Annotated in this window: 58 protein-coding genes (1 of these 58 only partly in view); 36 read left to right on the forward strand and 22 right to left on the reverse strand. The window is 66.2% G+C overall.

Features of this window, described 5'->3' with window-relative positions:
• Positions 1-39: 39 nt before the first annotated feature.
• Entirely contained in the window at positions 40-924 is an 885-nt protein-coding gene (sucD, locus tag Q0082_RS05870) for a succinate--CoA ligase subunit alpha (RefSeq protein ID WP_298190819.1), read from the forward strand.
• Positions 925-980: 56 nt separating this feature from the next.
• On the opposite strand, the gene Q0082_RS05875 is transcribed toward sucD, so the two are convergent.
• Entirely contained in the window at positions 981-1,655 is a 675-nt protein-coding gene (locus Q0082_RS05875) for a TetR-like C-terminal domain-containing protein (RefSeq protein WP_298190821.1), read from the reverse strand.
• 87 nt (positions 1,656-1,742) lie between these two features.
• Between Q0082_RS05875 and Q0082_RS05880 the strand changes: the two genes are divergently transcribed.
• Positions 1,743-2,627, forward strand: a complete 885-nt coding sequence (locus Q0082_RS05880) for a metal-dependent hydrolase (RefSeq protein WP_298190823.1) — start codon at positions 1,743-1,745, stop codon at positions 2,625-2,627.
• 12 nt (positions 2,628-2,639) lie between these two features.
• Positions 2,640-3,113: a hypothetical protein gene (locus Q0082_RS05885; protein WP_298190825.1), complete on the forward strand. Its 474-nt coding sequence runs from the start codon at positions 2,640-2,642 to the stop codon at positions 3,111-3,113.
• Position 3,114: 1 nt separating this feature from the next.
• Here Q0082_RS05885 and Q0082_RS05890 read toward each other — a convergent pair whose 3' ends face one another.
• Positions 3,115-4,536 (reverse strand): short-chain fatty acyl-CoA regulator family protein, encoded by a 1,422-nt coding sequence (locus Q0082_RS05890; protein ID WP_298190827.1) that lies wholly within the window; start codon positions 4,534-4,536, stop codon positions 3,115-3,117.
• 120 nt (positions 4,537-4,656) lie between these two features.
• On the opposite strand from Q0082_RS05890, the gene Q0082_RS05895 reads away from it, so the two are divergent.
• The 11 genes from Q0082_RS05895 (at position 4,657) to Q0082_RS05945 (ending at position 16,649) form a co-directional block, all read left to right on the forward strand.
• A complete protein-coding gene (locus tag Q0082_RS05895) occupies positions 4,657-6,183 on the forward strand; it encodes an acyl-CoA carboxylase subunit beta (protein ID WP_298190829.1) in 1,527 nt (508 codons plus the stop codon).
• A 10-nt stretch (positions 6,184-6,193) separates the two neighbouring features.
• The gene (locus Q0082_RS05900) at positions 6,194-6,595 is read left to right on the forward strand and encodes a DNA-directed RNA polymerase subunit alpha C-terminal domain-containing protein (RefSeq protein WP_298190831.1); all 402 of its coding nucleotides are present in this window, start codon (positions 6,194-6,196) and stop codon (positions 6,593-6,595) included.
• A 48-nt stretch (positions 6,596-6,643) separates the two neighbouring features.
• Entirely contained in the window at positions 6,644-7,822 is a 1,179-nt protein-coding gene (locus tag Q0082_RS05905) for an acetyl-CoA C-acyltransferase family protein (protein ID WP_298190833.1), read from the forward strand.
• Between the two features lie 2 nt (positions 7,823-7,824).
• On the forward strand, positions 7,825-8,265 hold the full coding sequence (mce, locus tag Q0082_RS05910; protein WP_298190835.1) for a methylmalonyl-CoA epimerase: 441 nt from the start codon (positions 7,825-7,827) through the stop codon (positions 8,263-8,265).
• Between the two features lie 154 nt (positions 8,266-8,419).
• Positions 8,420-10,558: a methylmalonyl-CoA mutase gene (scpA, locus tag Q0082_RS05915; RefSeq protein ID WP_298190837.1), complete on the forward strand. Its 2,139-nt coding sequence runs from the start codon at positions 8,420-8,422 to the stop codon at positions 10,556-10,558.
• Between the two features lie 3 nt (positions 10,559-10,561).
• Complete coding sequence (locus Q0082_RS05920) at positions 10,562-10,867, forward strand: DUF1330 domain-containing protein (protein WP_298190839.1); 306 nt, start codon at positions 10,562-10,564, stop codon at positions 10,865-10,867.
• Positions 10,867-12,888, forward strand: a complete 2,022-nt coding sequence (locus tag Q0082_RS05925) for an acetyl/propionyl/methylcrotonyl-CoA carboxylase subunit alpha (protein ID WP_298190840.1) — start codon at positions 10,867-10,869, stop codon at positions 12,886-12,888. The genes Q0082_RS05920 and Q0082_RS05925 overlap by 1 nt, the downstream gene beginning before the upstream one ends.
• A gap of 111 nt (positions 12,889-12,999) precedes the next feature.
• On the forward strand, positions 13,000-13,746 hold the full coding sequence (locus Q0082_RS05930; RefSeq protein WP_298190841.1) for an electron transfer flavoprotein subunit beta/FixA family protein: 747 nt from the start codon (positions 13,000-13,002) through the stop codon (positions 13,744-13,746).
• Complete coding sequence (locus tag Q0082_RS05935; protein ID WP_298190842.1) at positions 13,746-14,678, forward strand: electron transfer flavoprotein subunit alpha/FixB family protein; 933 nt, start codon at positions 13,746-13,748, stop codon at positions 14,676-14,678. The genes Q0082_RS05930 and Q0082_RS05935 overlap by 1 nt, the downstream gene beginning before the upstream one ends.
• 122 nt (positions 14,679-14,800) lie before the next feature.
• Positions 14,801-15,649, forward strand: a complete 849-nt coding sequence (locus tag Q0082_RS05940; RefSeq protein WP_298190843.1) for an energy transducer TonB — start codon at positions 14,801-14,803, stop codon at positions 15,647-15,649.
• 109 nt (positions 15,650-15,758) lie between these two features.
• Positions 15,759-16,649, forward strand: coding sequence for a hypothetical protein (locus Q0082_RS05945; protein WP_298190844.1), 891 nt, complete (start codon positions 15,759-15,761; stop codon positions 16,647-16,649).
• On the opposite strand, the gene Q0082_RS05950 is transcribed toward Q0082_RS05945, so the two are convergent.
• Positions 16,650-17,117: a GNAT family N-acetyltransferase gene (locus Q0082_RS05950; RefSeq protein ID WP_298190923.1), complete on the reverse strand. Its 468-nt coding sequence runs from the start codon at positions 17,115-17,117 to the stop codon at positions 16,650-16,652.
• A 46-nt stretch (positions 17,118-17,163) separates the two neighbouring features.
• Here Q0082_RS05950 and Q0082_RS05955 point away from each other — a divergent pair, with 46 nt between their 5' ends.
• Positions 17,164-18,093, forward strand: coding sequence for an isoaspartyl peptidase/L-asparaginase family protein (locus Q0082_RS05955; protein ID WP_298190845.1), 930 nt, complete (start codon positions 17,164-17,166; stop codon positions 18,091-18,093).
• Positions 18,094-18,214: 121 nt separating this feature from the next.
• Positions 18,215-18,661 (forward strand): hypothetical protein, encoded by a 447-nt coding sequence (locus tag Q0082_RS05960; protein WP_298190846.1) that lies wholly within the window; start codon positions 18,215-18,217, stop codon positions 18,659-18,661.
• 48 nt (positions 18,662-18,709) lie between these two features.
• On the opposite strand, the gene Q0082_RS05965 is transcribed toward Q0082_RS05960, so the two are convergent.
• The 7 genes from Q0082_RS05965 to Q0082_RS05995 all read right to left on the reverse strand — a co-directional run bounded on the left by Q0082_RS05965 (position 18,710) and on the right by Q0082_RS05995 (position 25,944).
• The gene (locus Q0082_RS05965) at positions 18,710-19,600 is read right to left on the reverse strand and encodes an RDD family protein (RefSeq protein ID WP_298190847.1); all 891 of its coding nucleotides are present in this window, start codon (positions 19,598-19,600) and stop codon (positions 18,710-18,712) included.
• Positions 19,601-19,638: 38 nt separating this feature from the next.
• Positions 19,639-20,718 carry a stage II sporulation protein M gene (locus Q0082_RS05970; RefSeq protein WP_298190848.1) on the reverse strand — a complete coding sequence of 360 codons (1,080 nt, stop codon included), beginning with the start codon at positions 20,716-20,718 and terminating at the stop codon, positions 19,639-19,641.
• Complete coding sequence (locus Q0082_RS05975) at positions 20,715-22,046, reverse strand: DUF58 domain-containing protein (RefSeq protein ID WP_298190849.1); 1,332 nt, start codon at positions 22,044-22,046, stop codon at positions 20,715-20,717. Before Q0082_RS05975 ends, Q0082_RS05970 begins: the two co-directional genes overlap by 4 nt.
• Positions 22,047-22,055: 9 nt before the next feature.
• Positions 22,056-23,012: a MoxR family ATPase gene (locus Q0082_RS05980; RefSeq protein WP_298190850.1), complete on the reverse strand. Its 957-nt coding sequence runs from the start codon at positions 23,010-23,012 to the stop codon at positions 22,056-22,058.
• Positions 23,009-24,319 (reverse strand): DUF4350 domain-containing protein, encoded by a 1,311-nt coding sequence (locus Q0082_RS05985; protein ID WP_298190852.1) that lies wholly within the window; start codon positions 24,317-24,319, stop codon positions 23,009-23,011. The genes Q0082_RS05980 and Q0082_RS05985 overlap by 4 nt, the downstream gene beginning before the upstream one ends.
• Positions 24,316-24,969, reverse strand: coding sequence for a hypothetical protein (locus Q0082_RS05990; protein WP_298190853.1), 654 nt, complete (start codon positions 24,967-24,969; stop codon positions 24,316-24,318). Before Q0082_RS05990 ends, Q0082_RS05985 begins: the two co-directional genes overlap by 4 nt.
• An 84-nt stretch (positions 24,970-25,053) precedes the next feature.
• On the reverse strand, positions 25,054-25,944 hold the full coding sequence (locus Q0082_RS05995; protein ID WP_298190854.1) for a prephenate dehydratase: 891 nt from the start codon (positions 25,942-25,944) through the stop codon (positions 25,054-25,056).
• 190 nt (positions 25,945-26,134) lie between these two features.
• On the opposite strand from Q0082_RS05995, the gene Q0082_RS06000 reads away from it, so the two are divergent.
• The gene (locus Q0082_RS06000) at positions 26,135-26,749 is read left to right on the forward strand and encodes a cytochrome c family protein (protein WP_298190855.1); all 615 of its coding nucleotides are present in this window, start codon (positions 26,135-26,137) and stop codon (positions 26,747-26,749) included.
• Between the two features lie 86 nt (positions 26,750-26,835).
• Here Q0082_RS06000 and Q0082_RS06005 read toward each other — a convergent pair whose 3' ends face one another.
• The 5 genes from Q0082_RS06005 to Q0082_RS06025 all read right to left on the reverse strand — a co-directional run bounded on the left by Q0082_RS06005 (position 26,836) and on the right by Q0082_RS06025 (position 29,758).
• Positions 26,836-27,000: a hypothetical protein gene (locus Q0082_RS06005; RefSeq protein WP_298190856.1), complete on the reverse strand. Its 165-nt coding sequence runs from the start codon at positions 26,998-27,000 to the stop codon at positions 26,836-26,838.
• 106 nt (positions 27,001-27,106) lie between these two features.
• Complete coding sequence (gene infA, locus Q0082_RS06010; RefSeq protein WP_298190857.1) at positions 27,107-27,364, reverse strand: translation initiation factor IF-1; 258 nt, start codon at positions 27,362-27,364, stop codon at positions 27,107-27,109.
• 290 nt (positions 27,365-27,654) lie between these two features.
• Positions 27,655-28,287, reverse strand: coding sequence for a winged helix-turn-helix domain-containing protein (locus Q0082_RS06015; protein ID WP_298190858.1), 633 nt, complete (start codon positions 28,285-28,287; stop codon positions 27,655-27,657).
• Between the two features lie 453 nt (positions 28,288-28,740).
• Positions 28,741-29,481: a metallophosphoesterase gene (locus Q0082_RS06020; protein WP_298190859.1), complete on the reverse strand. Its 741-nt coding sequence runs from the start codon at positions 29,479-29,481 to the stop codon at positions 28,741-28,743.
• 10 nt (positions 29,482-29,491) lie between these two features.
• On the reverse strand, positions 29,492-29,758 hold the full coding sequence (locus Q0082_RS06025; protein ID WP_298190860.1) for a hypothetical protein: 267 nt from the start codon (positions 29,756-29,758) through the stop codon (positions 29,492-29,494).
• 285 nt (positions 29,759-30,043) lie between these two features.
• Between Q0082_RS06025 and Q0082_RS06030 the strand changes: the two genes are divergently transcribed.
• The gene (locus Q0082_RS06030; RefSeq protein ID WP_298190862.1) at positions 30,044-30,391 is read left to right on the forward strand and encodes a UrcA family protein; all 348 of its coding nucleotides are present in this window, start codon (positions 30,044-30,046) and stop codon (positions 30,389-30,391) included.
• 131 nt (positions 30,392-30,522) lie between these two features.
• Here Q0082_RS06030 and Q0082_RS06035 read toward each other — a convergent pair whose 3' ends face one another.
• Positions 30,523-31,023 (reverse strand): helix-turn-helix domain-containing protein, encoded by a 501-nt coding sequence (locus tag Q0082_RS06035; RefSeq protein ID WP_298190864.1) that lies wholly within the window; start codon positions 31,021-31,023, stop codon positions 30,523-30,525.
• A 214-nt stretch (positions 31,024-31,237) separates the two neighbouring features.
• Here Q0082_RS06035 and Q0082_RS06040 point away from each other — a divergent pair, with 214 nt between their 5' ends.
• The 6 genes from Q0082_RS06040 (at position 31,238) to Q0082_RS06065 (ending at position 36,787) form a co-directional block, all read left to right on the forward strand.
• On the forward strand, positions 31,238-31,588 hold the full coding sequence (locus tag Q0082_RS06040) for a hypothetical protein (RefSeq protein ID WP_298190866.1): 351 nt from the start codon (positions 31,238-31,240) through the stop codon (positions 31,586-31,588).
• A gap of 150 nt (positions 31,589-31,738) precedes the next feature.
• Positions 31,739-32,455: a hypothetical protein gene (locus Q0082_RS06045; RefSeq protein WP_298190867.1), complete on the forward strand. Its 717-nt coding sequence runs from the start codon at positions 31,739-31,741 to the stop codon at positions 32,453-32,455.
• A 105-nt stretch (positions 32,456-32,560) separates the two neighbouring features.
• The gene (locus Q0082_RS06050; protein ID WP_298190925.1) at positions 32,561-33,511 is read left to right on the forward strand and encodes an SPFH domain-containing protein; all 951 of its coding nucleotides are present in this window, start codon (positions 32,561-32,563) and stop codon (positions 33,509-33,511) included.
• A 4-nt stretch (positions 33,512-33,515) separates the two neighbouring features.
• Complete coding sequence (locus tag Q0082_RS06055) at positions 33,516-33,977, forward strand: NfeD family protein (protein WP_298190868.1); 462 nt, start codon at positions 33,516-33,518, stop codon at positions 33,975-33,977.
• A 104-nt stretch (positions 33,978-34,081) separates the two neighbouring features.
• A complete protein-coding gene (gene msrB / locus Q0082_RS06060) occupies positions 34,082-34,483 on the forward strand; it encodes a peptide-methionine (R)-S-oxide reductase MsrB (RefSeq protein ID WP_298190870.1) in 402 nt (133 codons plus the stop codon).
• A gap of 162 nt (positions 34,484-34,645) precedes the next feature.
• On the forward strand, positions 34,646-36,787 hold the full coding sequence (locus Q0082_RS06065) for a PBP1A family penicillin-binding protein (RefSeq protein ID WP_298190872.1): 2,142 nt from the start codon (positions 34,646-34,648) through the stop codon (positions 36,785-36,787).
• A 6-nt stretch (positions 36,788-36,793) separates the two neighbouring features.
• Here the strand turns inward: Q0082_RS06065 and Q0082_RS06070 are convergent, their stop codons facing one another.
• Entirely contained in the window at positions 36,794-37,219 is a 426-nt protein-coding gene (locus Q0082_RS06070) for a hypothetical protein (protein WP_298190874.1), read from the reverse strand.
• A gap of 119 nt (positions 37,220-37,338) precedes the next feature.
• Between Q0082_RS06070 and Q0082_RS06075 the strand changes: the two genes are divergently transcribed.
• The gene (locus Q0082_RS06075; protein WP_298190876.1) at positions 37,339-38,157 is read left to right on the forward strand and encodes a helix-turn-helix transcriptional regulator; all 819 of its coding nucleotides are present in this window, start codon (positions 37,339-37,341) and stop codon (positions 38,155-38,157) included.
• A 71-nt stretch (positions 38,158-38,228) separates the two neighbouring features.
• Positions 38,229-38,621 (forward strand): limonene-1,2-epoxide hydrolase family protein, encoded by a 393-nt coding sequence (locus tag Q0082_RS06080; protein WP_298190878.1) that lies wholly within the window; start codon positions 38,229-38,231, stop codon positions 38,619-38,621.
• A gap of 61 nt (positions 38,622-38,682) precedes the next feature.
• Here the strand turns inward: Q0082_RS06080 and Q0082_RS06085 are convergent, their stop codons facing one another.
• The 3 genes from Q0082_RS06085 to hflK all read right to left on the reverse strand — a co-directional run bounded on the left by Q0082_RS06085 (position 38,683) and on the right by hflK (position 42,382).
• Positions 38,683-40,230, reverse strand: coding sequence for a Do family serine endopeptidase (locus Q0082_RS06085; protein WP_298190879.1), 1,548 nt, complete (start codon positions 40,228-40,230; stop codon positions 38,683-38,685).
• 153 nt (positions 40,231-40,383) lie between these two features.
• The gene (locus tag Q0082_RS06090) at positions 40,384-41,241 is read right to left on the reverse strand and encodes a protease modulator HflC (protein ID WP_298190880.1); all 858 of its coding nucleotides are present in this window, start codon (positions 41,239-41,241) and stop codon (positions 40,384-40,386) included.
• 1 nt (position 41,242) lies between these two features.
• Positions 41,243-42,382 (reverse strand): FtsH protease activity modulator HflK, encoded by a 1,140-nt coding sequence (gene hflK, locus Q0082_RS06095; protein ID WP_298190881.1) that lies wholly within the window; start codon positions 42,380-42,382, stop codon positions 41,243-41,245.
• A 331-nt stretch (positions 42,383-42,713) separates the two neighbouring features.
• Here hflK and Q0082_RS06100 point away from each other — a divergent pair, with 331 nt between their 5' ends.
• The 7 genes from Q0082_RS06100 (at position 42,714) to Q0082_RS06130 (ending at position 51,643) form a co-directional block, all read left to right on the forward strand.
• A complete protein-coding gene (locus Q0082_RS06100; protein WP_298190927.1) occupies positions 42,714-43,484 on the forward strand; it encodes an Mrp/NBP35 family ATP-binding protein in 771 nt (256 codons plus the stop codon).
• Positions 43,485-43,494: 10 nt separating this feature from the next.
• Positions 43,495-45,798 (forward strand): molybdopterin cofactor-binding domain-containing protein, encoded by a 2,304-nt coding sequence (locus Q0082_RS06105; protein WP_298190883.1) that lies wholly within the window; start codon positions 43,495-43,497, stop codon positions 45,796-45,798.
• Positions 45,799-45,806: 8 nt separating this feature from the next.
• Positions 45,807-46,835 (forward strand): ferrochelatase, encoded by a 1,029-nt coding sequence (gene hemH / locus Q0082_RS06110; RefSeq protein WP_298190884.1) that lies wholly within the window; start codon positions 45,807-45,809, stop codon positions 46,833-46,835.
• 185 nt (positions 46,836-47,020) lie between these two features.
• A complete protein-coding gene (locus tag Q0082_RS06115; protein WP_298190886.1) occupies positions 47,021-48,439 on the forward strand; it encodes a cytochrome P450 in 1,419 nt (472 codons plus the stop codon).
• A gap of 148 nt (positions 48,440-48,587) precedes the next feature.
• The gene (gene rpsT, locus Q0082_RS06120; protein ID WP_054123826.1) at positions 48,588-48,848 is read left to right on the forward strand and encodes a 30S ribosomal protein S20; all 261 of its coding nucleotides are present in this window, start codon (positions 48,588-48,590) and stop codon (positions 48,846-48,848) included.
• Between the two features lie 560 nt (positions 48,849-49,408).
• A complete protein-coding gene (gene dnaA, locus Q0082_RS06125) occupies positions 49,409-50,812 on the forward strand; it encodes a chromosomal replication initiator protein DnaA (protein ID WP_298190888.1) in 1,404 nt (467 codons plus the stop codon).
• A gap of 63 nt (positions 50,813-50,875) precedes the next feature.
• Positions 50,876-51,643 carry a HesA/MoeB/ThiF family protein gene (locus Q0082_RS06130; RefSeq protein WP_298190890.1) on the forward strand — a complete coding sequence of 256 codons (768 nt, stop codon included), beginning with the start codon at positions 50,876-50,878 and terminating at the stop codon, positions 51,641-51,643.
• Here the strand turns inward: Q0082_RS06130 and Q0082_RS06135 are convergent.
• Positions 51,632-52,348: an NAD-dependent deacylase gene (locus Q0082_RS06135; protein WP_298190892.1), complete on the reverse strand. Its 717-nt coding sequence runs from the start codon at positions 52,346-52,348 to the stop codon at positions 51,632-51,634. The two genes, Q0082_RS06130 and Q0082_RS06135, sit on opposite strands and share 12 nt — an antisense overlap.
• Positions 52,349-52,383: 35 nt before the next feature.
• On the opposite strand from Q0082_RS06135, the gene dapB reads away from it, so the two are divergent.
• From dapB to Q0082_RS06150, 3 genes are read left to right on the forward strand one after another with little or no spacing between them, the layout of a single operon-like run.
• Positions 52,384-53,112 (forward strand): 4-hydroxy-tetrahydrodipicolinate reductase, encoded by a 729-nt coding sequence (dapB, locus tag Q0082_RS06140; protein WP_298190893.1) that lies wholly within the window; start codon positions 52,384-52,386, stop codon positions 53,110-53,112.
• On the forward strand, positions 53,109-53,801 hold the full coding sequence (nth, locus tag Q0082_RS06145) for an endonuclease III (RefSeq protein ID WP_298190895.1): 693 nt from the start codon (positions 53,109-53,111) through the stop codon (positions 53,799-53,801). Before dapB ends, nth begins: the two co-directional genes overlap by 4 nt.
• Positions 53,798-54,241 carry a hypothetical protein gene (locus Q0082_RS06150; protein ID WP_298190897.1) on the forward strand — a complete coding sequence of 148 codons (444 nt, stop codon included), beginning with the start codon at positions 53,798-53,800 and terminating at the stop codon, positions 54,239-54,241. Before nth ends, Q0082_RS06150 begins: the two co-directional genes overlap by 4 nt.
• 26 nt (positions 54,242-54,267) lie before the next feature.
• On the opposite strand, the gene Q0082_RS06155 is transcribed toward Q0082_RS06150, so the two are convergent.
• A protein-coding gene (locus Q0082_RS06155) for a dicarboxylate/amino acid:cation symporter (protein ID WP_298190899.1) crosses the window boundary here: on the reverse strand, positions 54,268-54,519 show its end. 1,059 nt of this gene lie beyond the right edge of the window; only the last 252 of its 1,311 coding nucleotides appear in the window; its start codon lies off the right edge, out of view; the stop codon is at positions 54,268-54,270.

Consider the following 54,519-nt stretch of genomic DNA (forward strand, 5'->3'; position numbering starts at 1 on the left):
CAGAAGATCGTGGCCGAAGTCCGGAAGGTTTCCTGATCCATGAGCATTCTCGTCAACAAGCACACCAAGGTCATCACCCAGGGCATGACCGGCAAGACCGGCGCGTTCCACACGCAGGCCGCGCTCGACTACGGCACGCAGATGGTCGCGGGCGTGACCCCCGGCAAGGGCGGCACCAGCCATATCGGCCTGCCGCAGTATGACACCGTCGCCGAAGCCAAGGCCGCGACCGGCGCGACCGCCAGCTGCATCTACGTGCCGCCTCCGGGCGCGGCGGATGCGATTCTGGAAGCCATCGACGCGCAGATGGAACTGATCGTGTGCATCACCGAAGGCATCCCGGTGCTCGACATGGTGCGCGTGAAGCGGGCGCTGCAGGGTTCGAAGTCGCGCCTGATCGGTCCGAACTGCCCCGGCGTGCTGACGCCGGACGAGTGCAAGATCGGCATCATGCCGGGCTCGATCTTCAAGAAGGGCTCGGTGGGCGTGGTCTCGCGTTCGGGCACGCTGACCTATGAGGCGGTGTTCCAGACCTCGAACATCGGGCTTGGCCAGACGACGGCTGTCGGTATCGGTGGCGATCCGGTGAACGGCACCAACTTCATCGACGTGCTCGAGCTGTTCCTGGCGGACGAGGACACCAAGTCGATCATCATGATCGGCGAAATCGGCGGCGACGCGGAAGAGAACGCGGCGCAGTTCCTGATCGACGAGGCCAAGCGTGGCCGCAAGAAGCCGATGGCCGGCTTCATCGCGGGGCGTTCTGCCCCTCCGGGGCGGCGGATGGGCCACGCCGGCGCGATCGTTTCGGGCGGCAAGGGCGATGCGGAAAGCAAGATCGCGGCGATGGAAGCCGCCGGCATCCGCGTGTCGCCCTCGCCCAGCCTGCTGGGCGAGACGCTGGCGGACGTGCTGAAGGGTTGAGCCTTTCGGGCTTTGGTTTGAGGAAAGGGCCGGAGGGAAACCTCCGGCCTTTTTCGTTAGTCCGCTGCAGCCAGTTCGGCGTTCACCGCGTCCATATCCGCGCCGCAGTGGGTGCAGATGAAGCGGACGGCGTTCTGGTAGCGGGAAACGGCATCGGCAGGATCGGCGTAGCCGGCGATTTCAAGGCTGACGTGGCCGTGCATCTGGCCCCAGACGAGGAAGGCGAGGTCTTCCACTTTGGCCGGGTCCGGGCTCGTCTGGCGGTGGTGGGCGAGGCAGGTGCCGACCGCATCGACCAGCGCGGCGAAGGCGGGGTAGGCATCGTCTACCGGCGCGGCGAGCGAGGCGAAGCGGGTGTGGCGGTCCGTAGGGACGAAGCGCTTTTCTCCGCCGAACATCAGGCGGTAGAGCCCGGTGTGATCGAGCGCGAAGCGGCGGTAGGCGAGCATCTGGCGCACCATCCAGCGCAAGGGCGCCTCGCGGTGTTCGGCCGAGAGCGCATAGGCGTGGAGCCGCGCGAAGCCTACGGCATAAAGCGCCTGCATGAGGCCGGGCTTGCCGCCATAAAGTGTATAGATCGCCATCGTCGAGGAGCCGCAGGCGCGGGCCAGTTCGCGCAGGGCAATGCCGTCTGGCCCATCACGGCGGACGAGGGCTTCGGCCTCCTCGAGGAGGCGGGCGGCGAGGTCTTCGCGGGGCGCCTCGATGACAGCAGAACGGCGATTCGGCATTCCGCCATGCATGGGCGCTTGTGTTGGCGAACACTAGTGGTATAACGCTGTTATTGAGGTGAACTGATCAGGCCGGGAGAGCAGTCGATGCGCGGGGAGAGCACAGCGGGCGCCATCACGCCGATTACCGTACGGCAGGGCGCCTTCGCTTTTGCCGACGACACCCCGGCGCACTGGATCCCGCATGCGCCCGAACTGGCGCAGATGATCAATGGCGCCTCGTTCACGATGCCCCATCTGGAGCCGTTTCTGGTGGCAACGCTCGGCGAGGCGGCGAAGCTGATCGAGGACCCCGCCGTGCGGCGCGAGGCGCGCGATTTCTGCATGCAGGAGACGCAGCACTACCGCACGCACCGGCGCTTCAACGATGTGATCCTGGGTCAGGGCTACGAGGTGCTGGCCGGGATTGAGGCGGAGATGGCAGCGGCCTATGCGCGGCTGATGCAGCGTCCGCTGGCGGTGCGGCTGGCCTATGCGGCAGGGTTCGAGGCGATGACGCTCGGGCTGACCGACTGGCTGGTGGGAAACCGCACCACGCTGTTTCGGGGGGCAAACCCGCAAGTCACCTCGTTCATCCTCTGGCATATGGTCGAGGAGACCGAGCACAAGCTGGTGGCGCATGACGTCTATCAGGCGGTTTCGCCCGGATACTGGCGGCGTGCGTTCGGCGTGCTGCATGGCTCGCTCGATGTGATCCGCTGGAGCCGGCGGTGTTACCGCGCACTGCTGAAGGCGGATGGGCGCTGGCGGAGGCCATCTTCGCGCCTCAAGGTCTGGTGGTGGGCGGCGCGGTTCCTGATGGGGACGGGGCCTGCGCTGCTGCGCGCGATGGTGCCGGGGCATGATCCGCGCGGTGTGAAGGACCATCCGTGGGTGCGCGAATGGATTGCGGCACATGCGCGTGATGCGAAACGCGGCGCGCCAATGCCGCTGATCGATACACAGAGCGCCGCGATGCCGGTGCCGTTCTGAGGGGATGGAGTGATGGACGGTGCGGAACTGCGCGGCGTGCAGCGCATGCTGATCGTGCAGGGCGGCTGTGTCATGCTGCTTGGGTTCGTCGCGGGGTTCGGCTTCGTGTTTTTCCTGATCGGCAGCATCGAGCTCTGGCCCATTCCGGGCAAAATCGCGCTGCAGCTGCCCGGCAGCGACAAGGCATGGCGGATGAGCCACATGGAAGGCGTGCTCAATGGGCTGATGCTGTGGCTGGTGGCGGCGCTGCAACCGGCGATGGCGCTGCCGGTGGCGACCGCGCGGCGGATCGCGCGGATGCTGGTGCTGACGGCATGGTGCTTTCCCATCGCCTCGCTGTTCGACGCGCTGTTCAAGGACAGCCGGGGCCTGAAGTTTGCCGCGCCGGTAACGAACCTGATCCCGTTCTTCCTGTTCTATGTCGGCATCATCGCGCTGGTGTGGGCGGTGGTGGAGATCGTGCTGCGGGTGCGGCGGCAGGTCTGAGTTACCCCTCGACGATCCGGTAGGGCACCAGATCGCGCTGGCTGGGATCGACGGCGATGGCCTTGTCGCTGGGCGGGAAGGCGCGCTGGTCGCAGGTATCGCGGGGGCAGATGCGGCAGGAGATGCCGATGCGGGTGACGGCGTCCTCGTTGGTGAGGTTGAGTCCGTCGGCGTAGACGAACTCGTCGGAGAGGGCGGCTTCGCAGCCTAGGACGACAGCGTAGCGGCGGGGCTGGCGGTAGTAGCTGCCGCTCGGTTTCACGAGGCCTTTGGCAATCGAGACGTAGCGGATGCCATCGGGCATCTCGGCGAGCTGGACGTGGATGCGGTCCGGGATCGCGACCGCCTCGTGGACGATCCACAAGGGGCAGGCACCGCCGAAGCGGCCGAACTGGAGGCGCGTGGCGGAGTGGCGTTTGGTGATGTTGCCCGCCATGTCGACGCGGGCAAAGAACACCGGAATGCCGCGCGCCTGGGGGCGCTGGAGCGTGGAGAGGCGGTGGCAGCACTGCTCGAAGCTGACGTGGAACAGCTGGCGCAGGCGGTCGATGTCGTGGCGCAGGAGCCTCGCGGCGCTGCGGAAGCGCTCGTAGGGCATGAGCAGCGCGCCGGCGGCGTAGTTGCCGAGACCGACGGTAAGGAGGTGGCGCGCAGCCTCCGTTTGAAGCGGAGCGGAAGCAACGATCTCTGCGATCTGGCCTGACAGCGCGAGCGCGGCGACCTGGTAGGCAAGCTGAAAGCGGCTCGATTCGTTAGGCTGCGCGGAATCGAGCTGGAGGTGGCGCTTTGCGCTATCGAAGCGGCGGAGTGCGGCGCCGCTCGCCCATTCAATGGTGACGCCTTCGCGCCGCAGCCATTGCTGCATGGTGCGGATGCGCGGGCTGGCTTCGTCTCCGGCGATTTCGTAGGCGAGGGCTTCGGCATCGCGGTCGATGCGATCGACGTAGTTGTTGGCGAGGTGGAACCAGTCGCGCACTTCCTCCCACGGCAGGCGTCCGCCCGCGATCTCGGAGCCGCCGAGGTCCGCGCCGATGGCTTCGTCGAGCATTTCGAGGCGCTGGCGGCCCTTGGCAAAAAGGCCGTGGAGCGCGACGAAGCTTGTCGCAAAGGCCGGGAACTGGCGCGCGAGGCGCTCGACCTGTTCGGCGGGAATGCCGCCCGGCAACTGCGGATCGGCAAGCGCATCGCGCAGCGATTCCGCGAGTGTATCGGCATCGGGCGGCGCGAAATCGGCCCAGTCGATCGGGAAGGCGGCGCGCAGGCGTTCTGCGAGCGCGGGGGTGAGATGGCGCTCGTCGGTCTCGAGTTGCGAGAGATAGGGCGCGCTGATGCCGAGCGCAGTTGCCATTTCCGCCTGACGCAGGCCGCGCCGCGCGCGCAGGGTGCGCAGGGCCTGTCCTGCAAAGAGCCTTCGGTTTGCCATGAACGCGAGCCTAGTTTGCAAAGTTAGGCTTTGCAACTTTGCTGAATTGCATTGGACAGGCGCGCTACAATGCGGCATCCGCCAGCGCCTTGAACGCTTGCAGTCGAGGAATGCCCCCGCATGTCTGCCAATATCGCCGAAATGGAAAAGCGCCGCGAGGCGGCCCGCATGGGGGGCGGCCAGCGCCGCATCGATGCCCAGCACGCCAAGGGCAAGCTGACCGCGCGCGAACGGCTCGATATCCTGCTAGATGAAGGCAGCTTTGAAGAGATCGACGCTTACGTCGAGCACAATTGCGTTGATTTCGGCATGCCCGAGCAGACCGTGCCGGGTGACGGCGTGGTGACGGGTTCGGGCACAATCAACGGGCGCCTCGTTTATGTGTTCAGTCAGGACTTCACCGTGTTCGGCGGCGCGGTGTCCGAGCGGCACGCGATGAAGATCTGCAAGATCATGGATACCGCGCTGAAAGTCGGTGCGCCGGTGATCGGCATCAACGACAGCGGCGGCGCGCGCATTCAGGAAGGCGTCGCCAGCCTTGGCGGCTATGCCGAGATCTTCCAGCGCAACGTGCTGGCTAGCGGCGTGGTGCCGCAACTCAGCCTCATCATGGGGCCTTGCGCGGGCGGTGCGGTCTATTCGCCCGCGATGACCGACTTCATCTTCATGGTGAAGGACAGCTCCTACATGTTCGTCACCGGGCCGGACGTGGTGAAGACGGTGACCAACGAGATCGTCACGCAAGAAGAGCTTGGCGGCGCGGTGACGCATTCGACCAAGACATCGGTGGCCGATCTCGCCTGCGAGAACGATATCGAAGCGCTGCTCATGGCGCGCGAGTTCTTCGATTATCTGCCGCTGACCAACCGCTCCGGCGTGCCCGAGCGGCCGACGGCGGATGCGTGGGACCGGCTCGAAATGAGCCTTGACACGCTGATCCCGGCCTCGGCCAACCAGCCCTACGACATGCACGAGGTGATCGCCAAGACGCTCGACGAGGGCGAGTTCTTCGAGATCCAGCCCAAGCATGCCGCGAACATCATCTGCGGGTTTGGCCGGATCGAGGGCAAGACGGTGGGCGTGGTGGCCAACCAGCCGATGGTGCTGGCGGGCGTGCTCGATATCAATTCGTCCAAGAAGGCCGCGCGGTTCGTGCGCTTCTGCGATGCGTTCGAAATTCCGATCATCACGTTCGTCGACGTGCCGGGCTTCCTGCCGGGAACCGCGCAGGAACTGGGCGGGATCATCAAGCACGGGGCCAAGCTGCTGTTTGCCTATGCCGAGGCGACCGTGCCCAAGATCACCGTGATCACGCGCAAGGCCTATGGCGGCGCCTATGACGTGATGGCCTCCAAGCACTTGCGCGGCGATTTGAACTACGCCTGGCCAACCGCCGAAATCGCGGTGATGGGCGCGAAAGGCGCGGTGGAGATCATCTTCCGCGGGCTTTCGACCGAAGAGCAGGCGGTGAAGACCAGGGAATACGAAGACCGCTTCGCCAACCCGTTCGTGGCGGCGAGCAAGGGCTTCGTGGACGAGGTGATCCACCCGCATTCGACGCGGCGGCGCATTGCGCTGGGGCTGCGGAAGCTGCGGAACAAGAGCCTCGAGAACCCTTGGAAGAAGCACGACAATATCCCGCTGTGAGGGCCTCAAGATGACCTTTGACGAGCTTTCTGCCTCAACAAAGAAGGCGTTGGCATCCGCCGACGTACGCTCGCTTGAGCAGCTCGTAGCTCTTTCCGAGGAAGATCTGTGTAAAATACCGAACATCGGTGCTGTGAAAATTCGCGAAATTGAGCATTGCCTTAGGGCAAATAGACTTATGCTAAAGCCCTCCGTTGCCCCACTCAAATACAGTGAAGTATTGCAAATTAAAGATATGGTGGCGGCATTTAGGTTAGAGTGCGGCATAAAATTTGTTGACGATAATTCTGATAGACGAGCGAAAGAATTATCTTTTTGTTTGGACAGATTAAGTGAAAGAGTTAATTTTATAGTCGAAGATTTTGAGTTTTGGGAAACTCAATTTCAAAAGTTCCAGAACAGAAAGAGATAAGTTCGAGTCTATTTTCGGATTTTAACCGAGCGGGTAAAGGCAATCCTAATGACTGACATCTTCATCGTTTCCGGCGCGCGCACGGCCATTGGCACGTTTGGCGGCAGCCTCGCCTCGTTCCGTCCGGCGGATCTGGGCACCATCGTGATCAAGGAGGCGATTGCCCGCGCCGGGATCAGCGCGGACAAGGTCGAGAACGTGGTGATCGGGACGGTCGTGCCGACGCAGCCGAAGGACGCCTATGTCAGCCGCGTCGCGGCGGTGAATGCAGGGGTTCCCATCGAGAGCCCGGCGATGAACGTGAACCGGCTGTGCGGTTCGGGCCTGCAGGCGATTGTCTCGGCTGCGCAGGGGATTGCGCTGGGCGAGCAGCAGATCGCCATAGGCGGCGGCTGCGAGGTGATGTCGAACGCGCCGCATATGGTGCTGACGGCGCGGAGCGGCCAGAAGATGGGCGATCAGGTGATGATGGACGCCATGCTCGGCGCGCTCCACGATCCCTTCGAGAACATCCATATGGGCGTGACGGCGGAGAACGTGGCCGAGCGCCACCAGATCACGCGTGAGACGCAGGATGCGCTGGCAGTGGAAAGCCATCGCCGCGCCGCTGCCGCGACTGCTGCGGGCTATTTCAAGGAGCAGATTGTCCCGGTCGAGATCAAGACCCGCAAGGGTACGACCGTGTTCGACACCGACGAGCATTTCCGCGCCGATGCCAGCCTTGAAGGGATGGCGGGGCTGCGCCCGGTGTTCAAGAAGGACGGCACCGTGACCGCAGGCAATGCCAGCGGCATCAACGACGGCGCGGGCGCGGTCGTGCTGGCGAGCGGTGAGGCGGTGGCCGAGCATGGTTTGAAGCCCATCGCCAAGATTCTGGCGTGGGGCCATGCGGGCGTGGAGCCCTCCGTCATGGGCCTCGGCCCGGTCAAGGCCGTGCCGGTGGCGCTGAAGCGCGCGGGGCTGACGCTCGACCAGATCGACGTGATCGAAAGCAACGAAGCGTTTGCGGCGCAGGCCTGCGGCGTCGCCAAGGAGCTGGGCTTCGATCCCGCCAAGACCAATCCCAACGGTTCGGGTATCAGCCTTGGCCACCCCATCGGCGCGACGGGCGCGATCCTGACGATCAAGGCGGCTTACGAGCTGCAGCGCACCGGGGGCCGGTACGGCCTCATCACGATGTGCATCGGCGGCGGTCAGGGCATCGCCATGGTGATCGAGAGGGTTTGATCATGAAGCTGGGGCGGCTGAATCATATTGGCGTTGCGACGCCTTCGATTGCGGACAGCGTGGTGTTCTGGCGCGACGTGATGGGCGCGACGAAGATCCACGAGCCGTTCGACCTGCCCGAGCAGGGTGTGAAGGTCTGCTTCGTCGATACGCCCGGAGTTGATGGCGCCCTCAACGGCACGCAGATCGAGCTGATCGAGCCGCTGCCGGGGAACACCGGGATTGCGAGCTTTCTGGCGAAGAACCCGGCGGGCGGGCAGCACCATATGTGCTATGAAGTGCCCGATATTCACGCTGCCAAGGCTGCGTTTGAAGCGCTGGGCAAGCGCGTGCTGGGTGAACCCCGCATCGGCGCGCATGGGACGTTGATCTTCTTCGTCCACCCCAAGGACATGGGCGGCGTGCTGACCGAGATCATGGAGACGCCGAAAGAGGCGCATTGAGCTAAAAGCCCTCTCCCCTTCAGGGGGGAGGGTTGGGAGGGGGGGGAAGGCGCACTCGGCGAGCGCTGAGGCCCCTCTCCAACTTCGGCTAGGCGCATTCGCGCCAAGCCTTCGTATCCTCTCCCCTCCAGGGGAGAGGGCAAAGAGGTGAAGCATGGCGAATATCGAAGACTGGCAGAAGGCCGCCTCGAAGGAAGTGAAGGGCAAGGACCTCACCTGGCAGACGCCGGAGGGCATTGCCGTGAAGCCGCTCTATACGGCGGAGGACGTCAGCGTCGATCCGGGCCTGCCGGGCTTCGCGCCGTTCACGCGCGGGGTGCGCGCGTCGATGTATGCGGGGCGGCCCTGGACGCTTCGGCAATACGCGGGCTTCTCCACCGCCGAGGAATCGAACGCGTTCTATCGCCGCAACCTCGCGGCGGGGCAGAAGGGCTTGTCGGTCGCGTTCGATCTGGCGACGCACCGGGGCTATGACTCGGACCATCCGCGCGTGGTCGGCGATGTCGGCAAGGCGGGTGTGGCGATCGATTCGGTCGAAGACATGAAGATCCTGTTCGACGGGATTCCGCTCGATCAGATGTCCGTCTCGATGACCATGAACGGCGCGGTGATCCCGATCCTCGCGTTCTTCATCGTGGCGGGCGAGGAGCAAGGCGTGGCCCGCGCGCAGCTCGACGGGACGATCCAGAACGACATCCTCAAGGAGTTCATGGTCCGCAACACCTATATCTACCCGCCCGAGCCGAGCATGCGGATCATCTCGGACATCTTCGGCTACACCAGCCGCGAGATGCCGAAGTTCAACTCGATCTCGATTTCCGGCTACCACATGCAGGAAGCCGGCGCGACCCAGGTGCAGGAACTGGCCTTCACCATCGCCGACGGCATGGAATACGTGAAGTACGGCGTGGCCTCGGGCCTCGATATCGATGCATTTGCGGGCCGCCTCTCGTTCTTCTTCGCCATCGGCATGAACTTCTTCATGGAAGTGGCCAAGCTGCGCGCCGCGCGCGTGCTGTGGCACCGGGTGATGACGCAGCTCGGCGCCAAGGACGAGCGCTCGAAGATGCTGCGCACGCACTGCCAGACTTCGGGCGTGAGCTTGCAGGAGCAGGACCCCTACAACAACGTGATCCGCACCACGATCGAGGCTATGGCCGCGATGCTGGGCGGCACCCAGTCGCTCCACACCAATGCGCTTGATGAAGCGATCGCGCTGCCGACCGACTTTTCCGCGCGCATTGCCCGCAACACGCAGATCGTGATCCAGGAAGAGACCGGGATGACCAAAGTGGTCGATCCGCTGGGCGGCTCCTACTACGTCGAGGCGCTGACGCAGGAACTGGTCGACAAGGCGTGGGAGATCATCGAGCGCGTCGAGGCCGAAGGCGGCATGGCGAAAGCCGTGGCGGCGGGCTGGCCCAAGGCGATGATCGAGGAAGCCGCCGCCGGACGGCAAGCGCGGGTGGACAAGGGCGATGACGTGATCGTCGGCGTCAACAAGTACCGCCTCGCCAGCGAGGACCAGCTCGATACGCTGGAAGTCGACAACATGGCGGTGCGCGAAGGCCAGATCGCGCGGCTGAAGTGGGTGCGCGAGAACCGCGACGAGACGAAGTGTCGCGCGGCTTTGAATGCCCTGACCGAAGGCGCAAAGACTGGCGGCAATCTGCTCGAACTCGCAGTGGAAGCTGCGCGGCACCGCGCGACGCTGGGCGAGATTTCGGACGCGATGGAAATCGTGTTCGGCCGCCACGGTACGCACCCGACCCCGGTTCGCGGCGTCTACAGCGCCTACTACGCCGGGGATTCGCGCTACCAGCAAGTCCTCGACGGCGTGGAAGCGGTGACGCGCCGTCTGGGCCGCGCGCCCCGCATGCTCGTCGCCAAGATGGGCCAGGACGGGCATGATCGCGGCGCGAACGTTATCGCATCGGCCTTTGGCGACATGGGCTTCGATGTGACCAGCAGCCCGCTGTTCCAGACGCCTGAGGAAGCGGCCAAGCTGGCACTGGAGGCCGAGGTCGATGCAGTTGGCGCGTCTTCGCTTGCGGCGGGCCACAAGACGCTGATCCCCGAACTGATCCGCCACCTGCGCGAAGCGGGGCGCAGCGATATCAAGGTCGTCGCGGGCGGGGTGATCCCGCCGCAGGACTACGACTTCCTCCGTGAGGCCGGAGTGCAGGGCATCTACGGCCCGGGCACGAATGTGGTCGAGGCGGCAGCGGACATGCTGCGCCTCCTGGGTCACAATATGCCGCCGGCGGGTGAAGAGCTTGAGGCAGCGGAGTAAGCCATGACGGACACACCCAAAGGCTATGTCGTCGCCGAAGTCGACGTCCACGATCCGGAAGGCTTCGCTGCCTATCGTGCGGCGGTTCCTGCGGTCATCGCGCAGCTCGGTGGCCGCTACATTACACGCGGCGGCGCGATCACGAGTGTCGAGGGCGAGGCGCCGACAGGCCGGATCGTGATTGTCGAGTTTCCGAGCAAGGCGCAGGCCGAAGCCTTTGTGAATTCCGCCGAGTATGCCCCGGTGGCGGCGATCCGCCACCGGACCAGCACTTCGCGCCTCTTCGTTGTTGAAGGTGTAGACCTCTGATGTTCAAGAAAATCCTCATCGCCAATCGGGGCGAGATTGCCTGCCGCGTGATCAAGACGGCGCGGCGGATGGGTATCCAGACCGTTGCGGTCTATTCGGATGCCGATGCGCGTGCGCCGTTTGTGAAGATGGCGGATGAGGCGGTGCATATCGGGCCTTCGCCTGCCGCGCAGTCATATCTCATTGCGGACAAGATCATCGCGGCGTGCAAGCAGACCGGCGCCGAGGCTGTGCATCCGGGCTATGGCTTCCTTTCGGAACGCACGAGCTTTGCCGAGGCGCTGGCGGCGGAAGGCATCGCGTTCATCGGGCCGCCCGTTGGCGCGATTGCCGCGATGGGTGACAAGATCGAATCGAAGAAGCTGGCGAAGGCGGCGGGCGTGAATGTCGTCCCCGGCTTCGTGGGTGAGATCGAGGATACCGAGCACGCTGTGCGCATCTCGGACGAGATCGGCTATCCGGTGATGATGAAGGCTTCGGCCGGCGGCGGCGGCAAGGGCATGCGCCTTGCCTACAACGAGAAGGACGTGCGCGAGGGCTTCGAGGCGGTGAAGCGCGAGGGGCTGAACTCGTTCGGCGACGACCGCGTGTTCATCGAGAAATTCATCCTCAACCCGCGCCACATCGAGATCCAGATCCTCGGCGATCAGCACGCCAACATCCTTTACCTCAACGAGCGCGAATGCTCGATCCAGCGGCGGCACCAGAAGGTGGTGGAGGAAGCGCCCTCGCCCTTCGTGACGCCGAAGATGCGCAAGGCGATGGGCGAGCAGTGCGTCGCGCTTTCGCGCGCGGTGGGCTACTATTCGGCGGGCACGGTGGAACTGATCGTTTCGGGCGCGGACCCGAGCGGCGAGAGCTTCTATTTCCTCGAAATGAACACCCGCCTGCAGGTGGAGCACCCCGTCACCGAAGCGATCACCGGCATCGACCTTGTTGAGCAGATGATTCGCGTCGCGGCGGGTGAGAAGCTCGCTTTCACGCAGGACGATATCGGCATCGATGGCTGGGCGATCGAGAACCGCGTCTATGCCGAGGACCCCTATCGCGGGTTCCTGCCCTCGACCGGGCGGCTGGTGCGCTATGATCCGCCGGTGGAAGGCTGGACCGACGACGGCGAAGCCAACGGGCGGCGCGGCGTGGACGGCGTGCGCGTGGACGACGGCGTCTATGAAGGCGGTGAAGTCTCGATGTTCTACGATCCGATGATCGCCAAGCTCGTCACCTGGGGCGAGACCCGCGACGAAGCGGCGGACCGGCAGATCGAGGCGCTCGATGCGTTCGAGATCGAGGGGCTGGGCCACAACATCGATTTCGTTTCGGCGATCATGCAGCACCCGCGCTTTCGTTCCGGCGAACTGACCACCGGCTTCATTGCCGAGGAATATCCGGACGGGTTCCACGGCGCGGCGACGTCCGACGAGACGAAGCGCTCGCTCGCGGCGCTGGCGGGCTTCCTCGCCACGGCGCGGGCGGACCGCGCGCGGCAGGTTGATGGCCAGCTCGGCGATACGCTCGATCCGCCGTCCGATTGGGCGGTGTGGATTGGCGAGACCGACTATGCCGTGACGGTGGATGAAGAGGCCATCACCGTCGATGGTGCGGAAGTCGATCTGGCGCTGGAATACACGCCGGGTGACCGGGTGGTCATGGCCGAAGTCGGCGGCAAGCCGCTGACGGTGAAGGTCGCGGCGCGCGCGGCGGGCTTCAAGCTGACAACGCGAGGGAGCAGCCACGATGTGCGCGTGCTGCCGGCACGAATCGCGCCGCTGACGCAGCACATGATCGCCAAGGTCGCGCCCGACATGTCGAAGTACCTCGTCTGCCCGATGCCCGGGCTGCTCGTGGCGCTGCATGTGGGCGTGGGCGATACCGTCGAGGCCGGGCAGCCGCTCGCGGTGGTCGAGGCGATGAAGATGGAAAACATCCTGCGCGCCGAGAAATCGGGCAAGGTGAAGGCGGTGAACGCGGCGCAGGGTGAAAGCCTTGCGGTGGATGCGATCATCCTTGAAATGGAGTAGAAGCGCCGCTGATGCCCATGCTCACATTCCTGCATGGGCAATGGGGTGAGGTTGACGTTTACGTAAGCGCCAATTATGCGCGCGCCACAAGTTTGAGAAAGGCCTGACACGATGAAAGCCCTGGTCTGCGTGAAGCGGGTGATCGACTACAACGTGAAGCCGCGCGTGAAGGCGGATGGCACGGGCGTTGACCTTGCCAACGTCAAGATGAGCATGAACCCGTTCGACGAGATCGCGGTCGAAGAAGCCATTCGCCTCAAGGAAAAGGGCGTTGTTACCGAGATCGTGGCGGTTTCGGTCGGGCCGGCCAAGGCTCAGGAAACGCTGCGCACCGCGCTCGCCATGGGTGCGGACCGTGCGATCCTCGTGGTCAGCGAAGACGAGGTCGAGCCGCTCGCGGTGGCCAAGATCATCAAGGCGATTGCCGATGAGGAAGCGCCGGGCCTGATCATCACCGGCAAGCAGGCGATCGACGACGACGCGAACCAGGTCGGCCAGATGGTCGCCGCGCTGCTCGGCCGCCCGCAGGGCACCTTCGCCAACGAAGTTTCGGTCGAGGGTGACAGCATCGTCGTGAAGCGCGAAATCGATGGCGGTCTGGAAACGGTGAAGCTGGCGCTGCCGGCGATTGTCACCACCGACCTGCGCCTCAACGAGCCACGCTATGCCTCGCTGCCCAACATCATGAAGGCGAAGTCGAAGCCGCTCGCGAGCAAGACGCCGGCGGACTACGGCGTCGATATCGCGCCGCGCCTCAAGACGCTCAAGGTCACCGAACCGCCGGTGCGCAGCGCGGGTATCAAGGTGCCTGACGTCGATGCGCTGGTCGCCAAGCTCAAGGAAATGGGAGTCGCCTGATGACGAAGACGCTTGTTTGGGTCGAACACGACAACGCTTCGATCAAGGATGCGACGCTGGCCGTCGTGACCGCCGCATCGCAGATCGGCGAAGTGACCGCGCTGGTTGCAGGCTCGGGCTGTGACGGCGCTGCTGCTGCCGCTGCGCAGATCGCCGGCGTGGCCAAGGTGCTCAAGGCCGATGACGCGGCTTATGCCAATGCGCTCGCCGAAAACGTCGCGCCGCTCGTTGCCGGTCTGATGGCCGATTACGACGTGTTCGTCGCGCCTGCCACGACGACCGGCAAGAACATCGCGCCGCGCGTCGCCGCGCTGCTCGACGTGATGCAGGTTTCGGACATCCTCTCGGTCGAAGGCCCCAAGACCTTCACCCGTCCGATCTACGCCGGCAATGCGATCGCGACGGTTGAATCGACCGACGCCAAGCTGGTCGTCACCGTGCGCGGCACTGCCTTTGCCAAGGCGGACGCGACCGGCGGTTCGGCCTCGGTGGAAGCCGTTGGCGCTGCGGGTGACGCCGGTCTCTCGAGCTTCCTCGGTTCGGAAATCGCCAAGAGCGAGCGTCCGGAACTGACTTCGGCCAAGATCATCGTTTCGGGCGGCCGCGCGCTCAAGGATGCGGAGACGTTCCAGAGCGTGATCATCCCGCTCGCCGACAAGCTCGGCGCGGGTGTTGGTGCATCGCGCGCAGCGGTGGACGCGGGCTATGTGCCCAACGACTACCAGGTCGGCCAGACCGGCAAGATCGTGGCGCCGGAAGTCTACATCGCGGTCGGCATCTCGGGCGCGATCCAGCACCTTGCCGGCATGAAGGATTCGAAGACCATCATCGCCATCAACAAGGACGAGGACGCCCCGATCTTCCAGGTCGCGGACATCGGCCTCGTGGGCGATCTGTTCACGCTGGTGCCGGAGCTGACCGGCAAGCTCTGAGCCTCGCTTCAGGACGGAAACACGGGAAGGGCTCCACCGCGGTGGAGCCTTTTCTGTTTGGAGGTTCTGCGGGCCGTGGATACCTTGCGATCATGAAGAGCATCAGGCGATATTGCACCGGCTTGCTCATTGCTCTGGCGCTGCTGCCGGGGGCCGCGCGGGCTGCGGACAAAGTGCTCGAACCGCTCGACAAGTGGGTCCTTAACTACGCGGACGATTCCTGCCGCCTTGCGCGGTCCTTCGGCACGAAGGACGCCAAGGTGGTGCTGGTGATGGACCAGTTCATGCCGGCCGGGATGCTTGACCTCTCGCTGATCGGAAAGCCGCTCGGCCGGTTCTCGGACAACCGCGTTTCGCTCACCGCCACGTTTGGACCGGGCCTGCCTCCAGGCGAATCCCGCGAGGCGATCACGGGTACGGTAGGCCCTGACAGGACGACGATCCTGATGATCGGACCGCGCGATCTGTTCAATCGGAATGCGGTCAAAGGCGATTCGGACGAGCTCTTCCCGACCACGACGGAGCAGGAAGCTGCCGTCACGGAATTGCGCATTGCCGCGCCCACGCTACGGCTTACGCTGCGCACCGGCCCGATGGCCCAGCCGCTTGCCGCGATGCGCACCTGCATTTCCGATCTGGTCAAGACATGGGGTCTGGACCCGGTGCAGCAGGAAACGCTGAGCCGGCGCCCGGTGCCGACCCTCAGTCCGGGGAAGTGGCTCTACTCGGCAGACTATCCGAAGTCGGCACTCGCCATGGGCGCCAGCGCCATCATTCGCTTCCGGATCATGGTGGGTGCGGACGGGCTTCCCACCAAGTGCGCAGTCCAGCAGGCAACACTCTCGCCCGACTTCATCAAGCTGACCTGCGAGCTGCTGATGCGGCGAGCGCGGTTTATTCCGGCGCTGGACCGGGATGGCAAGCCTGTCGCGAGCTTCTACACCAATTCGGTGCGCTGGCTCGCGGGTTAGTGCCTCAGACTGCCAATGTGAGGCACTGGTTGAATCGGCGACGGCATAGTCCGCGTAGTCCGCATCTTTCTCGTTTGTGCAGGTGGCTAGTCTTGATACCTTTTCTGCCATGAACCGCCCCGCCGTTGCCTGTCTGGCGATCCTGCTCTCGCTCGGTTCGGCGGCTGCCGCCTGGGCCGAGGCGGACGCCGTTCTTGAGCCCAAGGACAAGTGGGTCCTCAATTACGCCAATGATTCGTGCCGCCTCGCGCGGACGTTTGGCGAGGGTGACGAACAGGTCGTGCTGATCCTCGATCAGTTCCAGCCAGCCGACCGGGTCGACGTGTCGCTGGTCGGGAAGAAGTTCGCGCGCGCGCGTGTCCTCAAGGTTCCGGCGGCGACGAGCTTCGGACCAGACCTCGGCGCGGGCAAGTTCAGCGACGCGCTCATCGGGATCATCGGGGCAGATCGCGATCCGATCCTGATGATGGGCGCCCGTGACCTGCTGAACCGGCCCTTCGTCAAGGGACCGGACACCGAGACCAGGTTTGTCTTCCGGACGACGCCTGAACAGGAAGCCGCCATCAAGGAGCTGCAGATCAGGACCAGCACCCAGACGCTGACGCTCCATACGCAATCGCTGGGGCAGCCGCTGGCGGCGATGCGAAAATGCCTGAAGGATCTTGTCCGTGACTGGGGCTTCGATCCAGAGCAACAGGCCGCGCTCAAGAAGCGCGCCGCGCCGATCAATACCCCGACCGAGTGGGTTCGCACGATGAAGGCGATGCCGCGCGCTGTCCTCGATGGGCAGAGTGCGGTGATCCGCTTCCGGCTGATGGTGGACCCACAAGGCAAACCCACTCAGTGCTTTATCCAGAATGCCACCCTCGCGGCCGAGATCGCGAAGACGACTTGCGACATCCTGCTCAAGGGCGCGCGGTTCTCGCCGGCGCTGGACAGCGAGGGCAAGGCGATCGCCAGCTACTACATCAATTCGATGCGCTGGCTCTCGTCGCCTTAGTCACAGCGCCAGCGTCAGGCACTGGCTGAAATCATCCACCACATAATCGGCAAAAGCCTCGCATTCCTCAAAGCCGTATTTGCGGTAGAGAGCGACGGCGGGTGCGAAAGCTTCGGTGCGGCCGGTTTCGAGGCTCACGCGGGTGTAGCCGCGTCCTTGCGCCACGCGGAGCAAGTGCACCAGCATCGCCTCGCCCACGCCCTTGCCGCGCCATTCCGGCGCGGCGCGCATGGACTTGAGTTCGCCGTGGGTTTCGTCGAGGCGCTTGATCGCACCCATCGCGGCGAGCGCGCCGTTTACGCGGGCGGTGTAGAAGGTGACGCCGGGTTGGCGCAGCTTGTCGAGCGGCAGGGCGTGGACTTTGTCTGCCGGGCTTTCCGCATGCATGCCGCCGAGGTGGAGCGCGACATGCGCCTGCACGTCCGTGCCCGACAGGTCGTCTTCGGTGATTTCCAGGCCTTCGATCATGTGCCCCCCGCTGGTCTTGCCGGGACGATCTGCTATCGCGTTCGCCATGACGGATACAAGTGAAAGCCGCTGGGCCATCGCCATCCACGGCGGGGCCGGTTCGATGACGCCCGAGACGATGGATGCCGCCGGGGCCCAAGCACACGAGGCGGCGCTGGGCGTGGCGCTCGATGCGGGGACTGCGGTGCTCAAGGCGGGGGGATCGGCGCTGGATGCCGTTTGCGCTGCCGTGTCCGCGCTGGAGGATGATCCGCATTTCAACGCGGGGCGCGGCGCGGTGTTCACCTATCACGGCACCAACGAGCTCGATGCGGCGGTGATGGAGGGCGCCACGCGCGGCGCGGGTGCAGTCTGCGGGGTGACGCATACGCGCAATCCGGTGAACCTCGCGCGCACGGTGATGGAGAAGAGCCCGCACGTGTTCCTGAGCGGCGCGGGGGCGGAGGAATTCGCGCGCGAGCAAGGGGTGGAGCAGGTCGATCCGGACTGGTTCGCCACAGAGGCGCGCTGGCAGCAATTGCAGGAACTGAAGGCAAAGAAGCTCGGCTGGTTCGATGCGGGTCTGAAGTACGGCACTGTCGGCGCGGTGGCGGTGGACGCCTCGGGCCACGTCGCGGCGGCGACCTCGACCGGAGGGCTGACGGGCAAGCGCTGGGGGCGCATCGGGGACTCGCCGCTGATCGGCGCGGGGACTTATGCCGACGACCGCGCGGCAGCGGTGAGCTGCACCGGCTCGGGCGAGCAGTTCATTCGCGCCGCCGTGGCGCACGAGATCTGCGCGCGGATGCGCCTTGGCGGCGAGGGGCCGCAGGCGGCGACCGAGGCGGTGCTCGGCGAAGTCGGCGCGATGGGCGGCGTTGGCGGGGTGATCTATGTGACGCCCGCTGGCGAGACGGGCTTTGCCTTTACCACGCCGGGGATGTTCCGGGGCCGTGCGGACAGCGAAGGGCGCCGCGAAGTCGGCATATTTGGTTGATTGACTATGCTGCCCAAGGGGCGCAGCGTCCGCCCGCCTGACATTGAGACATAACGGTTCGCCCGACTGCCCGGCTGAAACCAATGGCGCACCCTGGTGCGCTTTCTCAGGAGGATGTCGCATGAAATCGCTTCGTTTTGCCGCCATGGCTGCGGTCGCACTCGCTTGCGCCGCCCCGGTCGCGGTCAGCGCCCAGCAGTACCCGGTCGTGCCGGGCGACTACGTCTCCGTCTCGATGATCAGTGTCGATGACGGCCACGACCTCGAATATATCAATCACCTCGCCGGGATGTGGCGCAAGGGGCAGGATTTCGCGGTGAAGCAGGGCTGGATCACCGGCTACGAAATCCTGACCAACGAGTTCAAGCGTGCGGGCGAGCCCGACTACTACCTCATAACCCGCTTTGCGAAGTTCGCCGATCCGGCCGAGGAGCAGAAGCGCGAGGACGCCTACACCGCTTATATGGCGACCACCAACACGCAGCTCCAAGCCGCATCGGCGGATCGCGCCAAATATCGCCACCAGATGGGTTCGACCCTGATGCGCAGCTGGAAATGGCGGAACTGAAAGCTGGTTGAACCTTTCCGCGCCGGGGACCGTCCGGCGCGGAATTGTTCAGGCGGCGTGCTTGTCAGCCTTGCGCCGGCCGAGGCGCAGGCCCTGCTCGAGCTGAGCGCGCAGCTGGAGATAGTAGGATTCGAGGAACACCCGCTCCGCGCGATAGGGATAAGGGCGGCCGATCTTGCGGCTGATCGCATCGGCGACGTCGTCGAGCGCGGGTCCGCGCCCATCGCGCAGCATGCGTTCGAGCGTCTGGAGCTCGAACTCGCCGTAGACCGCGAGTTCCTCTGGCGTGAAGGTGAAGGCCTGATCGGCGGCAGCGACCGGCGCGCTGACTGATAGCGCCTCGCCCAGCTTGCGGCGCGGGACTTCGACGACCCAGGTGCCCGCGATGACATCGCCGCAGCGCAGGGCATCGCGGTTGAAGAAGGGAAACAGCACGAAGATCGCGAACCAGACCGCGCCCGCCCAGCTGGCAAGATCGGTGTCGCTGCCCGCCGCGAAGGCCCCGCCGATGAACACCATCGGCATGAACAGCTCGATATCACGCACGATGTTGCGGGCGATCACGGCCTCGGTCGTCAGTCGTTCGGTACCGCGCGCAGCGACGCGGATGCCGGTGATGCGCTTGCCCGGTGTGGCGCCGCGCGGACCGAGCTCGAAGAACAGGAACCATGCGTTGCGGAAGAGGAACATCGCGATGATCCAGATGATGACGAGGGCCTGCAAGGCACGGGCCTTGGGCGAGGCTGCCGTCTCGATCTCGGCGACCTGGATGCCGATGCCGCCCGCGATCCAGATCAGCGTGAGCGTGGTGGCGATCATTGCGGCGCCGATCATCGCCAGATCGAGGAGGAGCGCGGCGGCCCGTGCGCCGCGCGAGGCGAGCACGAATGGCAGCGCCACCCCTTCCGGGGTGATCACCGTGCGGTTGCGGGTGCGCATGCGGGTGCGCATTCTGGTTCTGGGCGCGCGGCTGGCCACTAGCTCTCTCGCCCCGTGCCGCGCCAGACGAAGAAGTAGGCCGTCCAGAACACCAGCATGAAGCTGCCGACGATCAGGCGGCCGGCGGTGTTGTCGATCAGCTGGCGGGCAAAGCCTTCGAGCAGGCCCGCCACGATCAGCATGAGGACGACGCCGACCATGACCTGCGCGGCGCGGCGCCCGGCGGCCGCGGCGGCATCGAGCAGCGCAGCCTCGCCGGGGAAGGCCATCGCGCGGCCGATATGGAGGCCTGCCGCGCCCGCCAGCAGGATCGCGTAAAGCTCGGTCGTGCCGTGGACCGAAAGCCAGCCGACCAGCTCCAGCGTAAGCCCCTGGCCGTGGTACAGCCAGAGCAGTGCGCCGAGCGTGGCGGTGTTCTGGATCAGTAGCATGGCGGACGGGAGGCCGAAGGCAAAGCCGAGGGCAAAGGCGAGGATCGCGACTTGCGCGTTGTTGGAGAACAGCGCGGCAGCGAAGACGGCGAGGCCCTGCTGGCCTTGCTGGCCGAACAGCGTACCCATAAGCACGGCGCGGCTGGCGCCCGGCACGCGCGCATCGGCCATGCCGCCGGGGATCAGGGCGTAATACCAATCGGGATCACTGGCGACAAGCAGCCAGCCCGCCACCGTGCCGCAGACCATCAGCGCCAGTGCGATCAGGATCTCGCTGCTAAGTGCGCGCACGCTGGCGCTCCATCCGCCGCCGAAGAAACGCAGCAGCCAATCGCCGAGCCCGGCGCGCGGGCCATAGACGACGAACCAGGCGCGGCGGGTGAGCACTTCGAGCCAGGCCAGCGTTTCGGCATCGAGCGAGGTTTCGCGCGCGACGGCAAGGCTGGAAACGGCGGTGCGATAGAGCGCGGGGAGCGCGAGGAGGTCTTCGTCCGATACACTGCGCAGCCGCCCGCGCTCGATCCGCGTGACGATGGCATCGAGCCGCTTCCATTCGCCCTCGCGTTCGAGCCGGAAGCGGTCGGAGCGCAGTGCGGCGTCTTCGGCAGCGGCGATTTCGGCGCTGGCAGCGGGGCTGAACCAACCGCCGAGCCGGCCGAGCAGGGAGGGCGCTGCGGGCTCGTTCATCCGAGGCTCCCCGCGCGTTTGACAGAGAGGTATGCATCAAGCAGCCGGTTGCCGATGTGCTGGTGCGGCGCTTCGACGACAAGAATGCCGGCGCGGCGCAAGCGCTGGAGCACGAGCGTGCGCTGGTGCTGCAAGGTGGTGGCGGTGACGGCCATCGCGGCATCCTGCGCGCTGCGGACAGGCGCGCGGACGAAATCGGCAAGTTCGGCATCGGCCATGACAACGAAGATCACGCGGTGCCGCTCGACCAGGCGGCGCATCGATTCGATCATCAGCTCGGCGCTTGTGGGATCGGTGAATTCGGAAAAGACCACGATGAGCGAACGCCGCCGCAGCCGCGCCGCGAGGGTGGAGAGCGCGAGGGTGAAGTTGGGCTGCTCGGCGCTGTAGTCGAGTGCGGCGGCGGCTTCCTGCAGGCGGGCAAATTCGCGCGGGGCGGTGACGAAGGGGCTCAGCACCTGCGGTCGCTGGGCAAACCCGTAGACCGCGACACGGTCATGCGCGCCCAGCGCTATCCAAGCGGTGGTGAGCGCGGCGGTGACGGCGCGGTCGATGCGCGGGAGGCCGGCAATGGGCTCGCACATCGTCTGCCCGCAATCGAAGGCGAAGACGATCTGGTTGTTTCGCTCGGTCTCATACTCCTTGGCAAAGAGCCGGGCGTGGCGGGCGGACGACTTCCAGTCGATGCGGCGGCGGTCCATACCTGGCTCGTATTCGGCGAGCGCCTCGAAATCGGTGCCCTCACCCCGGATGCGGCGGGCGACCATGCCGAACTGGGCATCGCGCAGGAACAGTTGGAGCGCGGGGCTGCGCACCGGGGCGATATTTGGGCGGATGCGGATCACCGCTTCAAGGTCCTGCCGCACCTGCCGGGTGGCGAGCCCCAGCGGTCCTTCCCAGCGCAGCCATACCGCGCTGACCGGACCAAGCCCGCGCCGGGTAGGTGTCGTCTCGATCCGTGCGCTCCATGCGCCGCTGTCGAGCGCCAGCGGGGCGACCAGCCGGCCGCCGGGGGCGAGGCGCGGATCGAGCGCGAGTGCGGCAACCGGCGCGGCGCGCGGAGCCTCGATCCGGAAATCGGCCAGCACGGTGAGCGCGAGCGGTTCGCCCACTTCGCCGTCTTCGGGCACGATCACCTTGAGGCCGGCGAGTGCCGGGGCGAGGAGCGCATCGAGCACGACCGTGACCAGCAGCGCGGCGCCCAGTGCCGGGGCGGCGATCCACGCGCGCGGTGCCGCGGCGGCGATCACCAGCGCCAGCGGCGCGGCAAGCGCCAGCAGCACGGCGGTGCGCGCCGAAGGGTAGAACACCGGGAAAGGCCACCGCAATGCCAAGGGCTATCTCGGCGCTTCGGTGCGCTGGATCAGATCGGCTACGATGGATTCTGCCGCGCGGCCTTCGATTTCCGCGGCCGGGCTGAGCAGCATGCGGTGGCGCAGCACGGCGATGGCGAGCGCCTTCACGTCGTCCGGGATGACATAGTCGCGCCCGTCGAGCGCGGCGCGGGCGCGGGCGGCGCCGGCAAGGACCACGGCCGCGCGCGGGCTGGCACCGGCGGCAAGATCAGCGCTCTCGCGCGTCGCGCGCACAAGGCGGACGATGTAATCGACCACGGTTTCGGACATCGTGACGGTGGTGACAGCGGTGACCGCGGCGGCAATCGCATCGCCTGCCGTCACGGCGCTGACGCCGAGTGCGGCGGGGCTGGGTGCGCCGCGTCCGGCGCCGTAGCGCGTGACGATCTGGGCTTCCTCCTCAGCACTCGGATAATCGACGAGGAGCTTGAACAGGAAACGATCGAGCTGCGCTTCGGGGAGCGGATAGACGCCCTGACTCTCGATCGGGTTCTGCGTCGCGACCACCATGAAGCGGTCCGACAGCGCATACGTCTCACCATCAAGGGTGACACGGCGTTCCTGCATCGCCTCGAGCAGGGCGGCCTGCGTCTTGGGCGGGGTGCGGTTGATTTCATCGCCAAGCAGCAGCTCGTGGAAGATCGGCCCGCGCGTGAGGGTGAACTGGCTGGTCTGGAAGTTGAACAGGTTGGAGCCGAGGATATCGCCCGGCATCAGGTCCGGCGTGAACTGGATCCGCCCGAAATCCAGCCCGAGCGAGGTGGCGAAGCTTTGCGCGAGCAGCGTCTTGGCAGTGCCCGGCGGGCCTTCGAGCAGCACATGGCCGCCCGCGAGCAGGGCGATCAGCAAGTGATCGACGACCCCGTCCTGCCCGACGACGGCCTTGGCCACTTCGGCGCGGATGGCGCCGGCCATGGCGCGGACTTCTTCAAGAGTCATTCGGTGAGGTCCCTTTCAAGGCGTTGCAGGGCAGCTGCGCGCTGCACCACGTCCGCGGAGCGGCGGGCCGCGCGCAGGCGGGCGGCAAGTTCGGAATAGCGCGGCCCGGTCTGGTCGAGCCGGGTTTGCAGGCGGTCGATCGCGGCTTCGGTTTCGGCCGGCGGACGGCCGCGCGGCAGGCCGAGCGCAAGGACCAGCCGCTCACGCGAGGCATCGGCATAAGGTGCGGCGATGAGGCGCAGCCGCCGGGCGCGGCGGATGAGGCCGGCGGTGTTGCGCACCAGCACGGTCTTGCCTAGCGGAATCTCGCGGGTCCCCAGGCGGGCGGGGCCGAAGCGGTTGAAACTGCGCCAGCCGGCGGCGAACAGCGCCATGAAGAAGCACAGCGTGGCAGCAAGGAACGGCGGTTCGAAGGCGAGGGTGAGCAAGTTGCGGCTCGCGCCGAGGCCATTGAGCGTGAGATCGAAGGTGACGATGGGCGGCTTCCCGCCAGCGGCTGCATAGAGGAGGCGGCGCGCCATGAGGCCCGTCTGCTTGTCGGCGAGGCCCCAGTTGTCGAGCAGGTCCGGCTCGAACACCAGCACCACCGGAAAGCTCGACGTGAAGCTGTCATTGGCGGCCTTCTCGTCAGGATCGCCGCCAGGATCGCGCTCCATGCCGATCCACTTTTCGAGCGCGGTATTGCTGCCGTCGCCGGTGAGATAGCCCGCAAGAATCCGACCGTCTCCGGTCTGGACGAGCGCCTGGAGGCCGGGGCCGGTGCCAGCCAATACGGTGCGATCATCGGGCAGCCTGCCGGACAGACCGGAAAAGGCGCCCGTCCCCTTCCAGCCATGCGCTGCAAACTTGGCCAGACCGACCCCGATGTCGTCGTGATAGCCTTTCCATTCGGGCGGTTCGATGCCGTCGATCCGGGTCCAGCCGCGCTTGCTGGCGGGGTTGGCGATGTCAGGGAAGGCGCGCCACTTGGGTGTGACGACGAGGGTCGGGCCGATGGTGCGGCGCGCCTCGACGATCTCGGCAATGTCGCTGCCCTTGGCGCCGGCGGGCGGCGTCAGCACGAGGAGGCCCGGATGCTTGAGCGCATCCTTGCTGCGCGCGCGGGTGACGATGACACCGTCGGCCTCGATCATCGCGGCGAGCCCGGCATAGCCGTTGAGCCCGCGCCCAGCCGCATGTCCGCCGCCGTTGTTGGTCGCCCCGCCGCCGGTGCCGAGCCAGTAGAGCACGGCTATGAAGGCCAGCGCGCCGATCAGCACGATGCCGAGCGACGTGCCCTTGCCGAAAGGTTCTGCCGGGGCGCTCATCGTGCGGATGCGATCTTCTGCAGCGCGAAGGCGGCATAGGCCTCGCGCGCGCGGTGCCAGTCCTCCGCGGCGAGGGCGCGCAAGGCATAGAGGCTGCGTTCGACCTCGCGGGCGATCAGCGTGAAGGCCTGCCGGGCGGCGGTGGGCAGGCCCGGGATCGAGCCGATCTCGCGCGCAGTACTGGAGGGGGAGAGCCAATCCGGCCGGGCGGCGGCAATCAGGTGCACACTGCGCTGGAGCAGGAGGTGGACCGCCTCGTCGAACCGGCCCTCGGCCGCGAGCGCATCGGCATCCTCGAGCAGCGCGAGCGCGGCGGCGCGGTCAATCACCGGTGTTTCGTGTTCGGGCTGGGTGAGCGCGCGGGTCAACTGCCAGCGCTGGTAGAGCGTCCAGAGGATCCACACCGCACCGAGTGCGGCCAATGCGGCGAGCACGATCTCGACCGCACCCCATCCCGTGCCGAGCAACTGGCCCAGCGGTTCAAACAGCTTGGCGAGGAAGCGCATGATCGCGACCAGCCATTCGGGCGGTTCGCTGCGGGGCACCTTGTAGGGCGGGACCGGGGCGTACTGGATGTCGCGCATGGCGCGCGCCGCTTGCCAGGCGCGTTCGCCTGCATCGGCGCTATCCGGTCCCGGTCCTCCTGCCACGCGCGCAGTGGTCGCATGGCGCGCGGGGATCGGGCAAGCGATTATCGCGCCGCTTTGGCGTGTGCGCCGTGCCCTTTCAGGCGGTTAGCCGCGTACCCGCTCGAGCGGATAGGTGCCGAGCATGCGCAGGTCCTTGGCGAAGAAGGTGAGCTCCTCGAAGGCGCGGTCGACGGCAGGTTCACCGGGCGCGCCGACGATATCGGCGAAGAAGGCGGTGGCGGCAAAGCTCGCGCCGCGCTGGTAGCTCTCCAGCTTGGTCATGTTGACGCCGTTGGTCGCGAAACCGCCGAGCGCCTTGTAGAGCGCGGCGGGGATGTTGCGCACCTCGAACACGAAGGTGGTGATCGCGGGGCCGGTAATCGTGGACAGCTCGAGCGGCTCGCGCGACAGCATGACGAAGCGGGTCATGTTGTCGTGGGCGTCCTCGATGTTCTCCTCGACCAGCGTGAGGCCATAGAGTTCGGCTGCGATGCGCGGCGCGATGGCCGCGGCGGCCGGATCGCCGAGTTCGGCGACGTAGGCGGCGGCGCCCGCGGTATCGGCATAGGACATCGGCACGATGCCCCGTGTCCGCAGGTAGTGGCGCGACTGGCCGAGCGCCTGCGGGTGGCTGTAGGCACTGGTGAAGGGCCCGGTGCCGAGGCCCATCAGGCAGGCGTGGATCGGCATGAAATGCTCGCCGACGATCGAGAGGCCGCTTTCGGGCAGGAGAAAGTGGATATCGGCGACGCGGCCATGCTGTGAATTCTCGATCGGAATGATCGCTTGTCCGGCACGGCCGTCCTTCACCGCCTCAAGCGCATCCTCGAACGAGAAGCAGGGCAGCGGCAGGCAATACGGCAGCGCTTCCAGCGCGGCGCGGTGCGAATTGGCGCCCGGTGCACCCTGAAACGCAACCGCGCGCGCCGGGTCGGCGGCGGCGGCGGCGGTCATCTCGGCGACGAGGCGGGCGGCGGGGGCGGGGTAGCTGGCCATGGAACGAGGCGCTTAAGCTCCCTGCGCGGGCGGGACAAGGCGCTTTTGCAGCCGCCAACCATATGCGACTAAGCGTTTCTTATCGGACAACCCATTGCAATCGCTCTTGCGCACGCGCGGGGGCGTGACTAGAGCGACGGCGAAAATTCACGCGGCGCGCGGGCCGTGCAAACTCCATATGGGGCTCGGAATGGACGATCGTTTCAATACCATTGCCGGTTGGACCTTGTTCGGCGGCATCGTTGCGCTGGGGCTTTCTAGCCTTTCGGGCCACTACTTTCTGGCCGACAAGGAACACCGTCCGGAAAAGATGGGCTATGTGATCGAAGGCGTCGAGGCCGAGGGCGGCGCGGGCGCCGCTGTTGCCGAGCCGATCGCCAACCGCCTCGCCAAGGCCGATGTCGCCAAGGGTGAAGCCACCTTCGCCAAGTGCAAGGCCTGCCACACGATCGCGCAGGGCGGGGCCAACGGCATTGGCCCGAATCTGTGGGGCGTGGTGGGTGAGGCCCAGGCCGCCGGGCGCGGTGGCTATGCCTTCTCCGATGCGCTCAAGGCCAAGGGCGGCAAGTGGGATTTCGCCAGCCTCGATGAATGGCTGACCTCGCCCGCCAAGTACGCGACCGGCACCAAGATGTCGTTCGCCGGCATCGGCGATGCGCAGCAGCGCGCCGATGTGATTCTCTATCTCAATTCGCAGGGCAGCAGCCTGCCGCTCCCCGCCGCCGAAGCGGCTGCGGCTCCGGCTGCAGACGCCTCCGCGCCTGCGGCGGATGCCAGCGCCGAGGCGAGCGAAGCCGCCAAGTAAGCGCACGGAACCTGCAAAGAAAAGGCCCCCGGTCCCCGATTTCAATCGCGGACCGGGGGCCTTTTTCGTTGCAGTCTCGGCTTGGGTCAGTCGACCATCTGCTGGACGATCTGCCGCAATTCCTGCGGTGTCAGCACCGGCGAGGTGCGCCGGGTCGGCGCGCTGCGGTGGTCTGGCCGCGATGCCCGGCGGGCCGGGAGAAAGCTGTGGCTGATCGTGAAGGCGTGCGTGGTGTTCAAAATCGGTGTCATGAAAATCCCTGGCGCGCAGCGCGCGCCGATATGTTGAAGATATGCGAGGCGAGGGCGCTGCAGGACATCCTGCGCACCTGGGCAGCCTCTGGAGTTGTGCGAAGTGCTAGCGGCGCTTCTTGAACGCGCCGCCGCCACCACCGGCGACCTTTTCGCGGAAGACGATGCGACCCTTGGTGAGGTCGTAGGGCGTCATTTCCACTTTCACGCGGTCACCCACGATCGAGCGGATCCGGAACTTGCGCATCTTGCCTGCGGTGTAGGCGATGATGCGGTGTTCGTTTTCCAGCATCACGCCGAAGCGTCCGTCGGGCAGGATCTCGTCGATCTGGCCGTCGAGGGTCATCACGTCTTCCTTCGCCATAGCTCAGCCCTCCACAGGACGGGCAGGAGTGGCGAGGCGACGTAGGCGGTAGTCTGCGGGCATCTTGGCCCCTTTCACAGGAACAGGGTACGCGGCAGCAAACAGTGCAGCCGGTGCTGGTGGCGTGAGAGGGGAAAATTCGGCCCGGACCAGAATCCGGTTCAAGAAAATCCGTCGCAGGCGACGATAGCCTTGTCGATATGGGTGTCCCTTGCCGAAAAGTCAATGTCGCGCTGAATCAAATGCAGAATCGGCTCCGTCACAGTGGGCCGGATTGGTCGGAAAGTGCCCTAGGCGCTGGTAATCTTGTACGATCCCTGCCCGCCCGGAACGAGGACGTAGGGCGGCTTGAGCTTGGCGCGCAAGTTCGAGGCGAGCACCTTGAGATAGTTGTACGAGAGCTCGTCATTGCCCCGGCTGAGTTCGGTCCTGAGTTTGTAATGGGAGACCGGCTCTCCGATGCGGCCCACCAGCAAGGTCAGCAATTGCCGTTCGCGCTTGCCGAGCAGATGGACGTGGGCAATCCGGTCGAGCGAGCTTGCCAGCTCCTGCTCGGCGCGCGCCTGCTGCGCCGCGGCCTGATAGCGGGCAAGGATCACCGCGCAGCGCGCCTTGGCCTCTTCGGGCGACATCCGCGCGCTGTCGAACACGTCGTCGAACCCGGCATTCAGGGCCTTGGCCCGCTTGCTCGCAAGGCTGCCGTGCATCAGGGCGATCTTGACCTTGCGCGCGAGGATCGGGCGATTGATGCGCAGGAAGCGCGCGGCACGCACCGGATCGTTGCCGCCGATGATCAGGGCTTCGTAATCCTCTTCCGCGATCGACAAAAACCGTGTCTCCAGATCGACGAACGTGTGCTGCTCGACCGCATCGAAAGCGCTCAGCATCCAGGCATCGCGGGTATCGCGGTGAAGATCGTTCATGGAAAGGTAGCGGATCTGGCTGGGTCTGGATTGCATGTAAGGCCGATCATCGGAAACAAAGGCGGTGTCAGGCAACGCTGCCTCCGTTTGCATGAGTGCGTCGGCCGGCACTTCCGTCGCCGAATCCAACCAGGTTCCTATCGAACTATAGGAAAGCATATATGACCATCGTGGAGGGGTTGTCTAATGTGGCTTTGCGGAGTGATTGCACCTGCGGCGCATGGCCGCGGACGCCGAATCCTGCGCTTCCCTATAGAATAGCTCTGCCGGGTTGCGGATTCGGCGGAACAGAACGTTAATTTTCAGACACGTTCTGCAATATTGAATAGGCTATATTGCGACGCTTTCCGACCGGAATGGTAAAAAAACTGCCGTTCGGGGATGAACGATATTGGTCATAGCCATATCGAATAAGATAAGACAAACTATAACTTTAATTATAAGCAATGATGCTTAGGCGCCGGGCATCGCCGCGTGGCGCATGTGAACACGCAATCCGCCTTCATCGATGATCAGTTCGTTGAAGCCCGCAGGCGTTGCACGCAGGCGCTGCGACAGGGTTCCCGCGCCGATCATGCGCACGGGGCCGTTCGCCGTGGGGTGCATGATATCAAACGAATCGTGCACGTGGCCCGAGAGCACGCCCAGCACGCCGCGCCGGGCCAGCGCCGCCAAAGCGCGCGAACCGCCGCGGGTGAGCGCCTTGCCGCGGGTACCGGTCTCGACCAGCGGGTGGTGGCAGGCGACGAGGGCGCGGGTGCCCGCTGGCAGCGCGTCGAGTGCAGCGAGGCAGGTGGAAAGGCTCCGCTCGCTGACGCGGCCTTTGGACCAGTTGAGCCGCAGTTGCGCACGGGCGGTGGTCTTGAGCGGGACGACCGCGAGGCCGGGCAGGGCAATGCCGTGCTCCACCGCGCCCTGAAGCGTACGGAAGCGGCGATAAGGATCGAAAAAGCGTTCGGCGAGGTTGAAATAGGGAAGGTCGTGGTTCCCCACCTCGACGGTGACTGGCACCCCCAGCCCGCGGATCCACGCCGCTGCCGCCGCAAACTCTCGGTGCCGCGCGCGCATGGTGAGGTCGCCGGTGATCGCGACGGCATCCGGCCGTTCCCGCGCGACGCACGCCGCGACCCAATCGAGCGCGGCCGTGTCCTCGAGCCCGAAGTGCACGTCACTGATGTGGAACAGGCGGATCATGGCATCCTGCCTAGACCTTCCCGGAGAGGATAAGCCAAGCTGAAAACGCATTGAGCAGGCTGTAGGCCAGATAGGCGAGCGCGCCCCATGCCACGCCTTCGGAGGCGAGGAGCAGCCCGCCCAGCAGCATCAGGAACTCCACGACCAGCGAAAAACGCGAACTGAGCGCGTGGTAGAACCACGGCATCTGGTCCAGCAGCGGATGGCCACTGTCCATGATCGCCTGGTGCAGGGCGAAGTTTCCGACGCCGAGCAGGAAGATGATCAGAATCGCCATGCCTCCCGACGATAGGGGGCCGCTGCCGGTCTGTCACGCCGGCGCGCGGCATGACCTGTCGCTCGTGGAGCAGGATCAGCCGTTTGTCGGGCTCGGCGGCGGTTTGTCGGCGCGATGGAGAGCCCTGTCGAGCGTGGCGCGCGGCGATCACGCAAATCACCTAGCAGAATAGTCATGCGGCGGTGGCGAGGCTCCCACAACGGACCTGCCAGCCCAACCACCGCTCTCCGCCGGACCGCCCGCAGCGGCACGGCAACAAGTGCAACCCAAGCTAAGGAAACTGCCATGTTCAAGAACGCTCTGATCGCCGCGGGCCTTGCCGGCCTGGTGTTTGCCGCCCAGCCCGCCTTCGCCAGCCCTGCCGCCCCGGCCGAGACTTCCTCCGACGCGGTCGTCAAGCATCGCCTGGTGCAGTACGCCGATCTTGATCTTTCGACCGCCGCCGGCCAGGCCAAGTTCGACGCCCGCCTGCGCCGCGCCGCCGCTGCGGTGTGCGAAGCCAACTACGGTCCGCACCCGCTCGCCGAGACGATGGAAGCGCGTCGCTGCTATCGCAATGCGGTCCAGTCCGCGCAGCGGGCGATGGCGGATCGGGGCGCGCGCTCCAGCACCGTCAAGGTCGCCGCGCGCTGAACGATACCGGTTCACGAAACGTGTGACGCAGCAGGCAATCAGTCCCAGCCGCTGCCGCCGTGAAGGGTCGCTGCCAAGCCGAGTGTTCCTGCCCCCGGGACCGGCCAGGCGGCGACCCGCTTTTTTCGGTATCAGTTGGCAGCGCGCAGGCGCGAAGCGGCTTCCAGCCTGTCGGCCTCGACGTCGGCCCATTCGCGCCACATCAGGTCTGCGCCTTCGAGCACGCGATCATCGTGTGCGCGGATGGTGATGGGCAGGATCGGCATCCCGTCGCGGCAATCGCACAGGACGGGATTGGCGGGGACGTTCATTTCCCACTTCTCCCCCCATTGGCGCAGCGCCAGCATGGCGGGCAGCAGGTCCATGCCCTTGGGCGTGAGGCGGTATTCGATACGCCGGCGGTCATCCGCGCAATGCTCGCGCTTGAGGATGCCTGCCTCGACCAGCCGGGAGAGCCGGTTGGAGAGAATGTTGCGGGCGATCCCGAGCGCGTCGAGGAACTCCTCGAAGTGGCACACCCCGTTGAAGGCGGCTCTCAGGATCATGAAGGACCATCGCTCGCCCATCGCTTCCAGAGCGGCGGGGAGACCACAGACGGCGAGGTCGGCGAGGGATTCGCGGAGTTTTCCCATGACGCTTTGTTACATACCTTAATCCGGAGAGCAATGTAAGTTTCTAGTTGCAACTCGAAACCTAATGAAGTAGGTATCGATTCGCAACGGAAATCGCATCCTCTCCACCCGGCGGTCCGGGCCGGCCCCTCAAACACGGGGCGCGCTTCGGTCCGGACCGCCAACCCCGCAGTTTCCGGGCACACGTTGTCAGACAAGACCAAGGGGAAGTATCATGATTGCCACCCGCAACAGCGCCATTCGTCAGCTGCTTCCGGCAGTGCTCGCGCTCTTCGGCACCGCCGCCACCTTCGCGGTGACCGCGACGCCCGTCCGCGCGGCAGACAGCAATGCCTATTATTCGGTGACGCTCGCCGCGCCGGTCGCCAAGCCTGCCAAGCTGATGCTGGGCGATGTGCTGTGGAGCTGCGCCGGTGACACCTGCTCGGCCGGCGCAGACACTGCCCGCCCGGTGGTGGTGTGCACCAAGCTCGCCGCCAAGGTCGGCACGATCAACAAGTTTGCCACCCCCAAGGGCGAGCTGGCGGCCGAAGAAATGGCCCGCTGCAACACGCCCAAGGCTTGAGGCCAACCGGATTACCCGTCTCTTCAGCGCGCCTTCCACCCACACCCTGAAGCGCGCCCCTCACACGGCTGCGGCACAATCTCCCTGGATTGTCCGCGGCCGTTTTTTTGCCTTGCGCATTAGTGGCTGACGGCGCGCCGCTCGCTCCCTATGCTGGCGGCGATGCTGCGTTTCCTCTCCGCCGCCGCGCTGATCCTCGCGCTTGTCACCTCGCCGCTGGCGGCCGCGCCCGGTGCGCCTGCTGTACCCGACGCCGCGCTGAAGGCCGATCTGCACTGCGCGGCGGCCTTCGCGATCGCCGCGTCCGAGCAAGCGCGGGGCAGTGCGGCGGCGCTGGCGCTGCCGGCGCTGGCGGTGCGTGGCAAACGCTTCTTTGCCGACACCGGCGCGCGCGCGGTCGAGCAGGGCGGGATGACGCAGGAAGCGGTCCGTGCGCTGCTCATCGCCGAAGTGACCGCGATGCAGCGAAGGGCGGCGGCCGATCCCGCCAACCCTGAGCCCGACCGCGAACTGGCTGGTGAGGTCAGGCCCTGCCTCGCCCGGCTTGATGCCGCAGTCCCGCCGCTGCAGACCCCTGACCTCGCGCAATGCGCCGCGATCCTGACGCTCGCCTGGGAAGAGGAACGGACCAAGGGGCCGGACACCGCCGCCGCGCGCGATCTCCAGACGCTCGCGCAAGTCCTCGCGACCCGCGCCCGCGACGCCCAGATCGCCGCAGGCAAAAGCGGCGACGGGGCGGATGCAGCCGTCGAAGCCGCGCGCGATGCCATGCGCGCCGAAGTGGCGAGCCGGCCCGGCGGGGTGGACAACTACGACATCCGGCACTGCTACGATCTCGCCGCGCCGGATGCGAAATCGCACTACTAAAGCGCTGCGATTGCGGTAGGTTGTGCCGATAGACAAGCGTGGAGGGGACTGGGCGTGGAAGCGGTACTGATCCTGATCGTGGGGTTGGCGGTGGTCTATCTGGCCATGGGTATCCGGGTGGTGCGCCAGGGCCATGTCTACACGATCGAGCGGCTGGGTCGCTTCTCGCTCGCGGCGCAGCCGGGGCTCCATTTCATCGTGCCGTTCATCGACCGGGTCGGCCACAAGGTGAACATGATGGAGCAGGTGCTCGATATTCCGGGGCAGGAGATCATCACCCGCGATAACGCCATGGTCGGGGTCGATGCGATCGTCTTTTTCCAGGTGCTCGATGCGGGCAAGGCGGCCTACGAGGTTTCCAACCTCTATGTCGCGATCATGCAGCTGACGACGACGAACCTGCGCACGGTGATGGGCTCGATGGACCTCGACGAGACGCTTTCCAAGCGCGACGAGATCAATGCGCGGCTGCTGAATGTGGTCGATCATGCCACTTCGCCGTGGGGCCTCAAGATCACCCGCGTGGAGATCAAGGATATTCGCCCGCCTGCAGACATTTCCAATGCGATGGCACGCCAGATGAAGGCCGAACGCGAGAAGCGCGCGCAGATCCTCGAGGCGGAAGGTTCGCGCGCGTCCGAAATCCTGAAGGCCGAGGGCCAGAAGCAGGCGCAAATCCTTGAGGCCGAGGGGCGCAAGGAAGCCGCGTTCCGCGATGCAGAGGCGCGCGAACGCTCGGCCGAAGCCGAAGCGCGAGCGACTGCGGTGGTTTCGGAAGCCATTGCTTCGTCCGGCACGCAGGCGCTCAATTACTTCGTCGCGCAGAAATACGTCGAGGCGGTCAAGGAGTTTGCCACCTCGCCCAATGCCAAGACGATCCTCTTCCCGATCGAGGCGACACAGCTGGTCGGCGCGCTGGGCGGGATCGGGGATCTGATCAACGATGCGGTCGGCGTGAAGCCGGGTGGGCCGGGTGCGCCGCCAGCTGGTCCGCGCGTGCCGCGCGTGGTGCCGCCGCCACCCCCCAGCCCGCCGGCGCCGCCGGTGCAGGGCTGAAGTCATGGCGCTCGTGACGCAGCTTCTCGGCCTGCATTGGGGCTGGATGGCGCTGGGCGTGGCGCTCGCCATCGCCGAGATCGTGGCGCCGGGCTATTTCCTGATCTGGCTGGCGGCGGCGGCGCTGCTGACCGGCCTGGTCGCGGCGACGATGCCGGTCGGGCTCGAGGGCGAGATCATCCTCTTCGTCGTGCTCTGCGCGCTGGCGCTGGCCGCAGGGCGGCGCTGGGTGCTGCGCCATCCGGTGGCGAGCGCCGATCCACTGCTCAACGACCGCGGCGGACAGATCATCGGGCAAAGCGTGGTCGTCACCCATGTGATCGAGGGCGGCCCGGAAGGCGGGATGGGGCGCGTGCGTCACGGCGATACCGAATGGCTCGCGCGCGGGCCCGATGCGCAGCCCGGCACGCGGATGCGGGTGACGGGCGCCGATGGCACGGTGCTGCTTGTCGAACATCTGCACTGATCGGGCGCGGATGCCTTGATGGCCCGCTTGCCGAGCGGGCAGGCGCTTCCCATATCCGCGTCAGAAATTCCCGCTTTCCTCCCCGAGACAGGATGATCCCAGCCATGCCCGACAAGATGAACCTGACCGATGCCGAGTGGCGCGCCCGGCTCTCGCCCGAGCAGTACCAGGTCCTGCGCCAGGGCGGCACCGAGCGGGCCTTCACCGGCAAGTATGAAAAGAACAAGCTCACCGGCCAGTATCACTGCGCCGGCTGCGGGGCGCCGCTGTTCGAGAGCGACACAAAGTACGATAGCGGCTCGGGCTGGCCGAGCTTCACCGCGCCGGTTGATCCCGAAGCGGTCGACGAGCACCGCGATGTGAGCCACGGCATGATCCGCACCGAAGTGCGCTGCGCGCGCTGCGACGGGCATCTCGGCCACGTGTTCCCCGATGGCCCCGGGCCGACGGGCCTGCGCTACTGCATGAACAGTGCGGCGCTCGATTTCACCCCGGAAGAAGACTGAAGGGTCTGCGCGGCAGGCTTTGGCCCGTTACGATTGTCCCCGACGCAATCATATCCTGCGGGTTAACCCTGTGTTCCGAATCGCCTATGCATCACGCGCCGCGATGAGGCGTGCCCACCATGACGAGCGGGCGGCCTGCATGAGGGAGTTGACGCAAAGCTGATGGCCAGACGGGACTTCCCAAACCGTTCCGAACCGGAGCGCTCGTCTTCGCGGCGCCGGCGTGATCCGGAAGAGCGTTCGTTCCTGAGCCGGTGGCTGCGGCGCCTGCTGGTGTGGGGCACCGCGCTCACGCTGCTGGGCGCAATGGCGCTGGCCATAGCGGTCTTCGTTACCGAGCGATCGCTGCCCAGCTACGAACGGATGAAGTCGACCCAGACCGGGCAGACCATCGTCGTGCGCGCGAGTGACGGCTCCGAGATCGTGACGCTGGGGCCGAGCTACGGGCGCTGGGTGCCTTATGAGCGCATTCCGCAGACGCTCAAGGACGCGATGATCTCGGTCGAGGACCGGCGTTTCCGCGATCACTGGGGCGTCGATCCCATCGGCATCGTGCGCTCGGTTGTGGTGCGTATCCAGACCGGGCACTGGCGGCAGGGCGGCTCGACGATCACGCAGCAGCTGGCGCGCAACATCTTCCTCAACAACAGCCGCACGTTCGATCGCAAGATCCGCGAAGCGCTGCTGGCGATGGCGATCGAGGCAAAGTTCTCCAAGGACCAGGTGCTCGAGCTCTATCTCAACAAGGTCTATTTCGGCGGCGGCGCCTATGGCGTCGATTCGGCAGCGCGCAAATTCTTCGGCCATTCGGGCGAGCAGCTGAACCTTGCCGAGGCGGCGATCATCGCGGGCCTCGTCAAGGCGCCTTCGCACTATTCACCGACCGCCGATGCCCGTGCCGCGGTGGACCGCGCCAAGGTCGTGGTGCAGACGATGCAGGACGCCGGCGCGATCACGCCCGCAGAGGCAGCGGCGGTCGATCTCAAGGCGGTGAAGCTTGCCGCCGAGCAAGGCCAGAATTCGGCCCGGTACTTCACGGACTGGGTGCTGCCGCAGCTCGATCTGCTGCTGCCGGACAACGACCAGCCGATCGAGGTGTGGACGACGCTGGACCCCGCCGCACAGCACGCCGCGACCGATGCGATTCAGGCCAATGTGCCCAAGGGCGCGCAAGGCGCGCTGGTCAGCCTCGACCGTGACGGAGCGGTGCTGGCGATGGTTGGCGGCACCGATTACGTGACTTCGAACTACAACCGCGCGGTCAATTCGGTGCGCCAGCCGGGCTCGGCGTGGAAGCTCTTCGTCTATCTTGCCGCACTGGAAGCGGGGTATACGCCCGACGCCAAGGTCAAGGACGAACCGGTGACGATCGACGGCTGGAGCCCGCGCAATTCGGGCGGGACCTATGCCGGCGAGATCGACGTGCGCAGCGCTTTTGCCTATTCGAAGAACACGGTGGCGGCGCAGCTCGGCAACGAAGTCGGCTTTGGCGCTGTCGCCAACATGGCGCGCCGCTTTGGCATCACCACACCGATCAACACGCTGCCCTCGATGGTGCTCGGCTCTTCCGACGTGCGCGTGATCGACATGGTGCGCGCGTTCGCGGCAGTCCAGGCCAAGGGCACGGCGGTGACCCCTTACGGCATCCGCAAGATCACCTCGACCGAGGGCGAAGTGCTCTACAGCCACCGCCCCGATCCGGCGCAGCAGCTGGTGCCGAACTTCGTCGCGGCGGGGATCACCGATCTGCTGCAATCGGCAGTGAGCATCGGCACCGGCCGCGCGGCGCAGATCGGGCGGCCTGTCGCGGGCAAGACCGGCACCACGAGCTCAAACAAGGACGGCTGGTTCCTCGGTTTCTCGAGCGGGATCACCACCGGCGTGTGGATGGGCCGCGACGATGCGCGTCCGGTTCCGGGCCTGCAGGGCGGCACCGCGCCCGCACGCGCCTTTGCCGCCTACATGAAGATCGCCACGGCCAAGCGACCGCCGGAGAAGTTCGACACCGATCTCAAGCTGCCGCAGTGGCAGCTCGAGCCCGATGACGAGGTGATGCAGGCCAATCCGGACGGTTATTTCTACGCCGATCCCGATGGTAACATCGTCGAGCCGGGGGCCCAGGGCAGCGGGCAGAACCGCGTGCCGGGAGGAGATGGTCCGATGCCTGGCGGCGAGCAGGGCATCACGGTGCCCGACGGTCCGCCTGCGGCTGGCGACGATTTTCTCAGCCGCGCAACGGGCAAGCAGACCGATCCGGCGGCGCGTCCGCGGCCCAAGCCCGCAGCGAGCCCGAAGCCGAACTGACCCTGCTCAGCCGTCGCGGGCGAGCACCTTGCTCCCTGCGACGCCGATCAGGAACATGGCCAGTGCCAGCGTGTTGGGCACGACGTTGAGCCCGAATCCGGTGGCGACGGACAAGGTGCTGTCGAGCGCGTACCATGATGCCATGCCGACCGTGGCGGCGAGCCAGAGCGGCCGTCCGGCGCGGCCCATGGCGACGGCCTGCCGCAGCACGAGCGCGAACATCACCATCCAGCCGAGGAACACGCCGCCAAGAATGCCGATCATGAACCGGCCGGCGGGCGTGAGGTCCGTCGGCGGGCCCATGCTGGTGAGCGCCAGTCCCATGCGCAGCGGCGCGTCGGTGCCGGGAAGGGCACCGCCAGCGACGATGAGCGCGAACACGATCATCGAAACCAGCCAGAACTGGAACCAGGCTTGCCAGAAGGGGCTCATGCACATGCTCTCCTTGTATCCGGCGATCTGGTGGCAGAGGCGGCGGGAGCGAATCAATTACCTCCGGGGTTATTGAAGCGCTGCCGCCGCGCTGCGACACTCGCGTCATGGACATGGGAATGGATGGATTCGCGCGGCTACTGCGCGAATGGCGGCAGAAGCGGCGGTGGTCGCAATTGGACCTGGCGCTGACATCGGGCGTTTCCCAGCGCCATATCAGTTTCCTCGAATCCTCTCGGGCAAATCCGAGCCGGGCGATGATCCTGCAGCTGAGCGAGGCGCTCGACGTGCCGCTGCGGACGCGCAACCTCTGGCTGACTGCAGCCGGCTTCGCGCCACTCTACGCCGCGCGCACGCTCGATGATCCGCAGATGGCGCAAGTGATGGGGGCGGTGCGCATGATGCTGAGCGCGCACGAACCCTATCCGGCGCTGGCGCTCGACCGGGCGTGGAACGTCCTGATTGCCAATCGTCCGTTCGAGGCGCTGACGGCGCTGCTCGGCGCCGATCTCTGGGAGCGGGTGGGGGATGGGACGCGGAACCTGATGCGCCTGTTTTTCCACCCGCAAGGCATCCGCTCGCTGGTGACCAACTGGGCCGCAGTCGGTCCGCTGCTGTGGCAGCGTGCGACGCGCGAGGCGCATGAGCTGGGCGGGGCAGACATGCAGGCGGTGCTCGACGAGCTGGCGCCATTCCAGGAGCCCGAGGTGCTGTGGTCGGCGATGGATAGCGCGCTGCTGCCGGTGGTGCCGTTCAAGCTGGCGCTGGGCGAGCAGCGGCTGGCGCTGTTCGCGGTGATCGCCACCTTCGGCACCGCGCAGGATGTGACGACCGACGAGCTCAGGATCGAGACGCTGTTTCCCGCCGATGCCGAGACCGAGGCGCTGTTTCGGCACTTGCTGCTGCCGCCTGCGCAGCCGGAGTACCTGCCGCTATAACGCCCGAGGTAATTGGCAGCATTCCCTGGCCGGTTCATGGTCCTCCCGGCGCACAGAAAAGGAGAGGACCAATGACCCCGCTTGAAACCGTCAAGGCCTTCATGAAGGCGATGGAGCCGCTCGATTACGATAGCGCGCTGCAATTTGTCGCGGATTCCTGCGAATACACCAATCCGCCGCCGATCGGCACGGTGACCGGACCTGCCGGCGTTCGCGCGGTGCTGGAACCCTTCTTTTCGCCGACCCTGGAGAACGAGTTCCGCATCATGCGCGAACTGGCCTCGGGGCCGCTTGTGGTGCTGGAACGGCTCGACCGGCATCTGCTAGCAGACAAGAGGGGGCTCGCGGACAAGTGGGTCGAGTTGCCAGTGACCGGGGTGTTCGAGGTCCACGATGGCAAGATCACCTACTGGCGCGACTATTTCGACGCGGCGACGATACTGGCGCAGTGGCCGACCGGCTGACGACAAAGGAAAGGGGCCGGCGAACCTGTGTCCGCCGACCCCTCCTTTGCTTTTTCGCCAATCAGCGGATGCGGATCGGCATGTAGACCGGCGGCTGACCGCGGCGCTGGATGCGCAGGAGCACCGCCTCGCGGTTTTCGGTCTTGGCCTGGCGCACCACGGCTTCGAGATCGGCGGCAGTGACGACCGGCTTGTAATTGGCCGAGAGCACGATGTCGCCCCGCTGCAGGCCCTTGGCCGCCGCGTCCGCCGAATCGTCGACCGCAGTGATCACCACGCCCTTGGTGTCCTCGCTCGCGCCCAATTGGCGGGCGATCTGCGGGGTGAGCGGGATTGCCGCGATGCCGAGCGCCTGCTGGACGACAGGGCCTGCTGGCTTGCTCGGCTTGGCCTGGCCGCCGCCGAAGCCGTTGTCGTCGCCCTGCTGCGCATCGGGATCGAAGGTCTGCTGGGCGAGCTCTTCCTCGCTCGGCCGCTTGCCGACGATCGCCTGCACGGTAAGGCGCTGGCCGTTGCGGATGAGGTCGATCGGGATGCGCTTGCCGGGCGCGGTATTGGCGACGATGAACGAGAGTGTCTGGTCCGGCGTCACGTCCTTGCCGTCGACGCGCACGACCACGTCGCCCGGCTGCATCCCCGCCTTGGCCGCGCCCTGGTTCGGTTCGACCGACTGGATGAATTCGCCGCGGTTCTTGGCAAGGCCGAGGCTGGCGGCAAGGTCGTCCGAGAGCTGCTGGATGCGCACGCCGAGGTAGCCGCGCTCGATGGCCTGACCATTGCGCAGCTTTTCGACGATGGGTGCGGCGATTTCGGCGGGGATCGCGAAGCCGATGCCGACGCTGCCGCCGGTGGGCGAGAAGATCGCGTTGTTGATGCCGATCACGTTGCCGGCCATGTCGAACATCGGGCCACCCGAGTTGCCGCGATTGATCGAGGCGTCGGTCTGCAGATAGCGATCATAGGCCGAGCCCGAGCCGGTGTTGCGATAGACCGCCGAGATGATGCCGCTGGTGACGGTGCCGCCAAGACCGAACGGGTTGCCGATCGCGATGATCCAGTCGCCCACGCGGGCATGGCGCGAATCGCCGAACTTCACGAACGGGAAGGGCTTGGGGCCGCTGATCTTGAGCACGGCAAGGTCGGAAGCCGCATCGCGGCCGACGAGCTTGGCCGGATAATCGGTGCCATCGGTCATGGTGACAGTGATCGATTCGATCTCACCCTGGCCTTCGGCGGTGATCACGTGGTTGTTGGTGACGACATAGCCATCAGCCGAAACAAGGAAGCCCGAACCCAGCGACTGCGCCTCGCGCGTCTGCGGCTGGCCGCCGCCCTGGCCGCCACCGAACAGATCGCTGAAGGGCGTCCCGGCGAAGGGATTGTTGTTCTGCACCTTCACGCGCTGGCGGGTCGAAATATTGACCACCGCCGGCTGAAGCTGCTGCGTGAGATCGGCAAAGCTGGCCGGCGCGCCGCCGCGCGGCACGACCGATTGCATCTGCGCCGAATCGTTCTGCGCCACCTGGGCGCCGGCGGGAAAACCTGTCGTCAGGGTCAGCGCGCTGCCGGCGAGGAGCAGCGCCGTAGTCACTCCGTAAGCGTATCGCACGTGGCAATTCCTCTTCATCTCAGCGGCGGACGGATAGCGCCCAAGGGGGGAACCCGCGCACCTGATCCCTGTTCCGATTCCGCGCGACCCCGCTTTCACATCTGGGCGCCTGAACCGGGATTGAATAACATCTTCGGCCCGAAACGGGGGCGGTTACTTGCCGCCCTTGAACTGGCGCAGATAGGCATTGTCCGGCGACAGTACGATCTGCGTACTGCTGCCCTTCTGCGCGAAAGTGGCGTCGTAGCTCTGCATCGCACGGTAGAAGTCGTAGAAGTCCGGGTCCTTGCCGAAGCTCTCGGCATAGACCTTGGCCGCGGTGGCTTCTGCCGTGGCGCGGATGATCTGCGCGTTCTTCTGCCCACCTGCACGGATCGTCGCGGCTTCCTGCTGGCGCGCGGTGGTCATGCGGGTGAAGGCGCTTTCAAGCGGGGCGCCATCAGGCAGGTCCGCCCGCTTGATCCGCACGTCGATCACCTGCGCGCCGTATTCGCGCGCCTCCTTGTCGAGCCCCTTGCGGATGTTGATCATCGCCTGCCCGCGATCAGCCGTGAGCAGCGAGCCGAAGGTGCGCTTGCCGAGTTCCTGCCGCAGCACCGAATTGAGGATCGGCTGGAGCTGTTCGGCAACCTTGTCGACCGTTCCGGCGGTCTCGTACATCTTGACCGGATCGATCACGCGGAAGCGGGCGTAGGCATCCACTTCGAGCCGGCGCTGGTCGGCCGAAGTGACCTGCTGGCGTTCGAGATCGACATCGAGCACGCGCTTGTCGATCCGCACCACCTGCTCGATGAACGGGATGCGCAGCACGATGCCCGCGCCCGTCTGGCCGAAATCGGCATTGGGGCGGAAGCGGTTGACGACACGGTTGGGCTCGCCGAGCCGGACGATCACCGCCTGCTCCTGCTCGCCCACCACGGTGACACAGCTGAGCAGCGCGACGAGCGCGACGGCGAGCGTGATGAGGACGATCTTCTGCTCTTCCCAGAGGCGGATGAGGGTCTGTTCCATCTTAGCGGCGCTCCCCGGCATTGGCCGCAGTATCAGCAGGCGGGGCCTGCTTGAGCCCGGGCAGCGGCAGATAGGGCATGACCCCGGGGGATTCGAGAATGACCTTGTCGGTCTGGCTGAGCACACGTTCCATCGTCTCGTAATACATGCGCCGGCGCGTCACCTCGGGGGCGAGCTTGTACTGGGCGTAGACCTTGTCGAAGGCGGTCGCCTCACCCTGCGCGCGCTGGGTCAGCTGGTTGGCCCACTGCTCGGCGCGGTTGATCTCGCTCTGCGCGTCCTGCTGGGCGGCAAGCACTTCCTTGAAGGCATCGACGACCTTGGCCGGCGGATCGGTCTTCTTGATCTCCACGCCCTGGATCTTCACGCCCGAGCGGTAGGCATCGAGAATGCGCTGCATGCGCTCGCGCACATTGGCCTCGATCGAGGCGCGGCCCGAACCCATCGCGTCGTTGAGCGAGACTTCGGCGATCGACTGGCGCATGGCCGCCTCGGCCACTTCCTTCACCGTCGCGTCAGGCTCTGCCAGCTGGAAGGTGTAGAGCTTCAAGTCCTTGATGTTCCAGCGGACGAGGTAGGTGAGGTCGACGAGGTTCTGGTCGCCCGTCAGCATCAGCCGCTCGCCATCGCCTTCGGGGATCGAATCGCGGCGGATCGAGGTGACGTCTTCCACGCTGACGGCCTGGATCGGCCAGGGCAGCGTGAGCGAAACGCCGGAATCGATGGTGTGGCTATAGGCACCGAAGGTGGTGACCACGCCCTTCTCCTGCGGAGAGACACGGTGAACCATCGTGGCACCAAGCCAGACGAGCGCAACGAGACCCACCGCGACCGGCACCCATGAGCCGCCGCCGGGGCGCTGGGGCAGGCGGAAACCGGGGCCGCCACTGCCACCACCACCGCCGTGGCGCTTGAACAGGTCTTCGAGGGTCTGCCCGCGGCGGGCGCCCCCCGACGAGGGCGGCAGCCACGGGTTGCGCGGGCCGCCTCCGCTCTTGTCGTCGCCGCGCTGCGGGGGCGGGCTTCCCGGTGCGGGATCGCCGCCATCGGCCGCAGGTTCGCCCGAAGGCTCTCCGCTCTCCGCTTCGCCTGCGCCCCAAGGGCTTTTCTTGCCGGCCATGGCAAGGCCGATCCGCGACATTCGTCCGACAAAAGAATTCATAGGCACGACTATAGGTACGCTCTGCGGTTAAAAACAGTGTCTCACTGCCAAATTTCCTCTGCTAGGGGGCGTCCGTTAGGGCATATGCTCGTTAGGACATGGGACGCTGGCATTGAGCCTCGATCAGACAGCACTGGAACAGGCGGTGCGCATGGCCGCAGGCGCGCGGCTGCAGACGGCGCGGGCTGAGGGCGAAACCGCCTCGATCATACTCGAAGTGAGCGGGCTCGACCGGCCCGCGCGCGAGGCGCTGGAGGCCAAAGTGCGTGAAGCCGCACGCGGCGCCGGGGCGGCGGAAGTGCGCGTGGGGATGACCGCCGAGCGCGTCACCCGCCGCATCATCGCGGTGGGATCGGGCAAGGGCGGTGTCGGCAAGTCGACGCTTTCTGCCAATCTCGCGGTGGCCATGGCGCGGCTCGGGCGAAAGGTCGGTCTGGTCGACGCCGACATCTATGGCCCGTCGCAGCCACGCCTGTTGGCCACGGAAGGCCGCAAACCCGAGGCGGAGAACCAGAAGATCCACCCGGTGCAAAGCCCGTGGGGCGTGCCGATGCTGTCGATGGGGCACCTCGTCCAGCCGGGGCAGGCGATCGCGTGGCGCGGCCCGATGGCGGGCAATGCGCTCGGCCAGTTGATCGATGCGCATTGGGGGGACGCCGAAATCCTCGTCGTTGATCTGCCGCCGGGCACGGGCGATGTGCAGCTCACCATGCTCCAGAAGCACAAGCCCGCGGGCGCAGTGATTGTCTCGACCCCGCAGGATCTCGCGCTGATGGACGCGGCGCGGGCGATCCGCCTGTTCGAGCAGGGCGAGGTGCCGCTGATCGGCATGGTCGAGAACATGGCGGGCTATGTCTGCCCGCATTGCGGCGAGAGCAGCGATCCCTTCGGCCAAGGCGGCGCCGAGGCAGCAGCGAAGACGATGGGCCTGCCCTTCCTCGGCCGCGTGCCGCTGAACCTGTCGATCCGACAGTCGAGCGATGCGGGCGAACCGTGTGCGGCAGGTGATGGCCCCGAAGCGGCGATCTTTGCCGGGATCGCGCAGCGCGTGCTCGACTGGCTGGACGCGCAGAAAGCATGAGGATTACCCCGTGAGACTTACCAGGCGCGGGCTGCTGATAGGCGCGGGCGGCGCGGGTGCGCTGCTCGTGGCTTTCGCGCTCTCGCCGCGCCGCCATGCCAGCGCCCTTGTGGCCGGGCCGGGTGAGCATGTGTTCGACAGCTTCATCCGCCTTGCCGCCGATGGCGCGGTGAGCGTGGCGGTGCCGGTCTGCGAAATGGGGCAGGGCGTGACCACGCTGATGGCGCAGATCGTGGCAGTCGAGCTCGGTGCGGACTGGAAGCGGGTGGGGGTGGAGCCTGCGCCGCCGAGCCCGGTTTACGGCGATCCGGTGCTCGCCGCGCGCTGGGCACCGCTCTGGCAGCCGCGCCTTCTTCCCGCGCTCGCCGACACCCCGGACGATTGGCTGGCGCGCATCCACGCCGAGCGCGAGCCGCTGATGATCACCGCCGAGGGCACCGCCATCGCCGCGTTCGAGGCGCCCTTGCGCGCGGCGGCGGCGGGCCTGCGCGCGATGCTGATGCAGGCGGCAGCCGCCAGCTGGAATGTCAGCTGGGAAACGCTCGATAGCGCGAACCACTTTGTCGTGAACGGTAAGCAGAAGCTGGGCTTTGCCGCGCTGATCCCGGCGGCGATGGGCTATGATCCGCCCAATCCTCCGGCCTTGCGGGCCGAACCGGCCAAGGAACGGCCCGGCCAATTCCCCGATGGCGGGTTTCCCGCAGGAAGGGGGCCGCGCTTCCCCCGGCTCGATCTGCCGGCCAAGGTCGATGGCAGTTTCGTGTTCGCGGGCGATGTGCGCCTGCCCGGCATGGTCCACGCCGCAGTCGTCCACGGGCCGCAGGGCGATACCGTTCTTTCGAGCTTCGACCGCAAGGCAGCGGAAAGCGTGCCGGGGGTGGTCGGCGTGGTGCCGTCGAAGCGCTGGGTCGCAGCAGCCGCGAAGACCTGGCATGCCGCGCACAAGGCGGTGCTGGCGATGGAGCCAAGGTTTCATGCGGCGGGGCGCATCGCCGATTCTTCCGCGCTGGAGAACCGGATCGACACTGCGCTGCGCAAGGGGACGGCGACGCGGCTCATGGCGGAGGGCGATCCCGATGCCTTGCTCGCCAAGCCCAGCCTGACCGCACGCTATGATATAGAGCCCGCCCTGCATGCGCCGCTGGAAACCGCGACCGCCACGGCGCGGCTGACCGGGGGCAAGGTCGAGCTCTGGCTCGCGACACAGGCGCCCGAACTGGTGCGGCGGCAGGCGGCGCGGGCGGCGGGCGTCTCTCGCCGCAACGTGATTGTCTATCCTATGCATGCCGGTGGCAGCTTCGATGCGCGACTCGATTGCCGGATTGCGGTCGAGGCGGTGGAGATCGCCAAGGCGCTGGGCCGCCCGGTACAGCTGATGTGGAGCCGCTGGGAGGAAGCGCTCGCCGGCTATCCGCGCACGCCGGTCTCCGCGCTGCTGTTTGCCTCGATCGGGCCAGACAAGCGCCAGCTGCTCGGCTGGCGCACGCGCATGGCGCTGCCGGCCACCGCCATCGAGGCGGGCGCCCGGCTGCTGGACGGCATGGAGGCGGTGGACGCGCAGGCCGCCGCGAAAGGCCGCGCCGATGCGCTCGCCTGCGAAGGGGCGATGCCGCTCTACGCGGTGCCCGAGCGCGCGGTCGATCATGTGCCGGTTTCGCTGCCGCTGCCGACGGCGCGCTATCGCGGCAATGCCCATGGCTACGGCGCGTTCTTCACCGAGAGCTTCGTTGACGAATGCGCGCATTTCGGCGGGGCGGAGCCGCTCTCGTATCGCATCGGGATGCTTTCCGGCCAGCCGCGGCTTGCCGCCTGTCTGGTCGGCGCGGCGCGGATGGCGATGTGGGGCGGCGGGGCGGATGCCTCGGGCCAGGGGATCGCCTGCCACCGCATGGACTTGGCCGCGCCCGAGGGGCTGCGCAGCGGGTTCATCGCCGTGGTCGCCACCGCGCGGCAGGAAGAAGGCGCGATCCGGGTCGATCAGCTTTCGGCCTGGCTCGATATCGGGCGGATCGTGAACGTCGATGTGGCGCGCAGCCAAGTCGAAGGCGGGATGCTCTTCGCGCTGGCGCAGGCGATCGGGGGAAGCACCGGCTATGCCGCCGGCCTGCCGACCGCCGGACGACTTTCACAATTGGGCCTGCCGCTGCTTGCCGATTGCCCGAAGGTTGATATTGCGTTCGCCGAGTCGGACGAGCAACCGTTCGACCCGGGCGAGCTTGCGACCACCGCAGTCGCACCGGCCATTGCCAACGCGCTGTTTTCTGCCACAGGACTGCGCTTTCGCCGCCTACCCCTGCTTTCTGAAGGCCTTTGATCAGCGCCATGGACAAACCTGCCGACCATCCCCGGGTTATCACCGGCAAGATCGGGGTGCTCCTGGTCAACCTCGGCACGCCCGACGCACCCGACGAAGGCGCCGTGCGGCGCTATCTGGCCGAGTTCCTCTCGGACCGCCGCGTGGTGGAGATTCCGCAGATTTTCTGGCAGCCGATCTTGCGCGGACTGGTTCTGCGCACGCGGCCGCGCAAATCGGCGCATGCCTATAGCCAGGTGTGGACCAAGGACGGCTCGCCGCTGGCGTTCCACACCGCCGCGCAGGCGCGCGCGTTGCAGGCCCGATTCAATGAAAGTGATCTGGGCGATACCGTGATCGTGCGCTACGCCATGCGCTACCAGAAGCCCGCGATGGCGGCCGAGCTCGACAAGCTGCTGGCGGAGGGCTGTGAGCGCATTCTGATTGCGCCGATGTATCCGCAGTATTCGGGCGCGACCACGGCGAGCGCGCTCGATGCCGTGGCGAACTGGATCAAGGATCGCCGCCGCCTGCCCGCGCTGCGCACGCTGCCACCCTATTTCGACGATCCGCTGGCGATCAGCGCCGTGCACAAGGACCTCTCCGCCCAGATCGCCGCGCTCGATTTCGCGCCCGAGCTGCTGGTCTTCAGCTTCCACGGCATGCCCGAGCGCACCTTGCGGCTCGGCGATCCCTATCACTGCCACTGCCAGAAGACCGCGCGCCTGCTCGGTGAGCGGTTTGCCGCCTCGCACCCCGACCTCAAGCTTGCCACCAGCTTCCAGTCGCGCTTCGGCCGCGCCAAGTGGCTCGAGCCCGCGACCGACGATGTGATCAAGGTGCAGGGCGCGAACGGCATTCGCCGCATGGTCGTCGCCGCGCCGGGCTTCTCGTCCGATTGCCTCGAGACGATCGAGGAACTCGGCATCCGCGGGCGCGAGGACTTTGAAGCGGCAGGCGGTACGCATTTTGCGGCGCTCACCTGCCTCAATACCGGCGAGCCGGGTATGGACATGCTCGAAGCGCTGATCCGCAGGGAGCTTGCCGGCTGGATTTGACTTACCTGACAGGTGTGTCATTAACCGCCCGGTTAATTGCTGTTTCGGCCTAGCCGAAACAGGGCGGCGCCAGCCCGCTCCCCCGCCCGGCCACCCACGAGAGTACCCTGAATGGGTGGCCGGGCGGGGGAGCGGGCTGGCGCCGCCATCCGCGTGAGCGGATCAAATTCTACAGGAGCAGACCCGTGGCCTCACTGGCAGCACCGCAATCGCGGTCCCTTCGTCCGCACGATGCGCAGTCCGAACGCGGCAATCCGCACTGGATCCGCCTGAAGGACGAAAGCGAGCTCGACGCGATCCCCGGCGAAGACGGCTGGCCGCTGGTCGGCACCACCTTCATGCTGCTGGCCGATCCCATCGGCTTTGGGAAACGCATGCGCGCCAAGCATGGCGATGTTTACCGCACGCGCGGGTTCGGGCGGCGGCAGGTGATCCTCATCGGGCCGGATGCGAACGAGCTCGTGCTGTTCGACCGCGACAAGATCTTCTCATCCGAGCAGGGCTGGGGTCCGGTGCTCAACCTGCTGTTCCCGCGCGGGCTCATGCTGATGGATTTCGCCGCGCACCGGGCGGACCGCAAGGCGCTCTCCATCGCCTTCAAGCCCGAGCCGATGCGCCACTATTGCGACCTGCTCAACGCCGATATCGCCGCCGGGGTCGAGGCCTGGGGGGAGGGGCCGCGCAAGTTCTACCCTGCAATCAAGGCGCTCACGCTGCAGACGGCAGCGACCAGCTTCCTCGGCCTGCCGTTCGGGCCCGAAGCGGACAAGCTCAACAAGGCCTTCGTCGACATGGTGCAGGCCGCCGTCGCGCCGATCCGCCGCCCGCTGCCGTTCACCGCGATGGGCCGGGGCTATGCCGGGCGCAAGCTGATGGTGGAATACTTCACCGGCCTGCTGCGCGAGCGGCGCGCGAATCCGGGGCAGGACATGTTCAGCCAGTTCGCGCTGGCGCGGCGGGATGACGGGGATGGGGAATTGCTCCCCGAGGATGTCGTGGTTGATCACATGATCTTCCTGATGATGGCGGCGCACGACACCATCACGAGTTCGTTCACCACGCTGATCTGGCACCTCGCGAAAAACCTCGAATGGCAGGAGAAGCTTCGCGCCGAGGCCCGCGCGGCGGCGGGCGGTGACGGCGTACCGCTGGCGTTTGATGCGCTGGGCAAGATGGAGCTTGCGGAAATGGCGATGAAGGAGGCGCTGCGAATCATGCCTCCGGTGCCATCGACGCCGCGCCGGGCGCTGAAGGATTTCACATTCCGCGGTTTCCGCATTCCGGCGGGCACCGATGTCGATGTCAGCGCCTCGGCCGTCCATGCTGACCCGGTGCTGTGGCCGGACCCGGAGCGCTTCGATCCTATGCGTTTCACGCCCGAAGCTGTGGCGGCGCGGCATAAGTACGCATGGATTCCCTATGGCGGCGGCGCGCATATGTGCCTTGGTCTTCATTTCGCGACAATGCAGACCAAGCTCCTGGTGCACCATATCCTGACCCGCTACCGGGTGGAGGTGGAACCGGGCTATGCGCCGGCTTGGCAGCCCTGGCCGATCCCGAAGCCGCGCGACGGGCTACCGGTCACCTTCGTGAAGCTCGGCTGATCGCCGGCGCGTCTCAAACGGTTGACGATTCGCCATGCCGCGGTTATGGGCCGCGCTTTCCCGGGAGGTTCGTCGCCTTGCCGGGATGAACCGGATTGTTTGCGGCCCGCGGCAAGCGGGCTGACAGAGCTCTTGAAACAGGACAGACATGGCCAATACGCCGCAAGCCCGTAAGCGCATTCGTCGCAACGCCAACCGTGCCGAGATCAACGGCAACCGCCTCTCGCGCATCCGCACTTTCGTCAAGAAGGTCGAAGCCGCGATCGCTGGTGGTGACAAGGCGGCTGCGGCCGAAGCGCTTCACGCTGCCCAGCCTGAGCTGGCGCGCGGCGTGGCCCGCGGCGTGCTCCACAAGAACACCGTCGCGCGCAAGATGTCGCGCCTGTCAAAGCGAGTCGCTTCGCTCTGATTCGCAGTGCGCGCGTCCGTCGCGGGCACGCCCTCAGTACGAAAACGGAACGCGGCTGGTGTCTCTGACACCGGCCGCGTTTTGTTTCACCCCGGTTACACCGTGTGTCGCCGGGTCCGGCCGTTGTCTTGTCACGCACAAGTCGCAGATTTCTGCCGATTCGCAGGGATTTCTGCGTGAAACGTAATGAAATCAATGTTTTGATTGATTTCCGCCACGTTTGCCTAGTCAAGATTCTTTATTTCAGTTTTTTTGCGGCTCAGTGCTTGCGAATCCCTCCCGAAGGCCAATAGACAGGTCCTCCCGATGCGGCGCGGGGCCTGCCTCAGCAGGCTCAGTCACCAATTCGGGGTCACGACAATCGCAAGTTTCATGGCCGGGAGCAGGGGTGCTTTTCCGGCGAGGGGTAGGATTTTGCCTGCGGCAGGGGGTGCTGAAGCAGGCCTTTCGGGTGAGGGCAGCGAAGCGTGAAAATGGATGAATTTGCAGGCAGCGGCGGACGGGGCGCCGCGGCCCAAGCGGCTGACGCCGCACCGGGCAGAAAAGGACGAGAGAACGCAATGATCGAGGACCAGGAAGCGCTCGATCTTGCGGCAGATTGGGCCGATATCAGTCAGGGCCTGAAGAAGGATCTCGGGCCCCAGCTCCACAGCCAGTGGATCAAGCCGATCCAGGTCGGCTCCTTCTGCAAGGAAACCGGCACGCTCGATCTGTTCCTGCCGACCGAGTTCTCCGCGAACTGGGTGGCCGACCGTTTTGCCGACCGGCTCTCGCTGGCATGGAAGATCGCCCGCTCGGAAGTGCGTCAGGTGCGCATCACCGTGCATCCGCGCCGCCGGGCCATGCCCGAATTGCGCATGGGCGGCATGCCGGCCAACGATACCGGCCCGCTGCCCGTGGTCCAGCGCCAGTCAGCCGTGCCGCTGAGCGCGGATGCTGCCGTCACCGGGCTCGATCCGTCGCTGACCTTTGCCGAATTCGTCAGCGGTTCGGCCAACGTGCTCGCGGTCAATGCCGCACAGCGCATGGCCGCACTCGAAACGCCGCAATTCTCGCCGCTCTATCTCAAGGGCGCGACCGGGCAGGGCAAGACGCACCTGCTCCACGCCATCGGCCACGCCTATGCCGCCGCCCGCCCGGGCGCGCGCATCTTCTACTGCTCAGCCGAACGCTTCATGATCGAGTTCGTGCAGGCCATGCGCTCGAACGAGATGCTGGAATTCAAGGCGCGGCTGCGCGGCTTCGACCTGCTGCTGGTCGACGATATCCAGTTCATCATCGGCAAGGCGAGCACGCAGGAGGAATTCCTCCATACGATCGATGCGCTGATGAGCGCGGGCAAGCGCCTTGTCGTTGCCGCCGACCGTGCGCCGCAGGCCCTGGACGGGGTTGAGCAGCGCCTGCTCTCGCGCCTTTCGATGGGCCTCGTGGCGGACATTCAGCCCGCGGACATCGACCTGCGGCGCAAGATCCTCGAACACCGACTTGCGCGCTTCACCAGCACGCAGGTTCCGGCGGACGTGATCGAGTTCCTCGCCCGCACGATCAACCGCAACGTGCGCGAGCTCGTCGGCGGGCTTAACAAGCTGATCGCCTTTGCGCAGCTGACCGGCCAGCCGGTCTCTCTGCAGCTGGCGGAAGAGCAGCTAACCGATATCCTTTCGGCCAACCGCCGCCGGATCACGATCGACGAAATCCAGCGCATGGTCTGCCAGTTCTACCGCGTCGACCGCACCGAAATGGCCAGCAAGCGCCGCGCCCGCGCGGTGGTGCGCCCGCGGCAGGTCGCAATGTACCTGGCCAAGGTGCTGACGCCGCGCTCGTACCCCGAGATCGGGCGCAAGTTCGGCGGGCGCGATCACTCGACCGTGATCCACGCGGTGCGCCTGATCGAAGAGCTACGCACGCGCGATGCCGATATGGACGGCGATGTGCGGACGCTGCTGCGGCAGTTGGAAGATTGAGCAAGGAAAGCGCGAGGGCCATTGCCCTCGCATTTCTCCACCTTCTTCCCTAACTCCCCCCTCATGACTCCCGACCGCCTCGACCGCTTCGCCCGCCACATCGTCCTGCCTGAAGTGGGCGGCGCAGGGCAGGCGAAACTGGTGCAGAGCCATGTCGTGCTGGTCGGCCTCGGCGGCATTGGCAGCCCGGCGCTGCAATATCTGGCAGGTGCCGGGATCGGGCGGCTGACACTGATCGACGATGATGTGGTCGATGCCTCGAACCTCCAGCGCCAGACGATATTTGCCACGAGCGACATTGGCCGGCCCAAGGCCGCAGCGGCGGCGGAATGGCTCAAGGCCTTCGACCCGGCGCTGACGGGCACGGCGCATGTGACGCGGCTGACGCGGGACAATGCCGCGGAGCTGATCGCGGGTGCGGACGTGGTGCTCGATGGCTGCGATAACTTCGCGACGCGGCTGGCGGTTTCGGATGCCTGCGTCGCGGCGGGGGTTCCGCTGACCAGCGCGGCGCTGGGGCGGTTTCAGGGCCAGGTGGCGAGCTTTGCCGGGCACCGCGAGGGGCATGCCTGCTACCGCTGCTTTGTCGGCGATGCGTTCGATGCCGAAGATTGCGATACGTGCGCCGATACCGGGGTGCTGGGCGCGATGGTCGGCATGGTGGGCGCGTTTGGCGCGATGGCGGCCATGCGCGTGCTGCTGGAGGGCGTTGCCACGCTGGGCGATCCGCAGTGGGGGCAAGTCCATGTGCTCGACGGGCTGAAGCCGGCGCTGCGCACGATGCGGATTGCCAGAGACCCGGAGTGCCGGGCCTGCGGGTCAACCGCCTAGGAGTTCTTCGACCCAGGCGGGTACGACATCGCTGGCGGGGCCGAGCCGGGTTTCGTGGAACCACTGCGAGCCTTGTGAGCGTTCGAGATTGAGTTCGAGGGTTTGCGCCCCGATCTCGCGCGCAGTGCGCACGAAGCCGGCGGCGGGGTAGACCGCGCCCGAGGTGCCGATCGACACGAACAAGTCGGCTTCGGAAAGCGCCGCGAAGATCTCGTCCATGCGGTAGGGCACTTCGCCGAACCAGACGACATCGGGGCGCAGGAAGGGCGCCGCGCAGCTTGGGCAGGGCGGGCGATGGATCAGCGGGCCAGTCCAGCGATGGCGCTTGTCGCAGGCTGTGCACCAGACGGTGAGGTGTTCGCCGTGCATGTGGATGACGCCGAGCGAGCCGCCGCGTTCGTGCAAGTCATCGACGTTCTGGGTGACGAGGGTGACGCTGCCGCCGGGCGCGCGCTTCGGCCATTCGCGCTCCAGCCGGCCGAGCGCGTGGTGCGCCGGGTTGGGCTCCTTGGTCTGGATCGCCTCGCGGCGCATGTCGTAGAAGCGCAGCACGAGGTCTGGATCGCGCGCGAAGCCTTCGGGCGTGGCGACATCCTCGACGCGGTGCTGTTCCCACAGGCCGCCTGCGCTGCGGAAGGTATCGATCCCGCTTTCGGCGGAGACCCCGGCCCCTGTCAGGATGACGATGTTGCGAATGGTCTGCATCGCGGCCATGAAGCACGCCAGACACGAGGTGATCAATGACTAGAGTGGGCATTATCGGCAGCGCTGGGCGCATGGGGCAAGCGCTCGTTGATGCGATCCTAGCGGCGGGCCACCAGCATGCGGGCGGGATCGATCAGGGTGGTGATCCCGTGGCGCTGGCTCAGGCCTCCGACGTGCTGGTCGATTTCTCGGCGCCGGGTGCGCTCGAGTTCAATCTCGATGCGGCGATCCATGCGGGCATTCCCATCGTGGTCGGCACGACGGGGCTCGCGGAGCGGCATCACTGGCTGGTCGATGCAGCGGCGGTGAGCATACCGGTGCTGCAGACGGGCAATACCTCGCTTGGCGTGACCCTGCTGGCGCATCTCGTGCGCGAGGCGGCGAGCCGGCTGGGCGAGGACTGGGATATCGAGATCGTCGAGACGCACCACCGCATGAAAGTCGATGCGCCCTCGGGCACCGCGCTGCTGCTGGGAGAGGCGGCCGCCGCCGGGCGGGGTGTGCGGCTTGAGGAGGAAGCGGTACGCGGGCGCGACGGGGTGACGGGCGCGCGCAAGGCTGGCACGATCGGCTTTGCGGCGCTGCGCGGCGGCAGCGTGGCGGGTGATCACACGGTGCATTTTCTGGCCGACAACGAGCGGCTTTCGCTTTCGCACCTCGCCGAAAACCGCGCGATCTTTGCACGCGGGGCGGTGCGGGCGGCGGAGTGGCTACTGGGCAAGGAGCCGGGGCGCTACACCATTCCCGAGGTGCTGGGGCTTTGAACAGGCAAGCGATCTTCGAGTTCTTCCGGCGGCTGGCCGAGGCGAATCCCTCGCCCGAGACTGAGCTTGAATACGGCAATGTCTATCAGTTGCTGGTGGCGGTGACGCTTTCGGCGCAAGCGACCGACGTCGGCGTCAACAAGGCGACGCGGGCGCTGTTCGCCAAGGTGAAGACCCCGCAGGACATGCTGGACCTCGGCGAAGAAGGCCTCAAGGCGCATATCAAGACAATCGGCCTGTTCAACAGCAAGGCCAAGAACGTGATGGCCATGGCCGAGATCCTCGTGCGCGAGCATCAGGGCGAAGTGCCGGCGGACCGCGACTTGCTCACCGCGCTGCCGGGCGTGGGGCGCAAGACGGCCAATGTCGTGCTTAACTGCGCGTTCGGGGCGGAGACCTTTGCGGTCGACACGCATATCTTCCGAGTCGGCAACCGCACGGGCCTTGCCAAGGGCAAGACGCCGCTGGCGGTGGAAAAGCAGCTCGAGAAGAAGGTGCCGCAGCCGTTTCGCGTCGGCTCGCACCATTGGATGATCCTGCACGGGCGCTACGTGTGCAAGGCGAGGGGACCCGAGTGCTGGCGCTGCGAAGTGGTTGACCTTTGCGGGTACAAAGGGAAGATTCTGGAGAAGGGGGTGAAGCCTGCGACTCCGAAAGGAGCGCGGAAAGCCAAGGAGAAGAAGCCGTGAGTGCTTTGAGGCCAACGACCCTGAAGATCGCCGCCTTTCTGATTGTGACCTCTGCCGCCCTGTCGCTCGGCGCCTGCGCGCCGCAGGCCGGGGGGAAGTGGGCTGCTGGTGGCCATGCCGCCGATATTCCTGCCGCGACGCCGACCGGCAAGGCGGTGACCTGCATCCCGATCACCTCGATCCGGGAAAGCCGCGTGCGCGACGACTGGACCATCGATTTCCGCACCGGCGGCGACACCTGGTATCGCAACAGCCTGCCGAACCGCTGCAGCAATCTGGGTTTCGAGCGGGCGTTTTCCTATTCGACCTCGCTGTCGCAGCTGTGCAACGTGGATATCATCACCGTTTTCCGCAACGGCGGTGGTCCGCAAGGGCCGCTGGGTTCGTGCGGGCTGGGTGAGTTCCAGCCGGTGAAGCTGGCGAAGGAAGCGAAGAAGTAGGTCGCCACCACGGACGCAGGGCAGGGCTACGCCTCCGGATCGAGGTGCAGCCCGCGGCGGCCGTGCTCGGGCGTATCGTGCGGCGGCACGGCTTCTGGTGCGTCCGGGTCCATCGGCAGCTGGAGCATCCCTTCCCACTTGGTGATCACCGTGGTCGCCACCGCGTTGCCGACGACGTTGGTGGCGGTGCGGCCCATATCGAGGAAGGTATCGACGCCCAATAGCAGCGCGACGCCTTCGACCGGCAGGCCGAACTGCGTCAACGTCGCCGCGATCAC

Origin of the sequence: Novosphingobium sp. (assembly GCF_027489515.1) — a bacterium.
Classification (GTDB): Bacteria; Pseudomonadota; Alphaproteobacteria; order Sphingomonadales; family Sphingomonadaceae; genus Novosphingobium.

What these genes read in the sequence shown, in the direction of transcription:
- hflK (WP_298190881.1), bottom strand. Translation starts at nt 42,382, where the DNA reads ATGTCGCGGATCGGCCTTGCCATGGCCGGCAAGAAAAGCCCTTGGGGC.
- Q0082_RS06065 (WP_298190872.1), top strand. Translation starts at nt 34,646, where the DNA reads ATGGCCAGACGGGACTTCCCAAACCGTTCCGAACCGGAGCGCTCGTCT.
- dnaA (WP_298190888.1), top strand. Translation starts at nt 49,409, where the DNA reads ATGATCGAGGACCAGGAAGCGCTCGATCTTGCGGCAGATTGGGCCGAT.
- sucD (WP_298190819.1), top strand. Translation starts at nt 40, where the DNA reads ATGAGCATTCTCGTCAACAAGCACACCAAGGTCATCACCCAGGGCATG.
- Q0082_RS05890 (WP_298190827.1), bottom strand. Translation starts at nt 4,536, where the DNA reads ATGGCAAACCGAAGGCTCTTTGCAGGACAGGCCCTGCGCACCCTGCGC.
- infA (WP_298190857.1), bottom strand. Translation starts at nt 27,364, where the DNA reads ATGGCGAAGGAAGACGTGATGACCCTCGACGGCCAGATCGACGAGATC.
- Q0082_RS06000 (WP_298190855.1), top strand. Translation starts at nt 26,135, where the DNA reads ATGGACGATCGTTTCAATACCATTGCCGGTTGGACCTTGTTCGGCGGC.
- Q0082_RS06100 (WP_298190927.1), top strand. Translation starts at nt 42,714, where the DNA reads ATGACCGCCGAGCGCGTCACCCGCCGCATCATCGCGGTGGGATCGGGC.
- msrB (WP_298190870.1), top strand. Translation starts at nt 34,082, where the DNA reads ATGCCCGACAAGATGAACCTGACCGATGCCGAGTGGCGCGCCCGGCTC.
- mce (WP_298190835.1), top strand. Translation starts at nt 7,825, where the DNA reads ATGAAGCTGGGGCGGCTGAATCATATTGGCGTTGCGACGCCTTCGATT.
- Q0082_RS05935 (WP_298190842.1), top strand. Translation starts at nt 13,746, where the DNA reads ATGACGAAGACGCTTGTTTGGGTCGAACACGACAACGCTTCGATCAAG.
- dapB (WP_298190893.1), top strand. Translation starts at nt 52,384, where the DNA reads ATGACTAGAGTGGGCATTATCGGCAGCGCTGGGCGCATGGGGCAAGCG.
- Q0082_RS06045 (WP_298190867.1), top strand. Translation starts at nt 31,739, where the DNA reads ATGCTGGCGGCGATGCTGCGTTTCCTCTCCGCCGCCGCGCTGATCCTC.
- Q0082_RS06040 (WP_298190866.1), top strand. Translation starts at nt 31,238, where the DNA reads ATGATTGCCACCCGCAACAGCGCCATTCGTCAGCTGCTTCCGGCAGTG.
- Q0082_RS05995 (WP_298190854.1), bottom strand. Translation starts at nt 25,944, where the DNA reads ATGGCCAGCTACCCCGCCCCCGCCGCCCGCCTCGTCGCCGAGATGACC.
- Q0082_RS05955 (WP_298190845.1), top strand. Translation starts at nt 17,164, where the DNA reads ATGACGGATACAAGTGAAAGCCGCTGGGCCATCGCCATCCACGGCGGG.
- Q0082_RS06090 (WP_298190880.1), bottom strand. Translation starts at nt 41,241, where the DNA reads ATGGAACAGACCCTCATCCGCCTCTGGGAAGAGCAGAAGATCGTCCTC.
- Q0082_RS05885 (WP_298190825.1), top strand. Translation starts at nt 2,640, where the DNA reads ATGGACGGTGCGGAACTGCGCGGCGTGCAGCGCATGCTGATCGTGCAG.
- Q0082_RS06070 (WP_298190874.1), bottom strand. Translation starts at nt 37,219, where the DNA reads ATGAGCCCCTTCTGGCAAGCCTGGTTCCAGTTCTGGCTGGTTTCGATG.
- Q0082_RS05930 (WP_298190841.1), top strand. Translation starts at nt 13,000, where the DNA reads ATGAAAGCCCTGGTCTGCGTGAAGCGGGTGATCGACTACAACGTGAAG.
- Q0082_RS05945 (WP_298190844.1), top strand. Translation starts at nt 15,759, where the DNA reads ATGAACCGCCCCGCCGTTGCCTGTCTGGCGATCCTGCTCTCGCTCGGT.
- Q0082_RS05875 (WP_298190821.1), bottom strand. Translation starts at nt 1,655, where the DNA reads ATGCCGAATCGCCGTTCTGCTGTCATCGAGGCGCCCCGCGAAGACCTC.
- Q0082_RS05895 (WP_298190829.1), top strand. Translation starts at nt 4,657, where the DNA reads ATGTCTGCCAATATCGCCGAAATGGAAAAGCGCCGCGAGGCGGCCCGC.
- Q0082_RS05905 (WP_298190833.1), top strand. Translation starts at nt 6,644, where the DNA reads ATGACTGACATCTTCATCGTTTCCGGCGCGCGCACGGCCATTGGCACG.
- scpA (WP_298190837.1), top strand. Translation starts at nt 8,420, where the DNA reads ATGGCGAATATCGAAGACTGGCAGAAGGCCGCCTCGAAGGAAGTGAAG.
- Q0082_RS06055 (WP_298190868.1), top strand. Translation starts at nt 33,516, where the DNA reads ATGGCGCTCGTGACGCAGCTTCTCGGCCTGCATTGGGGCTGGATGGCG.
- Q0082_RS05985 (WP_298190852.1), bottom strand. Translation starts at nt 24,319, where the DNA reads ATGAGCGCCCCGGCAGAACCTTTCGGCAAGGGCACGTCGCTCGGCATC.
- hemH (WP_298190884.1), top strand. Translation starts at nt 45,807, where the DNA reads ATGGACAAACCTGCCGACCATCCCCGGGTTATCACCGGCAAGATCGGG.
- Q0082_RS05960 (WP_298190846.1), top strand. Translation starts at nt 18,215, where the DNA reads ATGAAATCGCTTCGTTTTGCCGCCATGGCTGCGGTCGCACTCGCTTGC.
- Q0082_RS06025 (WP_298190860.1), bottom strand. Translation starts at nt 29,758, where the DNA reads ATGGCGATTCTGATCATCTTCCTGCTCGGCGTCGGAAACTTCGCCCTG.
- Q0082_RS06035 (WP_298190864.1), bottom strand. Translation starts at nt 31,023, where the DNA reads ATGGGAAAACTCCGCGAATCCCTCGCCGACCTCGCCGTCTGTGGTCTC.
- Q0082_RS06080 (WP_298190878.1), top strand. Translation starts at nt 38,229, where the DNA reads ATGACCCCGCTTGAAACCGTCAAGGCCTTCATGAAGGCGATGGAGCCG.
- Q0082_RS05950 (WP_298190923.1), bottom strand. Translation starts at nt 17,117, where the DNA reads ATGATCGAAGGCCTGGAAATCACCGAAGACGACCTGTCGGGCACGGAC.
- Q0082_RS06050 (WP_298190925.1), top strand. Translation starts at nt 32,561, where the DNA reads ATGGGTATCCGGGTGGTGCGCCAGGGCCATGTCTACACGATCGAGCGG.
- Q0082_RS06030 (WP_298190862.1), top strand. Translation starts at nt 30,044, where the DNA reads ATGTTCAAGAACGCTCTGATCGCCGCGGGCCTTGCCGGCCTGGTGTTT.
- Q0082_RS05880 (WP_298190823.1), top strand. Translation starts at nt 1,743, where the DNA reads ATGCGCGGGGAGAGCACAGCGGGCGCCATCACGCCGATTACCGTACGG.
- Q0082_RS05965 (WP_298190847.1), bottom strand. Translation starts at nt 19,600, where the DNA reads ATGCGCACCCGCAACCGCACGGTGATCACCCCGGAAGGGGTGGCGCTG.
- Q0082_RS05980 (WP_298190850.1), bottom strand. Translation starts at nt 23,012, where the DNA reads ATGACTCTTGAAGAAGTCCGCGCCATGGCCGGCGCCATCCGCGCCGAA.
- Q0082_RS05900 (WP_298190831.1), top strand. Translation starts at nt 6,194, where the DNA reads ATGACCTTTGACGAGCTTTCTGCCTCAACAAAGAAGGCGTTGGCATCC.
- Q0082_RS06005 (WP_298190856.1), bottom strand. Translation starts at nt 27,000, where the DNA reads ATGACACCGATTTTGAACACCACGCACGCCTTCACGATCAGCCACAGC.
- Q0082_RS06020 (WP_298190859.1), bottom strand. Translation starts at nt 29,481, where the DNA reads ATGATCCGCCTGTTCCACATCAGTGACGTGCACTTCGGGCTCGAGGAC.
- rpsT (WP_054123826.1), top strand. Translation starts at nt 48,588, where the DNA reads ATGGCCAATACGCCGCAAGCCCGTAAGCGCATTCGTCGCAACGCCAAC.
- Q0082_RS05970 (WP_298190848.1), bottom strand. Translation starts at nt 20,718, where the DNA reads ATGAACGAGCCCGCAGCGCCCTCCCTGCTCGGCCGGCTCGGCGGTTGG.
- Q0082_RS05920 (WP_298190839.1), top strand. Translation starts at nt 10,562, where the DNA reads ATGACGGACACACCCAAAGGCTATGTCGTCGCCGAAGTCGACGTCCAC.
- Q0082_RS06015 (WP_298190858.1), bottom strand. Translation starts at nt 28,287, where the DNA reads ATGAACGATCTTCACCGCGATACCCGCGATGCCTGGATGCTGAGCGCT.
- Q0082_RS06075 (WP_298190876.1), top strand. Translation starts at nt 37,339, where the DNA reads ATGGATGGATTCGCGCGGCTACTGCGCGAATGGCGGCAGAAGCGGCGG.
- Q0082_RS06130 (WP_298190890.1), top strand. Translation starts at nt 50,876, where the DNA reads ATGACTCCCGACCGCCTCGACCGCTTCGCCCGCCACATCGTCCTGCCT.
- Q0082_RS05925 (WP_298190840.1), top strand. Translation starts at nt 10,867, where the DNA reads ATGTTCAAGAAAATCCTCATCGCCAATCGGGGCGAGATTGCCTGCCGC.
- Q0082_RS06135 (WP_298190892.1), bottom strand. Translation starts at nt 52,348, where the DNA reads ATGCAGACCATTCGCAACATCGTCATCCTGACAGGGGCCGGGGTCTCC.